The sequence below is a fragment of the Paenibacillus camerounensis genome (assembly GCF_000723885.1).
Taxonomy (GTDB): Bacteria; Bacillota; Bacilli; order Paenibacillales; family Paenibacillaceae; genus Paenibacillus_AQ; species Paenibacillus_AQ camerounensis.
In genome coordinates this window covers 56,887-114,557 of the sequence record NZ_CCDG010000040.1, presented here as the reverse complement: position 1 = coordinate 114,557, position 57,671 = coordinate 56,887, and the positions used below count along the sequence as shown (strand labels likewise).

At 53.2% G+C, this 57,671-nt stretch carries 50 protein-coding genes (2 of these 50 only partly in view); 37 read left to right on the top strand and 13 right to left on the bottom strand.

The window, feature by feature from the left end; genetic code table 11:
- The 3 genes from BN3772_RS15750 to BN3772_RS15740 all read left to right on the top strand — a co-directional run.
- Window positions 1-1,441, top strand: the 3' portion of a protein-coding gene (locus BN3772_RS15750) for an AraC family transcriptional regulator (protein WP_086074603.1). It extends 539 nt beyond the left edge of the window; only the last 1,441 of its 1,980 coding nucleotides appear in the window; its start codon lies beyond the left edge, outside the window; its stop codon occupies window positions 1,439-1,441.
- A 183-nt stretch (window positions 1,442-1,624) separates the two neighbouring features.
- Window positions 1,625-2,896: an ATP-binding protein gene (locus BN3772_RS15745; protein ID WP_042200606.1), complete on the top strand. Its 1,272-nt coding sequence runs from the start codon at window positions 1,625-1,627 to the stop codon at window positions 2,894-2,896.
- Between the two features lie 88 nt (window positions 2,897-2,984).
- Window positions 2,985-3,542: an ABC transporter ATP-binding protein gene (locus tag BN3772_RS15740; protein WP_244444759.1), complete on the top strand. Its 558-nt coding sequence runs from the start codon at window positions 2,985-2,987 to the stop codon at window positions 3,540-3,542.
- Here the strand turns inward: BN3772_RS15740 and BN3772_RS31545 are convergent.
- On the bottom strand, window positions 3,500-3,706 hold the full coding sequence (locus BN3772_RS31545; RefSeq protein WP_280114391.1) for a response regulator: 207 nt from the start codon (window positions 3,704-3,706) through the stop codon (window positions 3,500-3,502). The genes BN3772_RS15740 and BN3772_RS31545 overlap by 43 nt on opposite strands.
- Window positions 3,707-3,993: 287 nt before the next feature.
- Here BN3772_RS31545 and BN3772_RS15735 point away from each other — a divergent pair, with 287 nt between their 5' ends.
- Entirely contained in the window at window positions 3,994-5,133 is a 1,140-nt protein-coding gene (locus tag BN3772_RS15735; protein ID WP_042200604.1) for a 5-methyltetrahydropteroyltriglutamate--homocysteine S-methyltransferase, read from the top strand.
- 230 nt (window positions 5,134-5,363) lie between these two features.
- The gene (locus BN3772_RS15730) at window positions 5,364-5,756 is read left to right on the top strand and encodes a VOC family protein (protein ID WP_042200602.1); all 393 of its coding nucleotides are present in this window, start codon (window positions 5,364-5,366) and stop codon (window positions 5,754-5,756) included.
- A 52-nt stretch (window positions 5,757-5,808) separates the two neighbouring features.
- On the opposite strand, the gene BN3772_RS30930 is transcribed toward BN3772_RS15730, so the two are convergent.
- A complete protein-coding gene (locus BN3772_RS30930; protein ID WP_042200600.1) occupies window positions 5,809-6,189 on the bottom strand; it encodes a hypothetical protein in 381 nt (126 codons plus the stop codon).
- A gap of 233 nt (window positions 6,190-6,422) precedes the next feature.
- Here BN3772_RS30930 and BN3772_RS15720 point away from each other — a divergent pair, with 233 nt between their 5' ends.
- Together BN3772_RS15720 and BN3772_RS15715 are read left to right on the top strand one after the other, a co-directional pair.
- Window positions 6,423-8,387, top strand: a complete 1,965-nt coding sequence (locus BN3772_RS15720) for a WG repeat-containing protein (protein ID WP_042200598.1) — start codon at window positions 6,423-6,425, stop codon at window positions 8,385-8,387.
- Window positions 8,388-8,683: 296 nt separating this feature from the next.
- Complete coding sequence (locus BN3772_RS15715) at window positions 8,684-9,436, top strand: CAP domain-containing protein (protein ID WP_042200597.1); 753 nt, start codon at window positions 8,684-8,686, stop codon at window positions 9,434-9,436.
- A gap of 102 nt (window positions 9,437-9,538) precedes the next feature.
- Here the strand turns inward: BN3772_RS15715 and BN3772_RS15710 are convergent, their stop codons facing one another.
- Window positions 9,539-10,516, bottom strand: a complete 978-nt coding sequence (locus BN3772_RS15710) for a zinc dependent phospholipase C family protein (protein WP_042200596.1) — start codon at window positions 10,514-10,516, stop codon at window positions 9,539-9,541.
- Between the two features lie 198 nt (window positions 10,517-10,714).
- Between BN3772_RS15710 and BN3772_RS15705 the strand changes: the two genes are divergently transcribed.
- From BN3772_RS15705 to BN3772_RS15680, 6 genes are all read left to right on the top strand, one after another.
- Complete coding sequence (locus BN3772_RS15705) at window positions 10,715-11,659, top strand: GDSL-type esterase/lipase family protein (protein ID WP_042200594.1); 945 nt, start codon at window positions 10,715-10,717, stop codon at window positions 11,657-11,659.
- A 58-nt stretch (window positions 11,660-11,717) separates the two neighbouring features.
- Complete coding sequence (locus BN3772_RS15700; RefSeq protein ID WP_042200592.1) at window positions 11,718-12,698, top strand: ABC transporter ATP-binding protein; 981 nt, start codon at window positions 11,718-11,720, stop codon at window positions 12,696-12,698.
- Window positions 12,691-13,680 carry an ABC transporter permease gene (locus tag BN3772_RS15695; RefSeq protein ID WP_042178030.1) on the top strand — a complete coding sequence of 330 codons (990 nt, stop codon included), beginning with the start codon at window positions 12,691-12,693 and terminating at the stop codon, window positions 13,678-13,680. The genes BN3772_RS15700 and BN3772_RS15695 overlap by 8 nt, the downstream gene beginning before the upstream one ends.
- 69 nt (window positions 13,681-13,749) lie before the next feature.
- Window positions 13,750-15,732 (top strand): DNA topoisomerase IV subunit B, encoded by a 1,983-nt coding sequence (gene parE / locus BN3772_RS15690; protein ID WP_042178028.1) that lies wholly within the window; start codon window positions 13,750-13,752, stop codon window positions 15,730-15,732.
- Between the two features lie 191 nt (window positions 15,733-15,923).
- Window positions 15,924-18,365 (top strand): DNA gyrase subunit A, encoded by a 2,442-nt coding sequence (gyrA, locus tag BN3772_RS15685; RefSeq protein ID WP_042200590.1) that lies wholly within the window; start codon window positions 15,924-15,926, stop codon window positions 18,363-18,365.
- Between the two features lie 209 nt (window positions 18,366-18,574).
- Window positions 18,575-19,006 carry a MarR family winged helix-turn-helix transcriptional regulator gene (locus BN3772_RS15680; protein WP_042200589.1) on the top strand — a complete coding sequence of 144 codons (432 nt, stop codon included), beginning with the start codon at window positions 18,575-18,577 and terminating at the stop codon, window positions 19,004-19,006.
- Between the two features lie 75 nt (window positions 19,007-19,081).
- Here the strand turns inward: BN3772_RS15680 and BN3772_RS15675 are convergent, their stop codons facing one another.
- On the bottom strand, window positions 19,082-19,822 hold the full coding sequence (locus tag BN3772_RS15675) for an RluA family pseudouridine synthase (protein ID WP_425280444.1): 741 nt from the start codon (window positions 19,820-19,822) through the stop codon (window positions 19,082-19,084).
- 9 nt (window positions 19,823-19,831) lie between these two features.
- Window positions 19,832-20,695: a class I SAM-dependent methyltransferase gene (locus BN3772_RS15670; protein ID WP_042200587.1), complete on the bottom strand. Its 864-nt coding sequence runs from the start codon at window positions 20,693-20,695 to the stop codon at window positions 19,832-19,834.
- A 232-nt stretch (window positions 20,696-20,927) separates the two neighbouring features.
- Here BN3772_RS15670 and BN3772_RS15665 point away from each other — a divergent pair, with 232 nt between their 5' ends.
- The 4 genes from BN3772_RS15665 to BN3772_RS15650 all read left to right on the top strand — a co-directional run bounded on the left by BN3772_RS15665 (window position 20,928) and on the right by BN3772_RS15650 (window position 23,682).
- Entirely contained in the window at window positions 20,928-21,791 is an 864-nt protein-coding gene (locus BN3772_RS15665) for a helix-turn-helix domain-containing protein (protein ID WP_042200585.1), read from the top strand.
- A gap of 96 nt (window positions 21,792-21,887) precedes the next feature.
- A complete protein-coding gene (locus BN3772_RS15660) occupies window positions 21,888-22,253 on the top strand; it encodes a VOC family protein (protein WP_042200584.1) in 366 nt (121 codons plus the stop codon).
- A gap of 194 nt (window positions 22,254-22,447) precedes the next feature.
- Complete coding sequence (locus BN3772_RS15655) at window positions 22,448-22,900, top strand: flavodoxin (RefSeq protein ID WP_042200583.1); 453 nt, start codon at window positions 22,448-22,450, stop codon at window positions 22,898-22,900.
- Between the two features lie 2 nt (window positions 22,901-22,902).
- The gene (locus BN3772_RS15650) at window positions 22,903-23,682 is read left to right on the top strand and encodes a hypothetical protein (protein ID WP_052380533.1); all 780 of its coding nucleotides are present in this window, start codon (window positions 22,903-22,905) and stop codon (window positions 23,680-23,682) included.
- Window positions 23,683-23,763: 81 nt separating this feature from the next.
- Here BN3772_RS15650 and BN3772_RS15645 read toward each other — a convergent pair whose 3' ends face one another.
- Both BN3772_RS15645 and BN3772_RS15640 read right to left on the bottom strand, forming a co-directional pair.
- Window positions 23,764-24,621, bottom strand: coding sequence for a GNAT family N-acetyltransferase (locus BN3772_RS15645; protein WP_042200581.1), 858 nt, complete (start codon window positions 24,619-24,621; stop codon window positions 23,764-23,766).
- 71 nt (window positions 24,622-24,692) lie between these two features.
- A complete protein-coding gene (locus BN3772_RS15640) occupies window positions 24,693-24,986 on the bottom strand; it encodes a GNAT family N-acetyltransferase (protein ID WP_042200579.1) in 294 nt (97 codons plus the stop codon).
- A 317-nt stretch (window positions 24,987-25,303) separates the two neighbouring features.
- Here BN3772_RS15640 and BN3772_RS15635 point away from each other — a divergent pair, with 317 nt between their 5' ends.
- Window positions 25,304-25,921, top strand: a complete 618-nt coding sequence (locus BN3772_RS15635; protein WP_052380532.1) for a 50S ribosomal protein L25 — start codon at window positions 25,304-25,306, stop codon at window positions 25,919-25,921.
- 131 nt (window positions 25,922-26,052) lie between these two features.
- Here BN3772_RS15635 and BN3772_RS31645 read toward each other — a convergent pair whose 3' ends face one another.
- Complete coding sequence (locus BN3772_RS31645) at window positions 26,053-26,175, bottom strand: hypothetical protein (protein ID WP_341872575.1); 123 nt, start codon at window positions 26,173-26,175, stop codon at window positions 26,053-26,055.
- A 220-nt stretch (window positions 26,176-26,395) separates the two neighbouring features.
- On the opposite strand from BN3772_RS31645, the gene BN3772_RS15625 reads away from it, so the two are divergent.
- The 7 genes from BN3772_RS15625 (at window position 26,396) to BN3772_RS15595 (ending at window position 36,609) form a co-directional block, all read left to right on the top strand.
- Window positions 26,396-27,283 (top strand): SMP-30/gluconolactonase/LRE family protein, encoded by an 888-nt coding sequence (locus BN3772_RS15625; protein WP_042200575.1) that lies wholly within the window; start codon window positions 26,396-26,398, stop codon window positions 27,281-27,283.
- Window positions 27,284-27,833: 550 nt separating this feature from the next.
- Window positions 27,834-28,793: an ABC transporter permease gene (locus BN3772_RS15620; protein WP_042200574.1), complete on the top strand. Its 960-nt coding sequence runs from the start codon at window positions 27,834-27,836 to the stop codon at window positions 28,791-28,793.
- A gap of 13 nt (window positions 28,794-28,806) precedes the next feature.
- Window positions 28,807-29,700 carry a carbohydrate ABC transporter permease gene (locus BN3772_RS15615; protein WP_042200573.1) on the top strand — a complete coding sequence of 298 codons (894 nt, stop codon included), beginning with the start codon at window positions 28,807-28,809 and terminating at the stop codon, window positions 29,698-29,700.
- A gap of 60 nt (window positions 29,701-29,760) precedes the next feature.
- A complete protein-coding gene (locus tag BN3772_RS15610; RefSeq protein ID WP_042200572.1) occupies window positions 29,761-31,596 on the top strand; it encodes a type 2 periplasmic-binding domain-containing protein in 1,836 nt (611 codons plus the stop codon).
- 121 nt (window positions 31,597-31,717) lie between these two features.
- Window positions 31,718-33,463: a sensor histidine kinase gene (locus BN3772_RS15605; RefSeq protein ID WP_086074601.1), complete on the top strand. Its 1,746-nt coding sequence runs from the start codon at window positions 31,718-31,720 to the stop codon at window positions 33,461-33,463.
- On the top strand, window positions 33,456-34,850 hold the full coding sequence (locus BN3772_RS15600; RefSeq protein WP_042200569.1) for a response regulator transcription factor: 1,395 nt from the start codon (window positions 33,456-33,458) through the stop codon (window positions 34,848-34,850). The genes BN3772_RS15605 and BN3772_RS15600 overlap by 8 nt, the downstream gene beginning before the upstream one ends.
- A gap of 85 nt (window positions 34,851-34,935) precedes the next feature.
- The gene (locus tag BN3772_RS15595; protein WP_042200644.1) at window positions 34,936-36,609 is read left to right on the top strand and encodes an extracellular solute-binding protein; all 1,674 of its coding nucleotides are present in this window, start codon (window positions 34,936-34,938) and stop codon (window positions 36,607-36,609) included.
- 106 nt (window positions 36,610-36,715) lie between these two features.
- Here BN3772_RS15595 and BN3772_RS15590 read toward each other — a convergent pair whose 3' ends face one another.
- Window positions 36,716-37,951: an MFS transporter gene (locus BN3772_RS15590; protein WP_042200568.1), complete on the bottom strand. Its 1,236-nt coding sequence runs from the start codon at window positions 37,949-37,951 to the stop codon at window positions 36,716-36,718.
- 182 nt (window positions 37,952-38,133) lie between these two features.
- Between BN3772_RS15590 and BN3772_RS15585 the strand changes: the two genes are divergently transcribed.
- Window positions 38,134-38,778 carry a DUF1796 family putative cysteine peptidase gene (locus tag BN3772_RS15585; protein WP_042200566.1) on the top strand — a complete coding sequence of 215 codons (645 nt, stop codon included), beginning with the start codon at window positions 38,134-38,136 and terminating at the stop codon, window positions 38,776-38,778.
- 333 nt (window positions 38,779-39,111) lie between these two features.
- Here BN3772_RS15585 and BN3772_RS15580 read toward each other — a convergent pair whose 3' ends face one another.
- Entirely contained in the window at window positions 39,112-39,540 is a 429-nt protein-coding gene (locus BN3772_RS15580; protein WP_042200565.1) for a MarR family winged helix-turn-helix transcriptional regulator, read from the bottom strand.
- 162 nt (window positions 39,541-39,702) lie between these two features.
- On the opposite strand from BN3772_RS15580, the gene BN3772_RS15575 reads away from it, so the two are divergent.
- The 3 genes from BN3772_RS15575 (at window position 39,703) to BN3772_RS15565 (ending at window position 42,646) form a co-directional block, all read left to right on the top strand.
- The gene (locus BN3772_RS15575; RefSeq protein WP_042200564.1) at window positions 39,703-41,157 is read left to right on the top strand and encodes an MFS transporter; all 1,455 of its coding nucleotides are present in this window, start codon (window positions 39,703-39,705) and stop codon (window positions 41,155-41,157) included.
- Between the two features lie 104 nt (window positions 41,158-41,261).
- On the top strand, window positions 41,262-41,705 hold the full coding sequence (locus BN3772_RS15570; protein ID WP_042200562.1) for a carboxymuconolactone decarboxylase family protein: 444 nt from the start codon (window positions 41,262-41,264) through the stop codon (window positions 41,703-41,705).
- A gap of 23 nt (window positions 41,706-41,728) precedes the next feature.
- Window positions 41,729-42,646, top strand: a complete 918-nt coding sequence (locus BN3772_RS15565) for a sigma-70 family RNA polymerase sigma factor (RefSeq protein ID WP_244444757.1) — start codon at window positions 41,729-41,731, stop codon at window positions 42,644-42,646.
- A 107-nt stretch (window positions 42,647-42,753) separates the two neighbouring features.
- On the opposite strand, the gene BN3772_RS15560 is transcribed toward BN3772_RS15565, so the two are convergent.
- Together BN3772_RS15560 and BN3772_RS15555 are read right to left on the bottom strand one after the other, a co-directional pair.
- Window positions 42,754-44,109 (bottom strand): PFL family protein, encoded by a 1,356-nt coding sequence (locus BN3772_RS15560; protein WP_244444760.1) that lies wholly within the window; start codon window positions 44,107-44,109, stop codon window positions 42,754-42,756.
- Window positions 44,110-44,132: 23 nt separating this feature from the next.
- A complete protein-coding gene (locus tag BN3772_RS15555; protein WP_042200557.1) occupies window positions 44,133-44,402 on the bottom strand; it encodes an ACT domain-containing protein in 270 nt (89 codons plus the stop codon).
- Window positions 44,403-44,680: 278 nt separating this feature from the next.
- On the opposite strand from BN3772_RS15555, the gene BN3772_RS15550 reads away from it, so the two are divergent.
- The 5 genes from BN3772_RS15550 to lspA all read left to right on the top strand — a co-directional run bounded on the left by BN3772_RS15550 (window position 44,681) and on the right by lspA (window position 51,774).
- Window positions 44,681-46,318, top strand: coding sequence for a GGDEF domain-containing response regulator (locus BN3772_RS15550; RefSeq protein WP_086074599.1), 1,638 nt, complete (start codon window positions 44,681-44,683; stop codon window positions 46,316-46,318).
- Between the two features lie 41 nt (window positions 46,319-46,359).
- A complete protein-coding gene (locus tag BN3772_RS15545) occupies window positions 46,360-46,731 on the top strand; it encodes a response regulator (RefSeq protein WP_042200554.1) in 372 nt (123 codons plus the stop codon).
- Complete coding sequence (locus tag BN3772_RS15540) at window positions 46,718-49,984, top strand: ATP-binding protein (protein WP_157643601.1); 3,267 nt, start codon at window positions 46,718-46,720, stop codon at window positions 49,982-49,984. Before BN3772_RS15545 ends, BN3772_RS15540 begins: the two co-directional genes overlap by 14 nt.
- 139 nt (window positions 49,985-50,123) lie before the next feature.
- The gene (locus tag BN3772_RS15535; protein WP_042200552.1) at window positions 50,124-51,098 is read left to right on the top strand and encodes an aldo/keto reductase; all 975 of its coding nucleotides are present in this window, start codon (window positions 50,124-50,126) and stop codon (window positions 51,096-51,098) included.
- Window positions 51,099-51,297: 199 nt separating this feature from the next.
- Window positions 51,298-51,774, top strand: coding sequence for a signal peptidase II (gene lspA / locus BN3772_RS15530; protein WP_042200551.1), 477 nt, complete (start codon window positions 51,298-51,300; stop codon window positions 51,772-51,774).
- Window positions 51,775-51,863: 89 nt separating this feature from the next.
- On the opposite strand, the gene BN3772_RS15525 is transcribed toward lspA, so the two are convergent.
- The gene (locus BN3772_RS15525) at window positions 51,864-52,427 is read right to left on the bottom strand and encodes a PadR family transcriptional regulator (RefSeq protein WP_042200550.1); all 564 of its coding nucleotides are present in this window, start codon (window positions 52,425-52,427) and stop codon (window positions 51,864-51,866) included.
- A gap of 150 nt (window positions 52,428-52,577) precedes the next feature.
- Between BN3772_RS15525 and BN3772_RS15520 the strand changes: the two genes are divergently transcribed.
- The 3 genes from BN3772_RS15520 to cysI all read left to right on the top strand — a co-directional run.
- Entirely contained in the window at window positions 52,578-54,071 is a 1,494-nt protein-coding gene (locus tag BN3772_RS15520) for an MDR family MFS transporter (RefSeq protein ID WP_244444756.1), read from the top strand.
- Between the two features lie 225 nt (window positions 54,072-54,296).
- On the top strand, window positions 54,297-56,150 hold the full coding sequence (locus BN3772_RS15515; protein ID WP_042200637.1) for an assimilatory sulfite reductase (NADPH) flavoprotein subunit: 1,854 nt from the start codon (window positions 54,297-54,299) through the stop codon (window positions 56,148-56,150).
- A 35-nt stretch (window positions 56,151-56,185) separates the two neighbouring features.
- Window positions 56,186-57,671, top strand: the 5' portion of a protein-coding gene (gene cysI, locus BN3772_RS15510) for an assimilatory sulfite reductase (NADPH) hemoprotein subunit (RefSeq protein ID WP_042200549.1). The gene runs 239 nt beyond the window's last position; 1,486 of the gene's 1,725 nt are visible here — the first part of the coding sequence; the start codon lies at window positions 56,186-56,188; the stop codon falls past the right edge of the window.

The following is a 57,671-nucleotide window of genomic DNA, read 5'->3' as shown; positions in this document are numbered from 1 at the left end:
CCAGACTCTGGAATATATGCTGCAGCATTATTCTGCAGCGCACACCCTCGATTCTCTAGCCGTAGTGATAAATAGAAGTCCGGGTCATCTGTCTAATTGCTTTAAGCAGGTGCTGGACCGCGGACCGATTGACTGCCTGATCCGGCTGCGGATCCAGAAGGCCTGTGAACTGCTGGCCGGAACGAAGCTTACGGTGCGTGCGATTGCCGCCGCGGTCGGCTATCAGGATGTGTATTATTTCAGCAATGCGTTTAAGAAGCAAAAAGGAATTTCCCCGGCTTTGTACCGCAAGCGGCTCCGGAATGAGGATTTTACATTAGATACAGGAAGAAAACCTATTGTTGGCCCTGAACAGCCATGCTATATTGCTAGTTGTGATAATGAGAATTATTATCACTACAATGATCGGTCTAACGGTCAATATAGCGATGGAGGGTCGACACCTATGTTTAACAAAAGAAAGAGTGTTCCAGCGGTGCTTCTGCTGGCTTTTGGCTTAGTGCTTGGTGCTTGCGGAGGTGGAGGCAATATCAATAACGCAGCGAGTGCTGCCGAAACAACTTCACAGCCGCAGGCGTCGGTAGAAGCAACGGCTTCCCCGGTTGCAGACAGCTCATCCGGCACACGGGTGGTTACAACAACGATGGGCAAGGTTGAGGTTCCGGCTAGTCCACAGCGGACGGTTACGGATTTCTATCTTGGGTACCTGTTGGCGATGGATATCAAGCCGGTTGGAAGCAATGGATTATTTATGAAAAATCCGTATCTGGACGGCATGGTAGACGGTATCACCGATGTCTCAGACAATCTGGAGGCCATTATATCGCTTAATCCTGACCTGATTGTGACAGGCGATGCGGAAAAATACGAAGCCTATTCACAAATTGCCCCAACCGTCTATCTCGAAGTGAACACCAACCTTCATGAGCAGGTAATGCAGCTTGGAGAAATATTGAATAAGCAGCAGGAGGCGGAAAGCTGGCTGTCTGCATTTGATGAGAAGCTTGCCGTCGCCAAAAAACGGGTGAATGCCGTGCTAAAAGAAGGCGAGACGGTTACCGTATTTGATGGAGGCCTGATGAAGGATGTTACCCTTTACGGAAATGCCTATACCGGCAAAACCATTCATGGCGAACTGGAGATGCCGATGAATGGGAACGTTGTCCGGGATATGGACCCCAAGGTAGGATGGATGACAGTTTCCAGTGAGGTGGTTAATGAATACGCAGGTGATCATATCTTCATGGCTGTTGATGCATCAAAGGAAAGCTATGACTACGGGAAGGATCCGGTATGGGGAACGGTTGAAGCAGTTAAACAGAACGAGCTGTATGAATTTGACGGCTACCGTTTCTACTTCTCCGATCCGATCTCGGTAGAGGGACAGATTGAGGATATTGCCGATATGATGGAAGAGCGTGCCGCTACAAAATCCCGTTAACATGCCGTTTTTTAACCAGCTCTATTTTCACATCCAGTGAGAATAGAGCTTTTTATTTATAAATGAATACAATCTTTGATCAGCAGGCTATAAATTTCCAGCAATTACTCTAGGGAAATATCCGGAACTTTCATATAATAGAAGAATTGATAGTTTTACCACATCTGAGAGGAAGTTAAATCTTTGCTTGAAACCCTGTTGCTTAACTTTTTATTTATCTTATTTCCGGTGCTGATTGTTGTTATTTTCTTCGAAAATAGAGCAAACCGTTACAATAACAAGCTTCTGGTATTTATGTCTGCCGTCACAATGATTCTGTGCATTGCCAAGCCGATCAGCCTGGAGATGGGCTTTATTTACGATCTGCGCTATGTTCCGTTCATTCTTGTGGCGTTATTCGGCGGGTACAGGCATGTGCTCCCTCTATATCTGATCTTAAATGTATACCGTCTGTATGTCGGCGGGGCCGGCATTCTTCCGTCCTTCCTGTTCTCTACAGCGGTGCTGCTGATTGTGCCTTACTTAAGCAAATGGTTCATCAGGCAGAATGCCAACCGGCGGATCCTTTCGGCTACCTTTATTGCCGCGCTGACAATGGGCATTTACCTGATTACGCTCTGTATGATGAAGGGGACGCTGGACAGGCAGTTCTGGATACTAACCTTCTATGCACTTACGACACATGTCGGTGTCATGAGCATTATCATGATTCTGATTGAGCAGATCATTACCAACATCAAGAACCGTGACCGGATTATCCAGTCAGAGCGCCTGAATGTCGTAAGTGAGCTTGCAGCCAGCGTGTCTCATGAAATCAGGAATCCGCTGACGGTAACGAGCGGTTTTCTGCAGCTGCTGAACAAGTCCGGTAACATTACACCCGAAGAAAAGGAATACGTCGAGCTGTCCCTGCAGGAGCTGAACCGGGCGGAGAGGATTGTGAGCGATTATCTCTCTTTTGCCAAGCCGCAATCCGGTAATATGGTGTTTTCCAACCTGCGGACTGAAGCGGAGTATACTAAGAATATCATCATGCCCTTTGCCACCATTCATAAGGTGACTGTTGAGTTTCATTTTAGTAACACGCTGAATACCAGCTATGACAAAAATCAGATCCAGCAGTGCCTGATTAATCTCTACAAGAACGGAATCGAAGCGATGAAGGACGACGAAAGCGGCACCCTGACCATCGATATTTCGGAAAAAAAGCAAAGCATCGTAATCAGCATCCGGGACACCGGGGTAGGTATGTGCAAAGAGGAAATCTCGCGGCTTGGTAAGCCCTACTACTCCACCAAGGAGGAAGGAACCGGACTGGGAATGCTCATGGTTTACAGCACAGTTGATAAGGTCAAGGGAATTATTGAGGTTGAGAGTGAAAAAGGGAAGGGAACCACCTTCCTGATCACCATTCCTGCCATGGCTGAGCCTCCGGACTTCTATTCCGCTAAGTGACAGAAACGTCACTTTGCCTTCTGCTACATCTATGGTTGCAGCTACCTATTGTGGCTATATTGAGTAGCAGAGGGGGAGGTTATAAGGGATGGAAACGGTAATTGAAACGAAGAATGTGTCCAAAAATTACGGGTCAGCAGCCGTACTCAAAAATATTGATCTGGTGATTAGAGCAGGTGAACTGACGGCGGTCATGGGCCCGTCCGGTTCAGGCAAGTCTACGCTGATGAATGTGCTGTCCACTATTGACCAGCTATCCGGCGGAGAGGTCTGGCTGGAGGGCAAGTCACTGCTGGATATGAATAAGAAAGCGCTGCGGCAGTTCCGCCAGGAGCGGATGGGCTTTATTTTTCAGGATTATAATTTGCAGGACGCCTTAACGGTTAAGGAAAATATTCTGCTGCCGCTGTCGCTGCGCAAATTCGGGACGGCGGAGATGGAAGAGCGGCTGACCACGATTGCCCAGGCGCTTAACATTGAAGGCATTATGGACAAGTATCCGAATGAAATTTCCGGCGGACAAAAGCAGCGGGCGGCCTCGGCCAGGGCGATTATTACGAATCCGGCAATTGCCTTTGCCGATGAGCCGACAGTGCGCTGGATTCAAGATCGGCTACCCAACTGCTGGAGCAGCTGGCCGGCTTGAATGATCGGTTCAATACAATCGTCGGCCCCCATATTGATCGCCATAATGACATCCATGTTCTGTGTGCGCGACGAGAGAAAAATGACCGGAACCTTGGAGACAGAGCGGATCTGCTGGCACCAGCTGCGGCTGAATCCTGTTGAACTCCTCCAGAATTTGCTCATAGGCTGTCACTTCGAAACCTCGTATTTCCATTTGCGCAGCGTATCTGCGACGATTTGCTCGATTTTTACGTCATCTTCTATAATCATGATCCGAAACACAGCAATTCCTCCAAGCCTAAGGGTGATAAAAATACTGCTTCTACTATAAAACGCCTGCGGCCCAGTCACCACAGAAATGCAGCTATAGCTATTAATTATAACGGACGATAGATCATTGGTAGAACGGGATGGCCGGGGGCGTGTGCTATAGTAACTGTACTAATTAAACAGATAGAGGAGATTAACCGATGAGCACTCAGACTGAACCTTTGAAACGTACTGTTACCCCATTCCGGTATGATATTGTCGGCAGCTTCCTGCGCCCTGCGGCTCTGAAGGAGGCAAGAGTGAAATATAAGAACGGTGAAATTAGTGCCAGTCAGCTAAAAGAGGTTGAAGACGCCGAAATCGTCAAGCTTGTGGCCAAGCAAAAGGAAGTGGGTCTTCTGGCTGTAACAGACGGTGAATTCCGCCGCTCCTGGTGGCATCTGGATTTCTTCTGGGGCTTTGACGGTGTAGAGCAGACCCTGATTGACCAGGGATACCAGTTCAACGGAGCCCAGTCCAGACCGGAGACAGCCCGCCTGACCGGCAAAATCAGCTACAGCAGCCATCCGTTTGTTGCCCATTACACTTACCTCAAAAGCATTGCCGGGGACGACGTTGTAGCCCGCCAGTCTGTTCCGGCCGCTGCCCAGTTCCTGTTCGAGCTGGACCGTGCGGAGAATAAGGAGAGCACAGCTGCGCTGTACCCGAACCGGGAAGAGCTGCTTGCGGATACAGTCAAAGCCTACAAGGGAGCGGTGCTCGACCTGTACAATGCCGGCTGCCGCAGCATCCAGTTCGACGACTGCACCTGGGGTGCCCTGTGCGACGAGCAGTTTATCACCATCATGGAGCAAATCGGCGTGAATGTAGCCGACTATGCTGCAGAATTGGCCAAGGTGAACGCAGCCGTTGTAGCCGGCCTGCCGGAAGATCTGGTGGTTACGACGCATGTGTGCCGCGGCAACTATGTATCGACCTATGCCGGTGTCGGCGGCGGCTATGAGCCGATCGTGCAGGCGCTGCTTGGAATCGATAACTATTCCGGCTACTATCTGGAGTTCGACACCGACCGTGCCGGAGACTTCAAGCCGCTGCGGTTCCTGAAGGACAGCCAGCAGGTGGTGCTCGGCTTGTTCTCCTCCAAATTCGGGGAGCTCGAGAACAAGGAAGAGATCCTGAAGCGGATTGAGGAAGCCAAGCATTACGTCGACCTGGACCGCATCTGCCTGAGCCCGCAATGCGGCTTCGCTTCTACCGAAGAAGGCAACCACCTGACCGAAGAGCAGCAGTGGAACAAGCTTGCCTATATCAAGGAAATTGCAGATGAGATCTGGAAGTAGACTAAGAGTCCCGTTAACGGGAGGATTATAAGTTTATGTGAGCCGTACGGAGCTATCCGTACGGTTTACTTGTGTTTGTGGGCAATAATATGTCGGGTAAGCTTGCTGGTTGGTTACAGTTTGATCACTGCTATAAAGAATTTATTCGCGATGGTTACCTCCAGCAGGATTTCAGCAGGTAGAAGGACCTTGCTCCGAGAATAGATAGTGATGTAGAAGGAGGGAACTTAATGAATCTAGGCACACTTAACGTCGATGTAATTACGCTGTTTGTAGAGGATCTGCACAAGACCAAGGCGTTTTATCAGGAGGTATTTCAATTGGCGGTTGTGTATGAGGATGAGGTGTCTGCAGTTTACAATTTCGGGAATATAAGCATTAATTTGCTCAATATATCTGAGGCGGACGGACTGATTAAGCCTGCGAATCCTGCCGGGCCTGAATCCGGTTCACGGTTCCAGTTCACAATCCAGGTAGAGAATGTTGATGAGGCAGTCCGGGAACTGGAAGAACGGGAAGTCCGTCTGCTAAACGGCCCGATGAACCGGTCCTGGGGCGTACGGACCGTTACCTTCGCTGATCCCGCAGGGCACATCTGGGAGCTGGCGCAGCAGTTGTCCTGATTAATCTTCCGGTCTGCGAAGTAGTGTACACTCTGCCGACTAGCGGCGACATTCACGACACGAACGAGGTGTGGTTTTCTGGAATGTCTTCTTCTAAATCCATTGGCAGGCAAAGTTGGTCCAGGGTATATTGGATGTACAAAGAAATCGCTCCTTTTGGGATGGTTGGGTGGTACCTCCATTTTACCAAAAAGGCGGTTTTTTTTTGTTTTTGTTGAAAAATGTGTATGCGTATCCCGCTTAAACAGCGGAGAGGAAGGAACGATTGTGGAAAAGCGGAAGCGTTCGCCTTGGTCTCCGGATTTTCACCGCTAAGGGGAATGAAAAAAATCTGGAGAGCACAGCGATTGTAACAACGTTTCGTTCGCGGAGCGTCCTCACCGGGCGCAAACGTCCATCCAACTCCAAAACAAGGGTGTCCCAGCCATTTCATGGCTTATGGGACCCCCTCCGCTTCGGAGGCAACACTGTCATCGGATTTCACCCGCTGGCAGCAGTTTAAATAATGGAAATCCGAAGACAACAGCGGCCGGAAGTCCAAAAACTGCGGAAGTCCCCCAGTATCCTCGCAGTCCGCAGTTTCAGTTTTGTAGTGGGCACAGAAACACCCTTTCCCCCTCCCCTTCATATTCTATAGGCAAATGCCTTTATAAGGGAGCGACAGGAATGCTGAGAATTAAGCTGAATGAGCTGGCAAAAGGAAATGATAACGGCCTGCTGCAGACGGAAGTGTGGAAGTGGGACGGGATCGGATGGAACGAATATGTGCCTCAGCAGGAGGAGGATTTCATCTGCGCCGATGATGATCTATTCGTGACCATTCCGGCAGAAGCAGGATTGTACCGTGTTGATTATTATATTAAGCCGCTTGAACCGCTCCAGTTCCTGGATGCGGCGGAGGTGGGCGGTCTGCGGGCGGAATTGCTGCATCCGGCACCTTTCAAAACCAAGGAAGGCACGCTGTGGGGCTATATCAACAATGAAGGCCGGACCGCAATTGAACCGAGATATGAGTATGCCGAGGATTTTCAGGAGAACGGGCTTGCAATTGTACAGAGAAAGAACAGCAGCGGCTTGATTGACAGCAGCGGCCGCGAAAAAGTAAAGCCAATCTACTCTTTTATCTCCCCCTTTGCTGAAGGGCGGGCGGTTGTATCGGATGCTAAAGGGTACACGCTGATTGACGAAAAAGGCAGGGAAGTCACTGCGGCGCGGTATGATTATCTGAATTCGCTGCATGAAGGGCGGGCACTCTTTTCCAGGCAAAGTACTACAGCAGGCGGCTCACGCTATGGATACATTGATGCGCAGGGCAAGGAAGTGCTGCCTGCCGTGTATCTGGATGCGGGCGATTTCATGAACGGGACGGCATTGGTCAAAGCCGCTGAAGGCGAATACGCGCTGATTGATCTTAACGGAGCGGTGCTGCATACGTATAAACATCCTTTTGTCGGAAATCCCGGTGACGGGCTGCTGGCTTATCAGGAGACAGAGAACGGTAAATACGGCTACCTTAACCTGGATGGAAGTGTGGCGGTCAAGCCGCAGTTTACATCTGCGCTGCCTTTTTCAGAGGGGCGGGCGGTAATTAATACAGCGGAGGACTACGGGAATGCCTACGGCCTGATTGACAAACAGGGCAAGCAGATTATTCCGGCTACCTATTATGAGGTGCAGCAGCTGGGGGAAAACCGTGTCGCGCTCGGCACCCCAGTCTATGCAGACCAGCCGTACCGGGGATCGCGGTATGTAATAGCGGATGCAGTGACCGGCAGGGTTCTCAGCAATCATCCGCTGCTCGGAGTGAACAACTATCAGCATGGGCTGGCTTCCGTGTATGATGCCAAAGACACCTATTTTATCGATAAAAGCGGTAAAAAAGCATCCCAGCCGCCCGTTATCGCGGGCTCCGGCACATTATCCTTCAGCGGCAGCCTGATCCGTGCAGATATTGATCAGCGTACCGCCTATTATGACCGCCGGGGCAAGCAGGTCTGGCGGCAGAACGGCGTCATTCCGCTCCGTCCGCCTTACTCTGTGCTGGAGAAGAAATATAAGCCGAACAGGGACTATCTGGTCTACTATCCGGTTATTGAGGGTATCGCAGATATTGAAGTATCCAAGACGGTCAACAGCAGGCTGCGCAGCCTTTCCAAGGCAGAAGGTATCGGAAGCGGCGGCATTGCGCAGGATTTCAGCTACACCGGAGACTTTGCCGTTGAATTTTTCCGCAAAAATCTGCTTGTGCTAGAGCTTAGCGGGTACAACTACCCGTTCGGCGCAGCCCATGGTATGCCTACGATGCTGTATGAGCATGTCAATCTGCGCAGCGGGAGATTTTATACGCTTAGTGACCTGTTCAAGCCGGGCAGCAGATATGTCGAAAAGCTCAGTGAGATTGTCGGCAAGCAGATCGCTAATGACCCTCAGTATTCCTACGTTTTTCCGGATACGTATAAAGGGATTACTGCCGATCAGCCGTTTTATGTCGATGAAGAGGCGTTGTACCTGTATTTTGCACCTTATGAGATCGCCCCATACGCGGCAGGCTTTCCGACTTTCCGGATTCCGTATGCTGAAATTATGGGTCTGATCTCGACCGAAGGCGATTTCTGGCAGTCCTTTCACTAAACAATACCACGCATTGAGCCGATAAATAGAATAAGAAGCCTGACAATAAAGCTAAGACTGCCGCCTCTAACGAGGTGGGCAGTCTTTTAAATGTATATGACGTGACGGCTCAGCGAGGGGCGAATACCGGCTCCTGCCGGACAAGCTTTCCTGCAAATCTAGTACTGTAAACATTTAGCAGCGCACAGCTGATAGTTTTGTGCTACAATGACTGAGGAAGAAATGACAACTTTGTAATAATTGGTGCCGACACTTTTACAGCACTGCAAATACAACAAGAACAAGGAGATGGCATAATGAAGAACAAAACAGTAAAAGCAATGATAGGTGGAAGCGTAGCAGCAGTTATGGCCCTCAGCATTTCCCTTCCGTTAAAGGCGGATGCAGCCAGCGGGTCATCGGCAGCAGCGGACCATTCAAGCTTTGCCCAATTCATGCAATACTTCACTCAATATAGCAACAAAGCCTTTGCATTTAACGGAACGACTGTAACGGTAACCAAGTTTAAGCCGCCGATTGTACAGCAGAAGCCAACAGCAACTGCTGTTCCGGCAGCAACCGCTAAGCCTGTGTCAACACCTGCGGCAACCGCTAAGCCTGTAGCAACGCCTGCAGCAACGGCTAAGCCTGTGGCTACACCGGCAGCAACCGCAGCCCCGGCTGCAACAGCAGCTGCACAATCTTCCTACGTGAAGCAGGTTGTCGACCTGGTGAACAAGGAGCGTGCTGCGGCGGGTCTGTCACCGGTTACCGCGCTGGACAGCCTGAACAAGGTGGCTGCGGCCAAGGCAACAGACATGAAGGTTAACAACTACTTTTCCCACACTTCGCCTACGTACGGATCACCTTTTGACATGATGAAGTCCTTTGGTGTAACGTACCGTGCAGCTGGCGAGAACATCGCTATGGGCCAGAAAACGCCCCAGGAGGTTATGACAGCCTGGATGAACAGTGCGGGGCACCGTGCCAATATCCTGAGCGCGAACTTTAATTATATCGGAGTAGGCTACGACAATAACTACTGGGTGCAGGAGTTTATCGGTAAATAAACCGGACAATGCACGCTTAGAATAGCAATCAATAAAAGGACTGCCTGGACAAGCCGCGAAAGCGGCTTAATCCAGGCAGTCCTTTTTGCCGGGTTCCGGGTTTCAGGAAATGCCCGCCTCCCAGATCGGCTCGGCATACAGGTTCTTCAGCCGGCTGCTGCAATCCTTGCCTGTATCATAGGAGCGGTCGCCCAGCACCAATCTGAAATGCTCCTGCGCCCGGGCGGCCTCCGCAGATGAGGTGCTGTTCAGCCAGGCAGCCAGTGCCCTCAGGACAGTGCGGCCTTCGGCCAGCGCCTGCTCCCACAGGTCCCAGACACTGTCTGTACGTACTTCAGAGTATAGAGCAGAATGCCGCCACTCGCCGTGATGCTCATTCAGATAATCCAGGTGCTCCTCGGCCGCGGAGAGCGGCTGGGAGAAAAGGCGGAGGGCTTTGCCCCGCAGCAGTGATTTTTTCCAGCCCTTTGGATCGTACAGCAGTTTGTGGGCCAGGAGCATATCAAGATAAGCTTCATCCCACATTTCTTCGGGCAGCCTGCTTAACTCCGGATACCACCGGGATACGGTTTTATTCAGAATGCTTTGGACGGCTCCGGGAAAGCAGGAGCCGATATTGATTTTTTTCCACGCCGGATGCAGCCAGGTATCGGTCTGCTTCAATGATTTCATGAACAAGGTGTCCAGCACGATCTCAAAGCGCTGATGACTGCGGTGCCGGTAGCCTGCCTTCCAGTTAATAAAAGGGTGGAGATTGCGGTCAAGTAGATGGTGGGTTAGAAAGCCGAGGAAATACTGCTGTGCTTCCTTCCTGTCTTCAGCGGGCAGTGCCAGCGAGCGTTCCCAGAATTCGAGCAGCACAGGACCGCAGTGATCCGTATGCATGGCATCGCCGAGCCGGAGCGCCCGGTTCTCTTTTTTCCAGGGAAGAAAGCTGTGATACAGCAGGAAATCCGGCCCCTGGCAGCCCAGCTGATACAGCTCCGGGCGGGTGTTCAAGTCAGCCAGACAAGCAAATTCACTTCCAAATTCCGCCGCCAGCTGTTGTCCATACTCCAGATGCATCCAAATGTTAGGCATTTCGTTACCTCCCTTAGAATTGCAGCTTCCTCCAGCATACTGCCTGAGTATTAAAAGAAGGTGAAAAGGAGTAACGGGCATTGTAATTCCCCGCGTTCATTTGCAAATTGAGAATAGAAGAATTATGTTTATTTACATACGTTAAGAAGTTTGTAAATTGTGGAACAATGGAGAATAGAGGCATACGGAGGGATTACTGTGAAGGATGCAAAATGGACCTGGCGCGGTGTGAGCCTGATTTCCGCCTTGGCGACCTTACTTTTAATTGCGGGCTTTGTGTACGCAGTTGGCGATATTATTAACCCGCAGGGTGAAGCGCTGACCGGTTCTCTGCCACAGGCGACAACGGCTCCGGAGGCTGCGGCAGCAGATGAATTGAAAATTCTGGCACTGGGCGATTCGCTGGCCAAGGGGACGGGCGACAACAGCGGCAGCGGCTTTGTAAGACGGGCGCTGGACGGCTTAACCCAGGGCGGAGCCAAGGCCGGTCTGCTCGGCAATATGGGAATTAACGGGCTGACTACGGCCGGACTGCAGACGAAGCTGCAGGAGGAGGGCGTCCAATATGCACTGCGTCAGGCAAATGTTGTACTCGTGTCCATCGGCGGCAACGACCTGTTCCGGGGCTCCGATATTCTGGGGAACGGAACAGGTGTACAGGCTGGAGAGGCAGCGGGAACGGCTGAAATTCCGGCGGACAATCCCGAAGGCAGTGCATCTACGGTGCAGCCAACCGGTGTTCTGGACGGGAAATCGGATACGCTTGTTACTTCCACTCCGAAGCCCGGTGAGGATGAATTGACACCTGAGGCGCTGTTATCGGCTTTACCTGAGGCCGCCAAGCGGCTGGGCGAGATTCTGGAGACGATTGCGGAGATTAATCCGCAGGCACAGGTTTACTATGTGGGGCTGTATAACCCCTTTGGCGATATTGAGGATTTGCTCGTACCGGGGAATCAGGCGGTTACAGCCTGGAACAATGCGGCGATGGATATTATCAATACGCACAGCAATATGACTCTGGTGCCGACCTTTGATCTGTTCAACCGCCATCTGGACAAGTATCTCTCAAGTGATCATTTTCATCCGAACGGTGACGGCTACCAGCGGATCAGCGAACGGATTGTGCAGGCGATACGATAACCATCTAATGCTAATGAACCTATACCAGTGATGAATGTCAGCAAGGAGCTGTGAGGATATGGCAAAAGAAAGAGCGGCGGAGCCGGGGGAAGTTGTATTATCCGTCAAAGGCGTCCGCAAAAAGATAAGCCGGAAATGGATTATTGATGATGTAACTTTTGATGTGAAAGAGGGCGAAATCTTTGGGTTTCTGGGTCCTAACGGAGCCGGTAAAACGACGACCATCCGGATGCTGGTGGATCTGATCCGCCCTACAGAGGGCACGATTACAGTCTGCGGCTATAATGTTAACCGTAATCCGGAAAAAGCGCTCCAATATGTCGGCTCGATTGTTGAGAACCCGGAGGTCTACACGTATCTGACCGGCTGGGAGAATCTGCAGCATTTCGCGCGGATGCAGCCTGGAGTGGACGGGCAGCGGATCACTGAGGTGGTTGATATTGTCCGGCTGGACCAGCGTATCCACGATAAGGTAAGCACCTATTCCCTCGGGATGCGGCAGCGGCTTGGCATTGCCCAGGCTCTGCTGGGACGCCCGCGGCTGCTCATTCTGGATGAGCCGACGAACGGGCTGGACCCCAAAGGGATCAAGGAGCTGCGCGAATTTATCCGCAACCTGGCCGAAGACGGTCTGGCCGTATTTGTCTCCAGCCATCTGCTCAGCGAGATCCAGCTGCTGTGCGACCGGGTTGCAATTATCAGCAAAGGGCGGGTGCTGGCTGTTGGCGGAGTTGATGAGCTTGTCGCCCGCAATTCCCCTTATGTGCTCTGGGATCTTGAGCCGGTCCCGGCGGCCAGGGCAATCCTGGAGGGTCATCAGGGCATTACGCTGCTTAAGCTTGATGAAGTCACCCTGGATGATTCCGTTATCGCCGGAATGGGCGGAGGTTCAGTTATAACAGTAATGGACGAGACTCTGATTCCCGGCATTGTCGCTGACATGGTTAAGGCAGGGGTCGGGGTCAGAGCAGTGCATAAAATCAGCCCCACACTGGAACAGCTATTCTTGAAGCTAACGGAGGGTGAATCTATTGACTAATCTGCTTCCGCTCATCCGTAATGAGTGTACAAAAATAATTAAAAAGAAACGTTTTTATGTTATACTGCTGATTCTGCTTGTACTCGTGCCGATGTTCACCTATGCGCAGATGCGGGTAGCTGAACGGAGCCGGGACAAGTTCAATTCAGACTGGAGGCTGGAAATCCAGCAGCGGATTACAGATAACCAGAACTCGCTGAGCAGTGACCGTATTCCGGAGGAATGGAAGTCGTACCGGCGGATTTTTATCCAGCAGCTGCAGTACTATCTTGACCATGATGTGAATCCCAACGAGCCTAGCGGTGTGACGTTCACGCGTGAGTTCCTGGATAATTCGGTCTCCCTGTTCATTCCTCTGCTGATAATGGCGGTGGCGTCGGATCTTGTGTCCGGTGAACGGACAACAGGGACGATCAAAATGCTGCTCACCCGTCCGGTAAAACGCTGGAAGGTGCTGTTCAGCAAGCTGGCGGCGCTGCTTATGTTCGTCTCCTTAATTGTGCTGTCCGTGTTCGTAATCAGCTACCTGATCTCCGGGCTTGCCTTTGGCTATAAAGGCTTTAATATTCCGGTGTTTACCGGCTTCCAGCTAAGCGGGGATACAGTGGACATGTCGGGCGTGCATTCGGTGCCGCAGTGGAAATACCTGCTGATGCAGGGGGGGCTGATCTGGTTCGTGAGCGTTGTTGTCGCCCTGCTTGCTTTTATGGTATCGGTTCTGGTACGCAGTACGGCGGCGAGTATCGTTGTGATGATGGCAGCGTTGATTGCCGGATCCATTCTGACAAATATGGCGGCTGCCTGGTCAACTGCGAAATATTTATTTATGGTGAATCTGGGGCTAACCGGTTATTTGGCGGGCACGCCTGCGCCGATTGAGGGGATGACACTGCCCTTTTCACTGGCGGTGCTGTCTGTTTGGGGACTCGCCGCGATAATCATTTCATTCGCCGTCTTTACGAAACGGGATATTTTGAATTAGAATGTACAAAGTGAACGAAAACGTTTGTTTGCATTTCAGAGTCAGTGAGATAATGAAGGGGGAGCATGAATGCTCGAACAGATCGATATGTTTGCAAAAGTCTCCAAGGACGGCGGAGCAGGCCGGACCGGATACGATGCTGACGACATTCAGGTGCTCGAAGGTCTGGTTGCGGTCCGCAAACGGCCCGGCATGTATATCGGCAGTACGAGTTCTTCGGGACTGCACCATCTTGTATGGGAAATCGTGGATAACGCCGTTGATGAGCATTTAGCCAAATTTTGTTCCAAAATTGATATTACATTGCGTAAGGACGGGTCGGTGACCGTCATCGATAACGGCCGGGGTATTCCGACCGGTATGCACAAGACAGGAGTGCCAACGCCGCAGGTTGTTTTTACCATTCTGCATGCAGGCGGTAAATTCGGCGGTTCTGGCTACAAAAAATCCGGCGGTCTGCACGGCGTAGGCGCATCTGTCACCAACGCCCTGTCTGAGTGGCTGGAGGTTGAAATTTACCGGGACGGCAAAACCCACCGCCAGCGGTTCGAATATTGGGTAGACAAGAGCGGCAAGGAGCATGTCGGGGAGCCGGTAACCGGTCTTGAGGTTCTAGGCAATACGAACAAGACCGGTACGAAGATCACCTTCAAGCCGGATATTCGCGTCTTCGCAAACGGTATATCCCTGAGCTACGATACGCTTGCGGAGCGGGTACAGGAGATTGCCTTCCTGAACTCGGGTCTGCGGATCGCCTTGAGTGACGAACGCAGCGGACGCCAGGACGAATACTTTTATGAAGGCGGCGCCAGCCAGTTTGTCCAGTTCCTGAATGAGGGTAAGGACACACTGCATGATGTTGTCCATTTCAGTTCGGAGAAGGACGACATTGAGGTTGAAGTGGCGCTGCAGTATAACGCCGGTTATACAGAAACACTTGCCTCATTCGTCAATTCCATTCCGACCCGCAGCGGCGGAACCCATGAGACCGGGTTCAAGACGGCTTACACGCGCGTGATGAACGATTACGCCCGCCGCACACAGCTGCTGAAGGAAAAGGACAAGAACCTCGAAGGAAATGACCTTCGTGAAGGTATGATGGCTGTCATCAGCGTCAAGATGTCTGAGGTTGAGTTCGTCGGCCAGACCAAGGATCAGCTGGGCAGCGCATCAGCCCGCAGTGCCGTCGATTACATCGTAGCCGAGAACATGGCGCGTTTTCTCGAAGAGAATCCGCAGGTGGCTCAGAGCCTGCTGAAGAAGTCGATTCAGGCCTCGAAAGCCCGTGAAGCCGCGCGCAAAGCCCGTGATGAGATCCGCAGCGGCAAGAAGCGCAGCGAGAGCTTAAGTCTCGGCGGCAAGCTGTCCCCTGCCCAGTCCAAAGACGTTACCCGAACCGAGCTGTTTATCGTCGAAGGGGATTCTGCCGGCGGATCGGCCAAGCAGGGCCGTGACTCCAAGATACAGGCCATTCTGCCGCTGAAGGGCAAGCCGATGAATCCGGAGAAGGCCAAGCTGCTCGATATTCTGAAGAATGATGAGTACAAAGCCATTATTTCTGCGATCGGTGCAGGAATCGGCCCCGATTTTACCGTGGAAGACAGCAATTATTCCAAAATCATTATTATGACTGATGCTGACACGGACGGCGCGCATATCCAGGTCCTTCTGCTGACCTTCTTCTACCGTTATATGAAGCCGCTGATTGATGCCGGCAAGGTCTTCATTGCCCAGCCTCCGCTGTACAAGCTAACCCGCAAATCGGGCAAGCTGGAGACTGTGCGTTATGCCTGGAGTGATGAAGAGCTGCAGAATTACCTGAAGGAGTTCGGCAAAAACTTCGAACTGCAGCGTTATAAGGGTCTTGGTGAGATGAATCCGGAGCAGCTGTGGGAAACCACGATGAATCAGGATACCCGTACCCTGCTCCAGGTGCAGATCGAGGATGCCGCCAAGGCGGAGCGCCGCGTCTCCACACTTATGGGCGACAAGGTTGACCCGCGCAAGCGCTGGATCGTGGAGAATGTTGATTTTACCGAGATCATTGAGTAAAAAGGTTATAGATTGTAGCGGAAGTGACGATTGCTTCCGGTTTCTAAAAGCTTGATGATTAGAGGAACGGAGCAGAGTAAAGCCTGCAAGGCGGCAATATTCGCCTGTTGCAAGTCCAGACTTTCTGCGGAATGACAATAATCATCAGACTTTTTTTAACGGGATAGATTGAGGAACAGAAGGTGAGCCAAGTGAGCAGTTTTTCAGAACAATTTTCGCCGGCTTTTCTGGAAGAGGTCGTCGGTGACCGCTTTGGCCGGTACTCCAAATATATAATTCAGGACCGGGCGATTCCCGATGTGCGGGACGGGCTGAAGCCTGTACAGCGCCGGATTCTGTATGCGATGTACGACTCGGGCAATACCCCGGATAAGCCGTACCGCAAATCGGCCAAAACCGTCGGTGACGTTATGGGTAACTATCATCCCCATGGCGATTCCTCCATCTATGACGGTATGGTCCGTATGGCCCAGCCGTGGAAGATGGGGCATGTGCTCGTAGACGGGCACGGTAACTGGGGCTCGATGGACGATGACCCGGCGGCTGCAATGCGTTATACCGAAGCGCGGCTGTCACCGATTGCAATGGAAATGATGCGCGACATTGAGAAGCGCACCGTGCTGTTCAAGGACAACTTTGACAATTCCGCGAAGGAGCCGGTGGTCGTACCCTCGCGGTTCCCCAACCTGCTGGTTAACGGCACAAGCGGGATTTCCGCCGGGTTCGCGACAGAAATTCCGCCGCACAACCTGCGGGAGGTTATCGACGCCTGCATCGCCGTGATGCAGAAGCCGGAGATTACGCTGGAAGACATCATGACCTTTATCAAAGGCCCGGATTTCCCTACGGGGGGGACAATCATGGGCGGCGACGGCATCATGGACGCCTACCGTACCGGCAAAGGGCGGATCTATCTGCGCTCGAAGACCGAAATTGAGAATTTGCGCGGCGGGAAGCAGCAGATTGTGATTACTGAGGTGCCCTTCCAGATTGTCAAATCACGCCTTGTCACCTCTATGGAGAATATCCGTCTGGAAAAGAAAATCGACGGGATCGCCGAAGTCCGTGACGAGAGCGGACGGGAAGGCCTGCGCATCGTAGTGGAGCTTAAAAAGGATGCAGACGCCCAGGGCGTGTTGGCCTACCTGCTTAAGAAAACCGACCTGCAGGTTACCTATAACTTCAATATGGTAGCTATCGTTAACAAAGCACCACAGCAGCTCGGGCTGAAAGCGATTCTGGAGGCTTATATTGCCCACCAGCGTGAGGTGGTTACCCGCCGCACCCAATTCGACCTGGAGCGGGCGGAAGACCGTGCGCATGTCCTGGAAGGGCTGGTTAAGGCGCTTAACATTCTGGATGAGGTTATTGCAGCGATCAAGGCGTCCAAGAACCGCCAGGATGCCCAGAATAATCTCGTCTGGATGTTCGGCTTCAGCGAACGCCAGGCTGATTCGATCCTCACCTTGCAGCTCTACCGGTTGACCAATCTGGAGATTAACTCCCTGCAGAAAGAGCTAGATGAGATGATGGTCCGGATCAATACTCTTCAGGGTATTCTGAACAGCGACAAAAAGCTGATCTCCGTCATCCGTAAGGAACTGCTGGAGATCCGTGACAAATACGGTATCGACCGCCGTTCATTGATTCAGGGAGAGGTGGAGGAGCTGAAGGTCAGCCTCGAAGTGCTGGTCAATGCCGAGGATGTGCTGGTTGCACTGTCGGCTGACGGTTACATCAAGCGGACCGGCATGCCGTCCTTCACACGTTCAGGCGGTGAACGCAATGCTTCCGGGGTTAAGGACGGCGATCACATTGTGAGGCTGCTTGACCTGAATACGAGGGACAGCCTGCTTGTCTTTACCCGTAAAGGCCAGTACTTCCTGCTTCCGGTTCATCAGATACCGGAATTCAAGTGGAAGGACCCGGGTACGGCGATTGTTAACGTAATCGGCCTCGCCAAAGGTGACGGGGTCGTAAGTATGCTTCCGGTTGGCAATCTGGATGATCCCGGTACCAGCCTTGTCTTTGTCACACGTAAGGGCCAGGTGAAGCGAACGGAGCTCAAGGATTACTCTACCAGCCGTTCCGGAGCTGTGGCGGCCTGCAAGGTTGCTGAAGGTGATGAGATCATTAACGTGTCGTTAAGCAGCTCTGACAAGGACCTGGTGCTTGTAACCCGTGAAGGGATGAGCATCCGCTTTAAGGAGAATGAAGTGAACCCGATGGGCCGTGTGGCCAGCGGAGTTAGAGGAATCCAGCTGCGCGAAGGCGATGAAGTTGTATCCTGCTTCTGGGTCACTGAGGATGAAGGCGAGATTCTTGCTGTAACCGATATCGGTTATGCCAAGCGCAGCCTGCTTGTGGATTATCCGTCGCAGAGCCGGGGCGGAAAGGGCATGCCAACCTTTGAATTCAAGGAAGGGAAGCGCGTGAAACCGAACGGCAGCCGGATCGCCGGGGCGTTCCATTGCATGGAGCCGCTGGTGCTGAATGCAATAACCCGTGACGGACAAGTCCACACCTTCTCATCTGAGTCTGCACCGCTCGGCGAGCGCCGTTCTATAGGCAAGCTTCTTGTTCCGGTGGAGAAGAAGGACGAGATTGCAACGATTTTTCCGGCAATACAATAGATTCAACAGCAGTGAATATTTAGTAACAGCGTTTGTACAGCTCCCCCTGGAGCCGGTGCATGCGCTGTTTTTATATTATGGGATGAGCCGGGGCGGATGGCGTAGCTGACGGACACAGATTTATTTTTTTGTTTAGCAGGAAATGGAATTTATTTCTCGAATTTGTAGGTATACCGGATAGAGATCCGCAGGGAAAGGAAGGAATAAGTGTGCACTCCTCTGAATTCAGTAAAATCTGGCACAAAATATTAAAGGACTATAAATTACATATGGACAGTAACCTTGCCCCTACACTTACAGACGCCCAGCTCACCGTATTGGAACTGCTGCAGGAGCGCGATGCGATGAAGCCTTCTGATCTTGCGCCTCATCTGGCGACAAGTCCGGCGGCGGTAACGATGCTGTTAGACCGGATGGAGAAGAACGGGCTGATTATGCGTGAGCGCGATGCTGCAGACCGTCGGATTGTCTGGGTAAGCATTACCGAGACGGGCCGGGCCGAAACTGCGCGCGGACTCAAGGTGCGCAGCGATTTTTTTGCCGAGGCGCTTGACCCGATTTCATCGCACAACCAGCAGCTCCTGCTCTACCTGATGGGGAAGATGGCAGTTGCCCCGGCTCCGGAAGGTTCCACACCCTGATCTTCTAGATTAAATGCTACTTTAAAGCATTACTTCTTAGTTGAGTGCTATTTCCATAAAAAAACAGGCCATCCGTCAGCGGATGGCCTGTTTCTGTACCTGCTGCGTCCACAAACTCCAGGGATGAGCCTGCGGCGGCAGCGAGATTAGCTCGATTTCTTCTTTGGTGACTGGATGCGGGAAGCCGACAACCGCTGACCAGAGGGCAATCTGCTGGCCGGGCCGGTTCACGGCGGCGCCGTATTTCTGGTCTCCGGACAGCGGACAGCCGATACCGCTAAGCTGTACGCGGATCTGGTGGGAGCGTCCGGTCAGCAGATCAATCTTCAGCAGGCTGTAGCCTTCAGCCGTTCCAAGCACTGTATAATCAAGGATGGCTTCCTTGCCGCCCGGCGTGCCTTTACGGACGATCGAGACGGTATTGCTCTTGGCATCCTTGAGCAGCGTATTAATCAGCCGTCCATGGGGAGCGGGTGGCTTGCCGTGGACGACAGTCAGATACACCTTGCGGAAAGCGTGGGTACGGACGCTCTCAGACAGCCGGGAAGCAGCCTTGGAGGTCTTGGCGAAGATCATGGCCCCGCCGACCGGACGATCCAGCCGGTGAACCAGGCCCATGAACACATTACCCGGTTTATTATACCGCTGCTTCACGTCCTCCTTGAGCAGACTGAGCAGATCGGGATCACCGGTAGCATCCTCCTGTACAGGAATGTTCACTGGCTTCACAATGCCGAGCAGGTGATTGTCCTCGAACAGAATTTCGAAACGGGACTGTGTGCCGGACTGCTCACCCTCTGAATTGCTATGCTGCATAGTCATGGCTTACGCCTCCCAGCGGCCCAAAATTCCGCAAGGCAGATTCATACCTGAAGCGGTAATCGGCAGGCCGATTTCGCCGGAGGTCAGCTTGCCGCCGTAACGCTTGCCCATGGTCATATTGAGCATGTTCCGCAGCACGGTCGGTGAGATGCCGGTAGTATAAGAATTGATCAGCATAAAGAGCGGTCTGTCGCTCATAATTTCCATGCAGCTCTCGAGGAACGGGTAGAGGCTGGATTCCAGCTTCCACATTTCCCCTCCGGGACCGCGTCCATAGGACGGAGGGTCCATAATAATGGCGTCGTATTTGCTGCCGCGGCGCTGTTCACGCTGGACGAACTTGAAAACGTCGTCAGTGATGAAGCGGACCGGGCGCTCGCCCAGACCGGACAGCTGGATGTTTTCTTTTGCCCACTGTACCATGCCCTTGGCTGCGTCAACATGAACAACCGATGCACCTGCACTGGCAGCAGCAACAGTAGCTCCGCCCGTATAAGCGAACAGATTAAGTACAGAGATCGGGCGGTTCGCGCCGGCAATCTTGTCCATCATCCAGCTCCAGTTAGCCGCCTGCTCAGGGAAAAGTCCCGTATGCTTGAAGTTAGTCGGACGCAGATTAAATTTCAGCTTGCCATAGCTGATTTTCCAGTCATCCGGAATCGTCTTTTTCATTTCCCATTGTCCGCCGCCGGAGGAGCTGCGGTGATAATGTCCGTGCACATCACGCCACTTCGCTGTCTCTTGGGTCAGCGGCCAGATAATCTGCGGATCAGGACGGCGCAGGATAATGTCTCCCCAGCGCTCCAGCTTCTCTCCGCCTCCGGTGTCCAGAACTTCGTAGTCTTTCCAATCGCCTGCAATATACATCATTAATCCATCCTTCAAAAATTCATTTAGACTTCATTGTACAACATTTAACCGGGCAGCTACAAACAAAAAGGTTGCAAAGCTGCGACTATTCCCAGCTTGCCCATCACCCGGACTGTGCATAATAGTACACCGGGAATTGGATCAGCGCTTCTCCTGATCTGGCAGGGCAGCCGATCATTGTGTATGATCAGAGAATCAGTTCATTCGGGACAACGGAGGAGGAGAGCAGATGTACAACCTCGCAGAGCTGTATTATCCGATTACAGCACGGCCGGACAGTGCAGGAGAGCTAATGCCCTGTAAGGGGCTGCAGCCGTACATCCGCTGCTATTGGGGCAGCATGGGAGAGTGCGGAGCAGCTCCCGGAGAACAGTCAGCCATGCCGGACAAGCTGTCCGGACAACAGCCGGCGCGGGAGATCATCATTCCCGACACCTGCATGGATATCATATTGGAATGGGACACGGATACCGGAGCTTCCGGCGGCGTTTTTTGCGGAATCAATGATAAGCCTTTTCAAGTGGATGGAGCTGGACCTTCAGCGTCCAGGCTGCGCTTTGCCATCCGCTTTCATTTTTGGGCGGTGCATTTGTTCGCGGATGAGCCGCTTAATGCCGTACTTAATTATCACGGCGGGGTAGAGCGGTATTTCAGCTTTTTCCGCAGAGAGCTTGAAGAGCAGCTGGCATCTGCCGGGTCGATGGCTGAACGTATTGCTGTGGCTGAGCGGGTTCTGCTGCGCCGCTTGGAACGGGCACGCGCCAGCCACAGCGGGCTGATGAATGCCGTGCATGATATTTTGCGGGCGAAAGGGGTTATTGCAGTAAGCAGCCTTGGGAGCAGCTCCGGGCTCAGCAGCCGGCAGCTTGAACGGCTGTTCCGCGAAACTACCGGCGTATCCCCGAAGCAGGTTGCTGATCTGGTCAGATTTCAGAATGTCTGGCGGAATCTGTATCGTCCGTCACCGCAGATCAGGGATGTTCAGGATCTGGTATATGCTTACGGCTACAGCCACCAGTCCCATTTTAATAACAGCTTCAAGCGGTTTGCCGGCCAGACCCCGAGGGAGGCGCTGGCATATGCAAGGCGATAATGTCGTTTTTCTGCAATACAGGGGCTGAGCCAGAGGTTAGTATGAATACATTAGCCGGACAAGGCTGACATTAGAACAGGAAGAGAGTGAACTTTTATGATATCGGGATTTGAAGGCATTAATCTGTATACCAAGGATACCGCTGCACTTGTAGCTTTCTACTCAGAGGTTCTCGGAATCCCTGTTCCGTTTGAAGGTTTCGGTAACGGTGACGGGGCAAAGATCGCATTTGAGGGCAGGCTGCCGGGTATCATTATCTGGGATGAGCACAAATGGGGCAAGCATACGACTGGTGTTGTTAATCTGGTGTACTCTTGCAGCAGCCTGGATGAGACTTATGCGGAGCTTAAAGAGAGAGGGCTGGACTGTGAGCCGCCGGTTACAATGGAATACGGAGGCCGTGAGATGAATTTCCGCGATCCGGACGGCAATGGCATTACACTGCTAGAAGGCGCATATTAAACAGCTACAGCACATTGTAATCTTATAGGATGAAGCGGAAAAGCGGACGGGAGCCTGATAACGGGCTATTGTCTGCTTTTTTTATATGTTGACAATGAGAATCATTATCAAATAAAATAGGGATAATTAAATTTGGCTTTGCGGTACAATATGGAGCCATCATATACTTCATGCTTAACTAGGGAGGACAGATCATGGCTAAGGTGCTAGTGGCATATGCCAGCTTAACCGGCAATACGGAAGAGATTGCTGAACTGATTGCAGAAGGAATACGCCAGGCCGGCGGAGAGGCTGTTCTGAAATCGGTAACCGACTGCAATGCGGATGAGATAAATCATTATGAAGCGGTGCTGCTGGGTGCCTATACATGGGGCGACGGTGAGCTTCCGGACGAATTCCTGGACTTTTATGAGGAGATGGAGGAGCTGAATCTGGCCGGCTATAAGGCAGCTGCATTTGGCAGCGGGGATACCGGATATTCGATATACTGCGGCGCGGTGGACCTGATTGAAGAGAAGCTGAAGGAGCGCGGGGCAGAGATCGTCCAGGACAGCCTGAAGATTGAGTACGGCCCGAATGCGGCGGAAAAAGAAACCTGCCGTACCTTCGGACGCCAATTTCTCGAGACCTGCGCGGCGGTTTCTTAAGAATGGGCGGCGCAGTTGGAAGCCGGGAGACGGAAAAAGCGGAAGTGCCGGAGGTGCGGTATGCCAGGCTAAATGATTTTCGTATGGAGCATATTATGCTGGGCGGCGCAGAGTCGCTTGCCGGCGGGGCTGCGGCCACCGGTCTTCCGCGCTGGAGGCAGCAGGTTCAGTACGCAATCGGCCACACACTGAATGATTTTTACAGCCTGCAGCCTGCGGTGCGCCGGGAGACGCCGATTCAATTTCTGCTGGAACGGCGCTGGCCGCCCAACAGCAATGCTTTTCCGTCGCTGATGCATTACTGGGATGTTAAGACGGCGGTTGGCGATGAGCTCATGCGGCTTGCACCAGTCAATCATACAGGTGAGATCCCTGTTATGCTCTATGAGCAGTGGCATACCCAGGTTCCGGAGCTGTCGGTCGAACTGGCGATGATCTTTCAGCTGGCCTGGAATTCGGAGCGCAGCGGCCGCTGCCTGAACATTCAGAAATTTATGGTGTCCGGGCATGAGGATGTAATCACCGGCTTCCTCCATATGGCTAATGTGTTCTGCCATAAAGCATACGGAGAGCCGGCAGATACCATTGAAATCTATTCCTTAATGGACGGACGGAGACATATCTTTGACGGCGCAGGGATTCCGCTTGACGAATCGCTGGATTATGTACGCCTGCTGTCGGTGTTTCTGAATCAGGATCATACCGCTGACCGGAACGTCAGTGTAGATAGCCGCAGGAATGAGAAAAGTGAGACCGCCTATGGCGGGTTCGGGCTGATGTAGCCTGCACTGATCTGCGGGACAACGCGATAAAAGCCACCGCCGCCCGGTAACCTGCCGGGCGGCGGTGGCTTTTATGGTGTGCTACAACGAGCCAGTGTAGCGGTAATAGTCCTGCCTGTTCACAATCACGAAGCCGCAGTTTTCATATAGCTTCAGCGCATTCGGATTATCCAGTGCCACTTCAAGATTCACTCCGTTGTAGTTGCGGCTCTCCCGCTCAATGGTCTGCTGCAGGGCGCTGCGTCCGATTCCAAGGCCCCGCAGCTCCTTGTCCACGGTGAGGCCGTAGATCCAGGTCTCATTGTTATCTGTACAGAGCCGCATTTTGCCCGCAGGCCGGCCGTTCAGCTCGATGATGATATATTCCTGAAGCGCTTCAAGGTTCTGCACCTTAAATATTTCAGCCGCTTCCTCCTCGGTCATATTGAACCCGGAGCTGTCCAGCTTAATGAGAATGGAGGATTCATCTTCGCGTGCAGGACGCAGAGTAACCGTTCCGGCAGCGGAGCTTGCTTCTCCCGGGCCCTGCAGGGCGGCTGAAGGGTCCCATTTCATCTGGTATTCGGCATGTCCGAACACCAGCGGCAGGCTCTTCAGGAACCCGGCGCCAGATGCCGAGGCTGCCGGAGCATTCAGAAGCAATGTAGAGATATTGCGCCGTCTGATTTTATTCTGTGCCAGCTCCCAGAGTGATGTAAATATGCCTCTGCGCCGGAAACCCGGCCGCACCATACCGCACACCTCCATGCTGCCGCCGAAGCCGTACAGGCCGATGAAGCCGACGAGCTGATCCTCCTCATAGGTCGTGAGCCATTCGGTCCCCCCGGCTTCCGTGGCATGATGCATCATGTCCCAGTTCAGCTTCAGGGAGATTCCCTCATATTGCTCGCAGCGCAGCTGGAGCGCTTCAATATCTTTTAATGTATCCTGAGTATTCAAATCCGTTTCCTCCTAATGTTGAGCGCTACCACGCTTCATGCTCTTCATGCTCCCAAGGAAACGGGTACGCTTTATGATGCGCTTCCGTCTCCGCTGAGCACGTCGGAATATTCCTTGTGCCGTTCGAACTGCTTGGCGGCATAAGGACATTCCGGAATAATCTTCACCTGTGCTTCACGGGCCTTATCAACTACTGCCCGTACCAGCTTCTCGCCTGTACCCTGCCCGCGCAGCTCTTCCGAGACGAAGGTGTGATCAACGATCCAGTTCCCCGTAGCCTCTTCCAGCCTGTATGTAATCTCGGCAAGATCCTTTCCGTCACCAGCAATATAAAAACGGCCTTCACCCTGAACAATTTGTCCCATATTCTTCACTCCAGTCTCTGTAATATGGCTTTATTTTACTATTCCCAGCAGCAAAAAGCGAGAAAAGGCAGGATAAGGATGTTTCCCTTAGTGTCAGGCAGGGTAATTAAAAAACTAATTAGACCTGTATTTCTAAAGGGTCTTGTTTCCATACGCAAGTCCAGCAGCAGCTACAGAAGTACTATTGGACGCAGCTAAGCTGACTGCATGTACATTCATGCTGCAGCTAACCAAATTTAGCGTATGCTTTCGAAGCGAGTTGTGTCCGAAGAGACTCACGGACGCTGAAGCTAACAAAACTTCTAGGAGGAATTATCATGAATACTACAGTTCGTTTGACTGAAAGATCCGGATCGGCTTCTGCAACGCGGAAAAAAGGCTTTGTACCGGTTGTCGTCTACGGTGCAGGTTCAGATACACAATCCTTTTCGGCGGATGCCAAGGCGCTTAATGAAATTGTCAGCAAAAATCCGCGGGCCATTCTTAAGGTTGAGCTTCCGGGTTCAAGCGCTAAAAATGCGGTAATCGCTGAAATTCAGCGCCAGCCGCTCTCACGCAATATTCTGCATGTGGATCTGCAGCAGATTGATATGAAGGCGGAGCTGGATACAAAAGTCGCGTTCCAGTTCACAGGCGATCCATCTGGTGTGAAGATGGGCGGTATCCAGCAGATTGAGCTGTATGAGCTCGATATCAGAACGCTCCCGGATAAGCTGACTCCAACCTTTGACGTGGATATCAGCAATCTGGAAATCGGCGACCAGCTGCTGGTATCCGATCTGCCCAAGCATGACGGCTGGGAAATCTTGACCCCTGAGGATACGCTGATTGTGCGGATTTCGCCGCCGATTGCCAGTGAAGAGCCTGCTGAAGGCGAAGCTGCTGAAGAGCCGTCAGCCGCTCTGGATACGGATGAGGGTAAGACAGAAGAGTAAGATCCGGCCTAACGGCAGGATGAATATAGAGCGGAGTTATTTGGAAGGAGCAGACATTCTCTTATTGGAGCTGTCTGCTCCTTTTTACTTGCTAAGTATGTAATATAAGGTTAATGTACAGTGAGAAAATCTCACATATCAATTCCGATTTTGTCATGTCCCGGATGATCCAGCTTAATGGAACTGCCCATATCGGGTGTGCCTACCTTGAGGCTGACGGTGTTATTGGTTACCACCAGGCGGTAACCCCTCAATTTCTCCTTATCATTGCAGGTGAGGGCAAGGTAAGGGGTGAGCATAACGAATACATAAGGGTTCAGGCGGGAGAAGCAGTATTCTGGCAGAAGGGGGAGTGGCACGAAACCATTACATCCGCTGGCTTAACTGCAATTGTAATCGAAAGTGAGTCGTTATCACCGTCCTTATTTATGGCTCTTAAGTAATATTATTCGTATATTCGGGAGGAATGGTCAGATGACTGATAAGGCAGAACTGGTTGTAGACGCACAGGCGGTGCTGGGTGAAGGACCGCACTGGAATGACACAGACAGCAAGCTGTATTGGGTGGATATAGAAGGCTGCCAGCTGCGCAGCTATGATCCGGCGGCAGGCAAGGTGCAGGCGGTTACGTTCGCGCAGAGAATCGGAGCAGCTGTCCCTGATGCTGCAGGCGGCTGGATTCTGGCGCTTCAGGAAGGCATCTACAGGTATGACGGCAATAGTCCGGACCAGCTTGAGCAGCTTGCGGAGATTGAATCCGAGCTTCCAAATAACAGGCTGAACGATGCCAAGTGCGACAGCAGCGGCAGACTGTGGTTCGGCTCAATGAGTATGGGCTCCGACCGTTCGTCGGGCAGCCTGTACGTGATGGAGAATGACGGGCAGGTCCGGCAGGTGCTGAGCGGGGTTGGAATTTCCAATGGTCTGGCCTGGGATGACCAGCTTGGCCGTATGTACTATATTGACTCTGTAACCAGAGCTGTAGATGCGCTGGATTATGAATTGGAGACCGGAAAGGTGAGCAACCGCCGGGCAATTATTCATTTCCCGGAGGGCAAGGATGTGCCGGACGGAATGACCATTGACCGGGAAGGCATGCTCTGGGTCGCCCATTGGGGCGGTGCACGCGTATCCCGCTGGAACCCGCATACCGGTGAGCAGCTCGCCAGCATTGAAATACCGGCGCTTAATGTCACCTCCTGTGCCTTCGGCGGCGAGAGGCTGGACGAGCTGTATATTACAACAGCACGCAACGGGATGAGTGAAGAACAGCTGGAGCGCTGGCCGCTGTCGGGCGGACTGTTCAAGTTCAAGCCGGGCGTGCAGGGGGATACAGCAAGTATTTTCCGGAATGAAAAATAAGAATCGCCATTTGAGCCGTTTGAGATGGAATAAGTGTATATCGTGCAACTAAGTTCAGTAAATTATTATGCTTTCGCGGTATAACTGTAGTCTGTGCAACTAAATCAGGCCAAATCGGCCCGAAGGAGCTTTTTAGGGTGGTTTAGTTGTACGGAGTACACTTAAACGGAGCTTAGCCGGACAATCAGGCGTTTTAGTTGTACGAAATGCAGCTATGCTGATTTTCGTAATCAAATGATAGAACGATGGATGGACAACAAGCTTCCCGATACGGGAGGCTTTTTTAAATTTTAAAGAACAGCTCCGTAAGGCATCTGATCCGGTATCCGGCCGGGGAAGGCTTTGGCGGGGTTATTTTACCTGACTGCAAGCTTGGATAATTTACCTCCATTACACTCCCCCTGCGAAAACGGTCCACTTCCCTGTGAAAATGGTCTGCAATTTCCGGACGCCTCTCGCTTAACCGAGGGCTGGCCTCTATCCCGGTAGAGCTGGCGCTTCTGCTAATATGAAAGCGTAAACAAAAATCTGGATAGTAGGAGATAGAGGCATGGGAGTACCTTCTGGCAAGCTGCTGCACAGCGCCGAGCCGGTCCGCCGGAGCCGCGGGAAGCTACAGAACAAGTATAAGCTGTTCCTGATGGCGCTGCCGTTTCTGGTGATCACTTTTATTTTCTATTATCTGCCGGTCAGCGGGTGGATCTACGCCTTCTATGATTTCATACCGGGTATTCCGCTGTCGGATACGCCTTATGTCGGGCTGAAGTGGTTCCGGACGATGGTGGAGAATCCGACCCAGACGGCTGAAGTGCTGCGTGTGCTGAAGAATACGGTGGCGATGAGCTCACTCGGGCTGGTCACCTCGGTGTTTCCGGTCATCTTCGCCATTCTGCTGACAGAGATCAAGGCAGGCTGGTACCGCAAAATGGTGCAGACACTGACGACAATCCCGAATTTTATCAGCTGGATTCTCGTGTATGCGCTGGCGTTCTCCCTGTTCTCTGTGGATAACGGCGTTGTAACTCATGTGCTGGTACAGCTTGGACTGGTGGATGAAGGCTTCAATTTTCTGGCCTCAAGCTCCCATATCTGGCTGACGATGATTGCCTGGTACTGGTGGAAGTCGCTCGGCTGGGGGGCGATCCTCTATCTGGCGGCGATTGCCGGCATTGACCAGGAGATGTATGAGGCGGCAGAGGTGGACGGGGCCAGCCGGTTCCGCAAAATCTGGCATATCACCGTACCGGGGCTCATCCCCACGTTCTTCGTGCTGCTGCTGCTCTCGATCGGGAACTTCGTGAACAACGGGATGGAGCAGTACTTCGCTTTCCAGAATGCGATGAACAAGGACACGATTGAGGTGCTGGATCTATACGTGTACAATATTGCGTTTGCCAACAATTTTCCGTTCGCGACAGCCGTCAGCATGCTCAAGTCGGTCGTCAGCGTGGCGCTGCTGTTCGCAGCCAACACCTTGTCCAAGGTTGTGCGGGACGAATCGATTATTTAAGGGGTGATTCCATTTGCGCAAAAAGCTCAAGCCAGGCGATGCCCTGTTCCAGGGAATCATCTACGTGCTGTTCGGCGTGTTCACGCTCAGCTGCATGTATCCGTTCTACTACCTGTTCATCAACACGATCAGCTCCAATGATCTCAGCGCGGCGGGCTACATCAAGTTTTATCCGCGGGAAATTCATTTTGACAACTACTCAAAGGTACTGCGGATTAGCGGACTGAGCCACGCGGCGCTTGTGTCGGTCTACCGGACGGTAGCGGGTACACTGCTGACAGTCGGTGCATCAGCCTTCCTCGGCTACCTGTTCACCAAAAAGGAGATGTGGGGCCGCCAGATCTGGTACCGCAGCATTGTCGTCACTATGTATTTCAGTGCGGGGCTGATTCCGTGGTACATCACTATGCACAATCTGCATCTGACCAACAACTATCTGGCGTATATTCTGCCGACGATTATTACCCCGTTCAACATCATTCTGGTCAAAACCTTTGTTGAGGCCATTCCACCCTCACTCGAGGAGTCAGCCAGTATCGACGGGGCAGGTTATCTGCGGGTGTTCTGGAGCATTATCGTTCCGCTGACGACGCCGATTCTGGCAACGATTACGATTTTTTCCGCAGTCAGCCAGTGGAACTCCTTCATCGACACGGCGTTTCTGATGACCGAAACCAAATATTTCACGCTGCAGTTTCTGCTCTGGCGCTATCTGAACGAATCAAGCTCGCTGGCGGCGCTGATCCGCAATTCCCCGGATATGGCGGCCAGTGTGCAGAATATGCAGACGCCGACCTCTGTGCGGATGACGGTGACGATGATTGTCGTGCTGCCGATTCTGATTGTGTACCCGTTCTTTCAGCGCTTTTTTGTCAAAGGCATTATGATCGGCGCGGTCAAAGGCTGAGGAGGCCGCAGCCGGCTTCATACATGTATAGGTCAATTAACTTTATTAGGGGGTAAAAGTATGAAGTTGAAGAGATTGCCGCTGCTGCTGCTGAGCGCGATTATGGTGTTCGTGCTGGCAGCCTGCGGCGGGGGGAATAATAACGGCGGCAACGCAGGGCCGGCGGGGAGTACAGAAAAACCCGCGGCAGAGGCTACTGCCGGTACCGAGGCAACGGCTGCGCCGGATGACGGTGCGCTGGATCATTCCAAGCCGCTGAAGCTGACCGTGTTCTCGACAACAGCCAACTATGCAGGGCCGCAGACCGGCTGGTTCGCCAAGGTGATCAAGGATAAGTTCAACATCGAGCTGGATATCGTCGCGTCCAACCTGACCGGCGGAGATACGAAGATTTCAGCGATGATGGCCTCCGGTAACTTAGGCGACATTATTGTGTTCGGAGATGACAAAAACCATTATCCGAATGCGATCAAAGGCAAGCTGCTGCTGGACTGGACCCAGGACGGCCTGCTGGATAAATACGGCGCTGATATTGGCAAGCAGTTTCCGAAGGCTGTAGAGAAGGCTAAGGTCGCTTTTGGCGGCGGCAATTCGGTATTCGGCATCGGGAACAATGTGGCAACGAACCCGTCCGGACCTTCCGAGGGCAAGGATATGACCTGGGGACCGGATCTGCGCTGGGATCTGTATCAGCAAATCGGCGCACCCGCGATTAACTCCATCGAGGATTACCTGCCGGTACTGAAGAAGATGCAGGAGCTGGAGCCGAAAAATGAGCAGGGTAAAAAAACCTATGCCTTCTCGCTCTGGGCCGACTGGGACGGCAACTACAAAATGACGCTGGCGAAGCAGTTCGCCAATATGATGGGCTACGATGAAATTCCGGAGACAGCGATATTCGTCAAAGCCGATGAAGAAAAGTATTATGACTTCCTGTCCGAGGACAGCTGGTATATGAAGTCACTGAAGCTGTACTACGATGCCAACCAGATGGGGCTGCTTGATCCGGACTCCCTGACCCAGAAGTTTGATGATGTTGTGGCAAAATATAAAGACGGCCGCCTGCTGTTCTCCTGGTTCCCGTGGCTCGGCGCCGCCAACTATAATACCGCAGAAAGAACGGCTGAAGGCAAAGGCTTCGCCATGGTCCCGTTCAAGGATGAGCTGATGTATTCGACCGGCTTCAACGTGTACGGCGGCAACGGTATTATCGCAATTGGGGCCAAGGCCAAGGAACCGGCGCGGATTATGGAGTTCCTGAACTGGATGTATACCCCGGAAGGCGCAATGCTCTCGGCAGGCAGCGGAACGGCTATTCCTAACGGGCCGAAGGGGCTGACCTGGGATATTGACGCAAACGGCAAGCCGGTTGTTACTGATTATGGCTGGCAGGCATACACGGATCAGCAGAACACTCAGGTTCCGGCAGAATACGGCGGCGGGGACTACTACTACGGCTCGAACCAGATGAACTTCTCGTTTGTGGTGCCGGCGATGCTTAATCCTGAAACGAATGAGCCGTATGACCACAATCTGTGGCAGACGACACTGGAGCGCAATCCGTCCAAGCTGGACAGTGACTGGAGAGCGAAGATGGGCGTGCTGACGCCTAAGGAATATTTTGAGAAAAATAATCTGCTCGCCGTTGCCCCTCAGGGCTTCACGGGTAAAGAGCCGCTGACGATGGATAAAACGCTGGAGCAGAAAAACAAACAGATCGGCACCGTGATCCAGCAGATGTCCTGGAAGATGGTTTTCGCCAAAAATCAGGCTGAATTCGATAAGCTGAACAAGGAATTGCACGATAAGGTGAACGGGCTGGGTTATGCCGAAGTGATGGAATTCTCCATCAAAAAAGCGGAGGAGCTGTTCGAGGCCCGCAAGAGTGTGCAGTAAATAGAGGGGGAGGCAGGGCGGCGCAGCAGCTGTTCTGCCTTATTCTATTCAATCCCGGGTAAATCTGGTATTCTGAACCTATCAGATAAAACGCTTACAGAAAGCGAAGTGGGCTAGCAGAATGCGCAGAATGAAGAAGGGGAGCTTCCCGCCGGCCGTGAAATCCCTTAGGAGAACACTGGTCATCTACCTGCTGGTCGGTACGCTGCTGCCGCTGCTGATCGTCGGAATTGTATCCTATACCTCTATCTATTCCATTTTGTCCGGCAAAATAGGCAGCGGCATCAGCGCAAGCCTGCGTCAGGAAGCGCTGAGCCTGGAGAATGCCATCGACAATCTGGACTTCGCTTCCAAGCAGTTCGCGCTCGACGGGCAGATTGTGGAGGAAATGTCCTCTTTTCTGCAGGAAAAACAGATTTACCGCAAATCACAGATTATGAATTCCATCAATCAGAAGATCAATCTCGTCAATTTCACCAATCCCTATATCGGGTTGACTGCCTACGTTATGCCCGGCGGCAAGGACCCGGTGCTGTTCACCAACATGAGCATGCGGCGGGGATTCGATACAGGGAAGCTGCCGGCTTTTATGCGCTACAACGGGGCGGATTATTTCGGGCCGCACGGGACGATGTATGCTGTCGGCGACAATGTGGTCTTCTCGGAGCAGCGGATTGTCCGGGTGAGCGGCCAGCATGAGCTGTATATTTACCTGGAGACGAACTATAGCTTGCTGCGCAAAATTTTTAATGAACAGGCTTACGGCATGGCGGTGAACCATCTGCTGGTCAATCAGGCGGGGACCTCGACCTATGCGGTTGACGGGGAGGTGCCAGAGAAGATACTCGCTGCTGCGGGGCTAAGCGGACGTCCGGCCCATGAGGAGCTGGAGGGCTATCACCTGTTCCGCTATGAGAGTCCGCAGGGCTGGAAGCTGGTGGCTGCCGTCAAAAAATCGGTGTTCAACAGCGAAATCTACGCCTGGTTCTACAAAATGATTCTGCTCGCGCTCTCGACCCTGCTGTTCGCCGGTCTGCTGGCCTGGCTGATCTGGAGGCGGATCTATGGTCCGCTGCGCAAGGTCAACGTGGAAATTATCCGGATGGCCGAGAATGTTACCGCGCCGGTTGCTTTTACCAATGTGGAGGAGTTTGATTTTGTACTGAGCAACTTTCAGCAGATGAAGGATCAGGTCAACGAGCTGATACAGGCGGTAGCGCGCAATGAGAAGCAAAAAAGCCAGTTTGAGATAGAAAAGCTGCTCAGCCAGATTAATCCGCATTTTTTGCATAATACGCTTAATACGGTGCAGTGGCTGGCCCGGCTGAACGGGCAGAAGGAGATCGACCGGCTGGTTACGCTGCTGGTGAAGGTGCTGCATTATAATCTGGGCAAGCAGAGCCTTATTGTCACGATCAGGGAAGAGATTGCGGCGATCCGCAATTATATGGAGCTGCAGCGCATCCGCTATGATTATGAATTTGAATTCAAGGTGCAGGCGGAGGACGGGGTACTGGATGCGGCGGTGCCAAGGTTCCTGCTCCAGCCGCTGGTGGAAAATTCAATCTACCACGGGCTAAGCGACCACGGGCGGGTGGATGTTATTATCGGGGCGCATGGTGAAGCAGAAATCCTGCTGTGTGTAAGGGATAACGGGGCCGGGATGAATGATGCCCAGATTGCCGAGCTGCTGTCGGACGACAGCGCCAAAAAGCGCGGGCTCGGCATCGGCTTCGCTTATGTCATGCGGATGCTGCGAACCTATTACGGCGGACAGATGGACCTGCAGATCAAAAGCGGCGAGGGTGAAGGGACGGACATCTCCATTACCATTCCCCGCAAAAGCAAGGAGGACTTCGATGATTAAAGCAATTGTGGTCGATGATGAGCGGCTGGTACGCAAAGGCTTTATTTCGCTGATTGACTGGCCTTCCTTCGGAGTGGTGATCGTTGGTGAAGCCGGGGACGGCAATGCGGCGCTGGCGCTGCTCCGTGAGCAGGAGGCCGATCTCTTATTCGTTGATATTACGATGCCGGGTATGTCCGGCTTTGAGCTGATACGGCAGGTGAGGCAGCAGTTTCCGGCTATCCGCTGCGTGGTGCTGACCTGCCATCATGAGTTTGACTATGTACAGGAGGCGCTGCGGCTGGGGGCCGTCGATTATATTGTCAAAACGCTGCTTGAGGTGGAGAACGCTGACGCGACCATCAGCCGTCTGGTCGAGCGGGTGAGATGGGAGGACAGCACCCGGGAATCACTCAGCCGGAGGGAAGCCTCCGGCCTGGCTGCTGACAGGGTGCTGCTCTTTGTGCCGCTGAAGGGGCAGGTGAGCGAAGAGGAGCTGTTCCAGCTCCCCCTGGCGAAGAATCAGCCCCTGATTGCCCTGCAGGGGCAGTGGATTGTGCCGCTGCAGGGGCGGATGTCCGGCGATGCACTCCAGCGGGAGCTGCGCGCCCTGCCGGCAGGACGCTGGCAGGCGGCGCTGGTCAGCGGACTGCAGGGCAGGATGTGCCGGGAGCTGGAGCCGGTGCTGGGCAAGGCGGCGCGCCTGGCGCTGTTCTATTACGGCGGCGAAGAGGAGCCGCCTAGACTTGATTATGCGGAGCTTGCGCTGGCAGCGGAGGGGGCGGCCGGGGAGGCGCCGTTTCCGGCGTCGGGGCATCAGCTCAGATGGGCGCTTGAGCGGGGAGACTGGGACAGCTTCACTGCGGAAATGCTGCTGCGCCGGCCTGCTCCTGAGGCGGTAGCGGACTTCGGGCATTCGCTGCTGAAGAGCTGGAGCCCGCTGCTGCTGAGTCCGGCAGAGGCTGCTGAGCTTAAGGCTGCTATTAGCGGCAACGTGAACTGGTGCAGCTGGAAGCAGTGGCTCCGGGAGTTCGCCGGACATGTCCAGCGGCGGATGATCGAGCTCGGACTGAGCAAAGAGGTCATGTTCTGCCTGATCCGTGCCGTCCTGTACATGAAGCAGAACGCCGGCAGCAAAATCAACCAGGGCGATGTAGCGGCCCATATCAATATGAGCCGGGGGTACTTCAGCCAGTGCTTTGCCCGTTTCGCGGGGGAGAGCTTCGGCGAGGTGCTGCGCGGGATGCGGCTGGAGCTGGCCAAGTCGCTGCTGCTGGAGACGACTCATCCGGTGCATGAGATCGCCTGCCGCTCAGGCTTTGAGGACGACCGGTACTTCAGCAGGCTGTTCCGGGAACGGGTTGGCCGGCTGCCTAGCGAATACCGCGCGCAAGGAGCGAAGCTGTGAGTAAGGGCTGCGCGCCCGCTTCAGCATGCTGCTCCGGTACGGGATGGCCGGCTGCTATGCGCTGCCGTGCAGAAAGGATGGGGCTATGAAGCATAGCGTAAGGTTCACGCTTGTTATACTGGCTGCACTCATGCTGCAGGGCTGCAGCACAGACCAGCCCGGTCCGGATGCCGAGGCGCCAGCGCCTGATGCTGCTGAAGCCGCCGCTTACGGCAGATATGAGCAGCCGGTTACGATGCGGGTCGGCTTCAAGGTGCCTGATGCCCGGCTGAATAACGGGGACAGCAACGATAATAATCCGATCTCCCGTTATCTGGAGAGCCAGACGAATATCAGGGTTACACACTCCTGGGAGGCAAAGGGCGAAGAGCCGTATACGCAAAAAGCGCAGCTGGCGATAGACAGCAACGATCTGCCGGATGCGATGGTCGTTGACCGGGATCAGCTGAACAAACTGATGGACAGCGGGATGATTGCTGATCTGACTGAGGTCTTCGGGCAGTACGGCTCGGAGCTGATCAAGGATATGTACGATTCTACGGGGGGCCGGGCACTGGCGGATGCTTCACGCGGCGGCAGGCTGTACGGCCTGCCGAATGTGGCGATCCGGGCCGATTCCCCGATGCTGCTGTGGGTCCGCCAGGACTGGCTGGACCGGCTGGAGCTTCCGCCGCCTGCAACCTTCGAGGATATTGAACGGATTGCCAGGGCGTTCATCCAGCAGGACCCTGACGGCAACGGCAAACGCGATACCACCGGGCTCAGCGCCTACAAAAATATCATTTACGGGGCAAAGCCGCATATCAACGGGCTGGATGCTGTGTTCAGCGCGTTTCACTCTTTTCCGACCAACTGGATCAAAGACAGCGGCGGCTCAATTGTATACGGATCTATCACGCCTGAAACTAAGGCTGCCCTCGGCAAGCTCGCCGGCTGGTATAAGCAGGGGCTGATTGATCCGGGCTTTGCCCTCTACAAAGAGACCCAGGAGCCGATCATTGCCGGCCAGTCCGGCATGTTCTTCGGTCCTTGGTGGATGCCTTATTATCCGCTGTCGGAGGCGGTGGCCGCAGATACCCGGGCAGAGTGGCGGGCTTTTGCAGCACCGCTGGATTCAAGCGGCAAGTTCGTTGCCCACATGGCGGCGCCGACGGACCGTTATCTCGTGGTCCGCAAGGGCTATGAACATCCGGAAGCTGTGGTGAAGCTGCTGAACGTGTTCACCCGGCTGGAAAGAAGGCGTGACCCGAATACCGCAGAGGTCAGAGCGCTCGATGATTTCTCGTCGGAGACCGGCATCCAGCCGCGCGCCTATTATCCGTTCGACCTGCTGATTGACTACAGCGATGCAATTGAGCAGCATTATAACGATGTCCAGCAGGCGCTGCACGGCAAGATCGACCCGGAGCTGCTCGACCCGGACACCAGACTGCTATATGACCGCTGGATCGCGGAAGAAGAGCAGCCCAAGAAGAACCTTGAGGGCTGGAAGGCCACCAATGCTTATAAATACGGAGCGGCCGCTCTGACTTCAAACGCGATTGAAGAGGTGGAAAGTGTATTCTACGGCAGTACTCCCAGCATGCCTGGGCTGTGGCCGAAGCTGCAGACACTGGAGAGCGAGGCGTTCCTGAACATCATCGTCGGCGAGACGCCGCTGAGTGCATTCGATGAGTTTGTACAGGAATGGAAGAGCATGGGCGGGGAGCAGATTACGCAGGAGGTGGCGGAGGCGGTGGACGGCAGTGCCGGTAAATGATGAGCACTCGATTCAGCATGCAGAAAGAAGGCCGGAATTCCTGATAAGGAAATTCTGGCCTTTTTTCTGATGTTTCTGTTCTGACATAGCTAAGGATCTGGTAACACTATGCAGCCGGGGCATCACCCGGAGCTGCATTTGAGGATCTTCTTCCGCCAGTCAGAGCATAGCTGAACCAGGCACCGGCCAGAGCCAGAACAGCCAGGGCGGCAGACAGCCAGGGAATGGAGGTTAAGCCGAAGGAGCTGATTGCAACCCCTCCGAGATATGCTCCGGCTGCATTGCCAAGATTAAGCGCAGAGTGGCTGGAGGTTGTGGCGAGCAGCGGAGCTTTATGCGCCAGGTTCATAATCCGCAGCTGAATGCCCGGCATAATGCCGAAGGCGGCGATTCCCCAGAGGAAAATGTTGCTGACCGCCAGCACAGGATGGCTCATGGTTACGGTCAGAGTGGAGATGACAACGGCAAGCACTGCAAAGTTGACCATCAGTGAGGGCATCAGCTTCCAGTCGGCCAGCTTGCCGCCGGCAATGTTACCGAGCGTGACACCTACCCCGAACAATACCAGAATCCAGGTCACACTCTGTTCTCTAAAGCCGGTGATGCCCTGCAGCATAGGCGTAATATACGTGAACAGCGCGAACAGGCTTCCACATCCCAGTGCTCCGGTGAGCAGAATCAGCAGTACCTGCGGATTCAGAAGACCCCTCACCTGCTCGCGGAGATTGGCTGTCTCCTGCTGGATAATCACCGGGATGAACCGGATGATGCCGAACAGGGAGATGATGCCAAGCACAGTAATGGCACCGAAGGAGGCGCGCCAGCCGAGCTGCTGGCCGATAAACGTTCCGAACGGAACACCGATAATATTCGCGACAGTCAGCCCGGCCAGCACTACCGAGACGGCTCCGGCACGCTTGTCCGGCGGCACCAGTCTCGCGGCGATAATGGTCCCGACACCCAGAAAAGTGCCGTGTGCAAAAGCAGTCAGTACTCTGGCAATAATCAGCAGCAGATAGGTAGGCGCAATAACAGATACTGCATTGCCCAGGATGAAGATACCCATTAGGATAACGAGCAGCTTTTTCTGCGGCAGCTTATGGGTGAATATTGTGAGGATAGGTGCCCCGATTGCAACACCAAGCGCGTAGCTGGTTATGAGCTGGCCGGCCTGCGGGATTGTCACACCGAGATAACTGGCGACATTGGGTAGCAGCCCCATAATGATGAATTCGGTCATACCGATGGCAAAGGCACCGAGGGTCAGACAGAGAAGCGACAACGGGAAACGTTCTTTAGCCGGCTTTGTGTTGCGGAGGCTTTTAGGTGAATGATGGCTCATGATGCTTGTGCTGACACTCCTTTTTGAATAATCATGATTTACAGTCAACTTTCATACATTTTCATACCGGGTTACATTTTAACCGTTTTTTGCAGCCCGGGCAAAGGAAACTTAATCTACCATCCAAACCTTTCAGCCGCCGGAAGCATTTAATATTGAAATAACAGTGTGGGGTGAGGCAAATGGATTTGGGTGAGATAAAGGGAGCCTATGACTGTATCGTCAGCCTGGGCAGCTCCTGTGAACCGGCGGCGCATTTGCGGAGAAAAGGCCTCAGAACCTTTTCTTCTCCGCTAGACTGGGTGGTTTCCTTATCACTTACAGATGTGAACAGGCTGCTCAGCAGCCGTTTTGCAGGTTATATGGAGCTTGAGAATATGTCGCCGGTCGATGGTAATGATGTATTTGTGGAGAATGAAGTGGTCATGCCGGTCAGATCTTATTTTATTAAGGACTTTCATTACAATGTTATATCAGTCCATGATTTCCCGGTGCTGGAGGGGCAGGAGTGGAGTGCAGTGTATCCCGGATTCAAAAGTAAAATCGAGCTGCGCAGCCAGCGCCTCCTGGATCAGCTTGGGGCCAGCAGCAGGACGCTGTTCATCCGCTGGGGCAGCACGTATGAGGAGGCTGCCGAGCTTCAGCGCGTACTGAGCACCTTGACCGGAGGAGAATTTCTGATTCTGATTGTGAACGGGGTTGACGGGCGGGAAGGTGTGGTTAACAACGGCTGGGGATACCCGGGGATCTGCTCGCTCAGTATTCCGAACCGGGCAGGGGATAATGTTACTTGGGATTATATTCTGGACGGCATCAGCCTGACGTGAGCAGCGGTTGAGGCTAAGGGCAAAAATGCCTCTGATTCCGCCCCGGCAGGCCAAACGAGCGAAATGAGAGGCAAAAATGCCTCTGATTCCGCCCCGGCAGGCCGAACAAGCGAAATGAGAGGCAAAAATGCCTCTGATTCCGCCCCGGCAAGCCAAACGAGCGAAATGAGAGGCAAAACTGCCTCTGATTCCGCCCCGGCAAGCCAAACGAGCGAAATGAGAGGCAAAACTGCCTCTCATCCCACTCCATCCGGGCCGATTGAGTAAAATTGGAGGCAGATGAATGTCCTTCATACCGGCCCAGCCGGTCCACATAAAGAAGGGGGGATTCAGCTAAGTCAGCTTTTCGGTGCTGCGGATGACCTTTTGGAGCAGCGCCACCAGTGTATCGGACTCCTCCTCTGTCAGCTCCGCAGTCATTCTGGCATTATGGCCGTCCAGAATGGCCTGAAATTCAGGGGCAAAAGCCTGTGCCTTTGCGGTAGGATACAGGTGGGAGGAGCGCCGGTCCTTGGGATCGGGCTGGCGTTCAATATAGCCAAGCTGCTCCAGGTGCTTCACCGAGCGGGCTGTGGTCGCTTTATCAAATTTCATTTCACTTGTCATCTGATCCTGGGTAATGCCGGGATTGCCGAGAATCAGCTTGAGGAAGCTGTGCTGTCCGCCGCTGCCAAGGCCGTACGGCTGGAGCTCCCTGCTTAATATTTTGTTATTCTGGCGCTGAAGGTAAGCGATCAGCTTGCCGAGCGGTTCTTTTTTCACTACGGACACACCTCTTTGGTTTTGTGCGGCACTCGCGATCCGCCCTTGCTGAAAGTTTACCGTAAAGCTGTTGCGCACGCAACTAGTTTGCTGTACACTGGTTGATATGGATTGTTGCGCACGCAACTATATCCGAAAACTGAGGCAAGAGGGTGTTTTTGTATGTCTTCCATTAGTGCAACCTATCAGGATGATGCGGCGGTTCAGAAGAAGCGCTGGATTATCCTGATTGTTCTAAATTTATTTACCTTTATGTCCACACTGGACGGGAGTATTGTCAACATTGCCCTGCCGGTGCTGGTGAAGCAGCTCAATCTCCAGGTAGCCCAGGTTGAATGGGTCACTACCGGTTATTTAATGGCAATATGCGCTGTTATTCTGTTCTTCGGCAAGCTGGGGGATATGGCCGGCAAAATCCGGATTTTCAGAATCGGAACGGTTGTGTTCATCATCGGCTCTCTGCTCTGCGGGCTCAGCACCAGTCTGCCGTTTCTCATTGTCTCCCGGGTGATCCAGGCGGTTGGCGCTTCAATGACGATGGCGAACAGCCAGGGGATTGTGACGGATATTTTTCCGGCTGGTGAACGGGGAAAGGCGCTTGGCCTGATTGGTACCTTTGTGTCGCTTGGCAGCATCGCCGGCCCGAGTCTGGGCGGTATTATCGTGTCTACGCTGGGCTGGGAATATATTTTCTGGGTAAATGTGCCGATTGGCATAATCGCGTTTGTGCTGGGGATGAAGGTGCTGCCTAAGGATCTGGTCAGAGTAAAGTCAACAATAGATCTGCCGGGCAGCCTGCTGTTCTCATTCTTTATCATTACCTTGTTCGCCGGCCTGCTGCTTGGGCAGCAGCTCGGCTATAGCGATGTGCGGATCATCACGGCACTTGCTGCCGCCGCTGCTTCGTTCGCCGCCTTTCTCCTTGTTGAGCTTCGCAGCTCCGCACCGCTTTTGCAGCTGTCCTTGTTCAAAAACCCGTTATTTTCACTGAGCATTCTCTGCGCCTTCCTGGTTTTCGCGGCTAATTTCTGCTTCAATATTATCTCGCCGTTCTATGCGCAGAATATGCTCGGACTCACGCCGTTCTCCGCCGGATTTCTGCTGATGCTCTTCCCGATCTCGATGGTTATTATTGCACCGCTGAGCGGAGCGCTCTCTGATAAAATCGGCTCTGAATTTCTGACCTTTGCCGGCCTGATCGTCATGGTAATTGCCCAGTTTGGACTGGCCCGGCTGCATGAGGGAAGCTCAGTCATTCTGGTTGGTGTATGGATCGCCATGCTTGGTGTCGGCAGCGGCCTGTTCCAGTCACCGAACAATTCGCTGATCATGAGCAAGGTGCCGCGTACCCAGCTCGGCTCGGCCGGCAGCGTGAATTCTTTGGTACGCAACGTAGGGATGGTAGTCGGAATTACGATCGCCACCTCAATCCTGTTCAATGTGATGAGCAGCAAAGCAGGTTACCGGGTTACCGGACTCGTCGAAGGGCGCCCGGATATTTTCCTGTCGGGGATGCATGTAGTGTTCTTGACCTCTTCGGCAATTTGCCTCGTGTCCGCACTGCTGACAGGCTGGCGGATGGTTTCGATCCGCAGGAGCAAGCGGGCCCGGGCTTAAGCCGGCCGGTTCATTTTAACGAAAACTTTTTTAGCCGTTTTTGTCACACATTCCTGCCCCGTATTGTCTCCATTAATGAATAACACTTATGGAGGCGATTAGAAATGAGCTTACGGTTCAATTACAGACAGGTTAACGCACCGGCATTCCGGGCTATGATGGCATTGGAACAGCATAACGGAGGACGCGGGCTGGACAAGGTGCTTACCGAGCTGGTTAAAATAAGAGTGTCGCAGATTAACGGCTGTGCGTTCTGCCTGGATATGCACGCCAAGGACCTGCTGAAGCTGGGAGATTATCAGGATAAGCTGCTGCTGGTCTGTGTATGGCGTGAGGCTCCTATTTTTACACCTCATGAACGGGCGGTGCTGGAGCTTGCCGAGGCAATTACCCATATCAGCCGGGACGGGGTGCCGCAGGCAGTCTATGACCATGTGCGCGAATTTGTCAGCGAGGAAGAATACGTAGACTGGATTATGAGCATCAATACGATTAACAGCTGGAACCGGATTGCTATATCGACGGGGATGTATCCGGGCTTGTTCTAATAACACGGGCGGGAGGGCGAATCGTGTTCGATACGCAGACAGAGAGGTTTGAGGAGCTGTACCTACACTACAAAAGATATGCCTTCTCCATCGCATACCGTATGCTGGGTTCTGCGGCAGATGCAGAGGATGTGCTGCAGGACTGCTTCGCGGATCTGCAGCGCCGTGAGCTTGACGATATTGATAACATCAAGGCATATATCGCAAAAAGCATTACCAACCGCTGCCTGAACCTCATGAACTCGGCCCGCAGCCGCAGAGAGACTTATATCGGCGAATGGCTGCCCGAGCCGGTGAGTGAGCTGTATGACGGGCCGGAGGCAGCGGCTGAGCGTAAGGATTCGCTCTCCTTTGCTTTTCTGGTTCTGCTGGAGAAGCTGTCGCCTGTCGAAAGAGCCGTATTTGTCCTCCGTGAGGCTTATCAGTACGAATATGAGGCAATTGCCGGGATGGTCGGCAAAGGGGAGAGCAACTGCCGGCAGATTTTCAGCCGCGTGAAGCGCACGCTGCAGGCTGAGCCGGCGCCTTCGGTACATTCACCAGCGCCGGGTCAGGCCCGCAGAATCATGCTTCAACGCTTTACTGCCGCCTTCGCTGCTCACGATGTGGGCGGGATGCTGGCTCTGCTGACCGAGCAGCCTGTGCTCATAGCCGACGGAGGCGGGCAGGAGGTTCATACCATCCTCCGGCCGATGACCGGCCGCAAAGGGGTGCTTGCCCTGCTGACCTCGCACAGAGTGCTGAACGAGATGAGAACCTGGGAGCCCTCGATCGAGCTGGTTAACGGGGACGAGAGTCTTGTCTACCGCATGCAGGAAGTGGTCAAGGCTGTGCTATGTCTTGGCCTGAGCCGCAGCGGGGAGCAGATCCAGAGCTTCTACCTGGTCGTGGGGCCGGAGAAGCTGGGGCATATCCCTGCCCGGCCTTCTCTCCTGCATTGAGGGAAGTGCCGCTGCTTGTACCTCTGCAGGACATGTCATTCCCGGATACCGGACCAATCAACAAAAACGCCGCCCGCCTGACTTCAGGGGGCGGCGTTTTTGTACAATCAGTTCTTGAAGCTGTGAATCGGTGCGGGTATCCGTCCGCCGCGGTTCACGAATCCGGCACAGTTGAACGGATTCACAGCCATGACCGGCGCGTATCCGAGCAGACCGCCGAATTCAACCATCTCGCCGACGTCCTTGCCGATTACCGGAATCAGCCGGACTGCGGTTGTTTTGTTATTGACCATGCCGATTGCTGCTTCATCCGCGATAATGCCGGAGAGCGTTTCTTTGCTGGTGCTGCCTGGAATGGCAATCATATCAAGCCCGACGGAGCAGACACAGGTCATTGCTTCGAGCTTCTCCAGTGTCAGCGCACCGCGCTGCACGGCTTGAATCATCCCATGGTCCTCACTGACCGGAATGAAGGCACCGCTTAATCCGCCGACGTAGGAAGAGGCCATAACGCCGCCTTTTTTGACATTGTCGTTGAGGATCGCCAGCGCTGCTGTAGTGCCGGGAGCTCCGGCTTCCTCCAGACCCATAACCTGGAAGATCTCGGCGATGGAATCCCCGATCAGCGGGGTAGGCGCCAGTGACAGATCAATAATGCCGAACGGAACACCGAGCCGTTTGGAGGCTTCCTGGGCGACAAGCTGGCCGACCCGGGTTACCTTGAAGGCGGTCCGTTTGATCGTCTCGCAGAGCGTTTCAAAGTCCTGGCCCTTAACTTCCTCCAGCGCCCGCTTGATCACCCCGGGGCCGCTGACCCCGACGTTGATAACACATTCCCGTTCCCCGACGCCATGGAAGGCACCGGCCATGAACGGGTTATCCTCTACCGCGTTACAGAATACTACCAGCTTGGCACAGCCGATCGAATCGCGGTCTTTCGTGCGCTCTGCCGTCTGCAGGATGATGTCACCCATCAGTTTTACGGCATCCATATTAATTCCGCTGCGCGAGGAGCCGACATTAATAGAAGAGCATACACGCTCGGTTACAGCCAGTGCTTCAGGGATGCTGTCGATCAGAATCCGGTCGCCTTTGGTACAGCCCTTCTGTACAAGCGCAGAGAAGCCGCCGATAAAGTTAACTCCGACCTCTTTGGCCGCCTTGTCCAGAATTTCCGCAACCGGCACATAGGAATCCGTGTGGACTGCCCCTGCGGCAATGGAAATTGGAGTGACAGAGATACGCTTGTTGACGATCGGCACGCCGAACTGCCGCTCCAGATCTTCACCGGTCTTGACGAGCTTCTCGGCAGAACGGGTAATTTTATCGTATACATTCTGGTTAAATACGCGCATGTCGGTATGGGAGCAGTCCATCAGGCTGATTCCCATCGTAATGGTACGTACATCCAGATTCATTTCCCGGATCATCTGATTCGTTTCTTGAACTTCACCACGTGATATCATGTTTAAGTCTCCTTTGGCTGCTAGATGCGGTGCATAATATTGAAGATATCCTCATGCTGGAGCTTGATCTCCACTCCGATATCCTCGCCGACATGCTGCAGATCCTGGACGATCTCTTCAAAAGATTTGCTTGGCGCCGAAATATCAACAATCATCATCATGTTAAAATAGTCCTGGACAATCGTCTGTGAAATATCCAGAATGTTCAGATTGTGCTCGGCAAGGTATGTACAGACTCTGGCGATAATCCCAACTTTGTCTTTTCCCAGTACAGTAATAATTCCCTTCACTTCAAAGCCTCCTGTTTAATTTATTCTTGTCTTGCCGGCAGAACCGGATATCGTCCTGTTTTGGACGGCGCAGCCGATTCTACTTGACCGCCGCTTTAACGGGATGAACCGTTTCAATCATTATCACAAATGCCGGCACAGGCTTCAACCAAAGTTTTTTTGTCGGTTTGATCACATTTTTGATCTTGACGCCTTTATTCTATAGAATAGTGTTGACAGAATATGAAAAAAATGATGAACTGATAGTTTGACAGCTGATAGAACGTTCCAAAGGAGTAATGATGACAACGAGAAAATATAAAGAGCTTGTCGAGCAGCGGACTAGGCAAACCCTGGAGAAATGGGCAGGACAGCAGTCGGTCGGTGAGAGGGAGATTTACCGTTTTCTGCATAACTTAAAAGGAACTTCAGGAACAGTCGGCTTGGACCGGGTGGAGCAGTTTGCCGGCAGTGCGCTGCTGTATTTCTCGGATGAGAGTGACAAGGTCTGGCTGGAGGCGGAATGGCGTGAGGTTTTATTTCCTCTGCTCGGGCTGTTCGGAGATGAGGAACAGACGGGTGCCATACCGGAGCCCAAATTTGAAGCTAATCTGCCGAACGGCGACAAACCACATAAATATGAAATTCTGCTTGTGGATGATGATGTAGAGCTGGTTGCTTTCCTGCGGGAATCGCTGGAGCGTAAATCTTATTATGTGAATATAGCCATGTCAGCTGAGCGCGGGCTCAAGCTGTTCTATGAAAGCCGCCCGGATCTGATTCTGCTGGACATTCTGCTGCCGGACCAGAGCGGAATTGATGTGCTGCACCAGATAATCGGCAAGGCCAAAAAAGAGCGGATTCCGATTATTATCATCAGTGGGGAGCATTCCAAGGATATTCAATTGTACGCGTATACACTCGGTGTAATGGACTATGTGCCTAAGCCGGTGGACATAGATCTGTTTCTGGCCCTGATTAAGAACCGCTTCGAGCTGAAAAAGGAATGGCAAAAATCGATTATTATCGATGAGCTGACAGGTGCATACAACCGCAAATTTTTCAATCAGACGATGAAGCAGCTTGTTTCCGATTTCCGGCGGACGGAGCGGACCTTTTCGCTGGCGCTGCTCGATCTGGACTATTTTAAGCAGATTAATGACACTTACGGCCATCTGGTCGGGGATGAGGTGCTGCAGGCCTTCTCTGAGCTGGTACGCAGCTCCATCCGTGTTGAGGATACCTTCTGCCGCTACGGGGGAGAGGAATTTGCCCTGTTTATGCCCAATACAGACGCAGCTTCCGCGCTTCTTGTTATTGAACGGATTCAGAAGCAGTTTGCGGACATGGAATTTTGGGCCAAGCAGGAGCTGTTCCATGTTACCTTCTCGGCGGGGGTTACGGAGATCCGCACTTCCCGGGATGACCCGGATGAGCTGATTGAGGATGCGGACCAGGCGCTCTATGCCAGCAAGCATGCAGGAAGAAACCAGTCGACCTTATACAGTGAGTACCTTCCGGCAGGCAAGGCAGAGAGGGTGCTGAAGGTAATTATGGTTGATGATGATGCGCTGATCCGCAGAATTGTTGCCCAACAGTTCATGAACTGGAAGCCGGCCAATAACTTCAGAGTTGAGGTGAGCAGCTTCGAAAGCGGGGTCCAGTTCCTGCAATCCAGCTGGTATTCACCTGATGATAAATATATTGTCCTGCTCGACGGCATTATGCCGGGTCTGGACGGGCTTGAGGTGCTGGAGCAGCTCCGCAGCCGGTATCCGGAGGTTAATCTGCTTGTTATTATGCTTACGGGCCGAAATGACCAGCAGGACATAATTCATGCGCTGCAGATGGGTGCGGATGATTATGTGATCAAGCCGTTCCACCTGCCTGAGCTGCTGATGAGGGTTGAGCGGCTGGCACACAGGTTTTTATTCTAAGCGTTGAACGGCGTCAGTGCAAATCGAAAGGTGAGAGAACAGTGCAGAAGGTATTAATTGTTGATGATGAAGATGTTTTGCGCATGCTTATTGAGGATACGCTTGAGGATCTGGAGGAGGTTGAGCTTCATACGGCCGAGAATGGGCGGGAGGCAATGAATAAGCTGTCAGGGAATAATTTCGATCTGGTCATTCTGGATTATATGATGCCTGAGCTGACCGGTATTGAGCTGCTTGGCCTGCTTAGTGAAGAGGTGAAGGCGGCCACCCCGATTCTGATGCTGACCGCCAAAGCGCAGGAGGGTGACCGGAGCAGGGCAAGAGAGGCGGGCGCCCGCTATTTCATGCCTAAGCCGTTCAGCCCCATGGAGCTTTTGCAGATTGTGGAGGGGATCCTGGGTGATCAGAAATAGCTTTGGTAACATGAGCATCAAAAATAAATATTTCCGTATCATTGCCGGTCTGATCTCACTGGTCCTTCTGTCCGGTATGGGTCTTTTTATTTATATAAATGCGGAACAGTCCACACTGGACCGAAATCAGGACGCGCTTCAGCATAAGGCTGGCACCATTAATGAAATGGCCGTTACACTGAACGAGGTGTTTTTCCGGGCCCGGGGCTACAGCCTGCTCAAAAGCGGCAATGAGCTTCAGATGGCCTATGATGCGCTGGACAAGCTGAAGGTCGTGCTTAGCGATTATTCTGCGCTGAAGCTGTCGGCAGAGGAAGCAAGCTTCAAGTCGGAGCTGGAGACCTTTGTGGACGAGTACCAGAATGTGATCCTGCCCAAAGCAATCGGCTTTGTTGAACAGGATGACTATACCAGCCTGCGTGCGCTGGCCAGTGAAGGCAACACTCAGGCGGTGAACGAGTTTCTGACCTATACTAAGGCATATAAGATGCGCTCTGACAAGCAGCTTAGCGACATGGTGGATCATTCCCTGAAGCGGACCAATGAATTCACCCTGCTGGCCTTCGGTTTAAGTACAATGCTGCTGCTGCTGTTCACTCTAATGATCTGGCGGATTCTCAAGATTCTCATTGATCCGATCGTGAAGCTCGAGGCGGCCAGTAATTCTCTTGCTGCCGGTGAGGCTGTTCTGCTCGGCAAGCTGCATAAGCAGGATGAGATCGGACGTCTCTACGAGGCATTCCTCAATATGGCGCACAGTATTCAGGATAAAGAGGAAGAGCTGATGATGCAGAATGAGGAGCTGCATGCCCAGCAGGATGAGCTTCAGGATCAGCAGTTCAAGCTAGAACGCTCTCTTAGTGAAATCGAGAGCATGATGAAGGCGCTTGACCAGTCGTCCGCTGTTGCGATCCTTTCGCCAAAGGGCATCTTCACGCATACAAATGAGAACATGAGCGATTATACCGGCTACAAAAATTCGGAGCTGATTGGCTTCACCTTCCGCCTGCTTGATCTGAAGAACATGGAAGCTGCGAGAATGCAGCAGATCGTCGGCAAGCTGAGTACCGGAGGCGTGTGGAGCGACGAGGTAGAGCTGGGTATGAAGAACGGGACACCGGCATGGCTGCATATGACCATCATGCCGTACCTGAACGATGAAGGAAAAATCTATCAGTACATTCTGATTGCAAACAATATTACCTCCATGAAAAATGTCCAGCAGAAGCTGGCGGAGACGCTCAAAAATACGGAGCTGACCAAAATCATGCTGGAGCGCAGCAATCAGCTGAACCATGACATCACCTACACGCTGGACAAACAGGAATTCGCCGAGAAATTCATCGAATTTATGAACCGGCAGTATGCGTTCGACTCCAGCGTCTTCTTCCTGGTCAAGGATGAGATTACTGTGGTCAAGGGTGTTCCGCTGGCGAACGTTGAGCGGTACCTGGGAAGTGAGAGCGGCAATATGCTGTACCGGATGCAGACGGAAAAATCCTATATTATCAAACGTCCGGCGACGGAACGCGAGCAGGGGATAGCGCCTGAGCCGGTCCAATCCTATGATTATTATTCAACGGTTGTCAATGCCGGGAACGAAGTGCTTGCTGTATTCTGCGGGACACGGGTCGGTCATTCCTTCAATGACGAAGAGATCAACGAGATCAAGGGCATGATGAACCGGGTGGGACTGGCTATCGAGCGCCTGTTCATGTATGAGGAAATTGAGCACGGCCGCAGGCTGAACCGCGATATTGTTAATAATGTTAATGAGGGCATCCAGTTTGTCCAGATGGACGGTGACATGCTCCAGATGAATCAGGCGCTGGCCCAGTTGTTTGACTATCACGATTGGTCTGAAGGCGATCTGATTCCGCAAGAGCGCTGGACCGGGCACTTCATCCGGATGGCCAATGAATCGGAAGAGCTGGAGCTGTTCTATCAGAAGGCCATGTCCGAGCATTTCATTGAATCCAGCTCAATGAAGTATTCCATCGGCAAGGATCCGCTTAAGCACGTGGACATGTACGCCATACCGGTCTTCCGCCGGGAGACGCGCTTCGGTACGCTGTTCGTCCACCGCGATATTACCCGCGAATATGAGCTGGATGTAATGAAATCGGAGCTGGTCAGCACGGTCAGCCATGAGCTGCGGACACCGCTGTCTAGCGTTCTGGGCTTCACGGAGCTGCTGCTCTCCAAAACAATGAAGCCGGAGAAGCAGCTGAAGTATCTGGAGACCATACACCGGGAAGCCCAGCGGCTGACCGATCTGATCAATGACTTTCTGGATCTGCAGAGGATGGAATCAGGCACCCAGCAGTACAATCAGGAGCCGCTGAATCTCAGCGAGCTTATCCTTGGAGTCATTAATCAGTATAAGCTCAGTGTTAGCCATACGATTTTGCTGGAAGATGAAGCGCACAACGCCGAGGTTGAGGCTGACCGGGATAAGATTGTACAAGTGATGACGAACCTCCTCAGCAATGCGATCAAGTTCTCGCCGGGCGCCAGCGAGATTAAGGTCTCACTGTATAACGAGGGTGAACGGATTATCGTACAGATTCAGGATCATGGACTCGGCATTCCGAAGAATCAGATCGGCCAGCTGTTCCAGAAGTTCAGAAGAGTGGACAACAGCGCCTCCAAGCGGATCGGCGGAACCGGCCTGGGGCTGGCCATCTGCAAGGAGATCATTGAGAAGCAGAAGGGCTCCATCGGTATTGAGTCGGAAGAAGGGGAAGGCTCAACGGTGTGGTTCAGCCTCCCGGTATTGTATACCTCTGGGAGCCGCCATGAAGATGATCCGGTCCGGCTGAATACCGAGAAGGAGCAGAAGCCCAACGTAATGATTGTTGAGGATGACTACAGCCTGTCGCTGCTGCTGTCGGAGGAGCTGAAGGGGAAGGGCTTCCGCGTAACCCATCATTATCACCCGCAGCAGGCCTTTGACCAGGCGCTCAAGACACCGTTCGTAGCCATTGTTGTGGACCTCATGCTGGGTGAGGAGCTGGATGGCTGGGATCTGATCCGGATGCTGAAGAATGACGAACGCACCGAGCATGTCCCGATCGTTATCTCGTCTGCACTGGATAAGGCTGACAAGAATAGGATTAATAATGTGCAGAAATACTTGACCAAGCCCTATCCGCCCAATGAGCTGACTGGAACACTCCAGGAGATTGTGGATAACATCCGGCAGGGGACCGGAGAAGTGCTGTTTCCGGACAGCGGTCATTCAGGAGAATAATAAATGAGATTACATGAACAAGTCCTGTTTGCAGGGCTTGTTTTTTTTGACAGAAAAGCCTTGCCTTATAGTGGACTCTAAGGGGTATAGTGGAAATGAACTGCGGACAACCATTCAAGGATCAAGGGAGGAATTATAAGTGAAGTACAGCTATTTGGGTAAATCTGGACTTAAGGTAAGCCAGCTCTGTCTCGGCACGATGAATTTTGGCCCGGAAACCGAAGAGAAGGATGCTTTCCGGATTATGGATGCCGCACTGGATGCGGGAATTAACTTTTTTGATACGGCCAACGTTTACGGCGGCCAGGAACGGCGCGGCTGGACGGAGGAGATTATCGGACGCTGGTTCAAGCAGGGCGGCGGACGGCGCGAGAAGGTGGTGCTGGCGACGAAGGTTTACGGTGATATGTTCGATGAGCTTGACGGGCCTAATTCCGGTTCCGGCTTGTCTGCTTATAAGATCAGACGTCATCTGGACGGCTCGCTGAAGCGCCTGCAGACTGATCATATCGAGCTTTACCAGATGCATCACGTCGACCGTAATGTTTCGTGGGATGAGCTCTGGGGTGCTTTTGAAAATGCAGTCTCCCAGGGGAAGATTGATTATATCGGCTCCAGTAACTTTGCAGGCTGGCATATTGCCGCAGCTCAGGCGCAGGCCAAGGCGCGTAATTTTCTCGGTCTCGTCTCAGAGCAGCATCTGTATAATCTGCTTGAGCGGACGCCGGAGCTTGAGGTGCTGCCGGCCTCGCAGGAGCTGGGTCTGGGTGTCATTCCCTGGAGTCCGCTCGCAGGCGGGCTGCTGGGACGAAATGCGCTGGCAAAGAGCGGTGTACGCAGCGCCCGTTCAGCCAAGCTTGAACAGAACCGCAGCAAGCTGGAGCAGTTCTCTGCGCTCTGTAAAGAGCTGGGAGAGCATGAGGACCAGGTTGCCCTGGCCTGGGTACTGGCTAATCCGGCAGTTACAGCGCCGATTATCGGTCCGAGAACCATCCAGCAGTTTGAGGATTCTCTGCGTGTAGCCGAAATTGAGCTGGACGGGGAGACGCTGAAGAAGCTGGATGAAATCTTCCCGGGTCCGGGTAAGCCGGCTCCTGAGGCTTATGCCTGGTAATTAGCTTTAGCCGGCAGAACAGAAAAGCAGCGGCTTCCTTTATCAAGGGGGCCGCTGCTTTCATTCCTGCGGTTATTCCGGACTCTCTATAATAGGGCAGCGGTAAATGTGACAAAGATGAAAACAACCTCAGTCATGTGATAAGCTTGAGGCAGGAATCCGTTTGCGGATAGTAAAGGGATCAAGGGAGGCGCCTGCTGTGCTCTTTTATGTGATTGCAATAACGGTATTTGCGGCAGACCAGGCTGCCAAATGGATTGTGCGGGCGAATATGCGGCTCGGGGAGATTGTACCTTTCTGGGAGGGACACCTGACCTTTTCCTATTATGAAAACAGCGGGGCTGCCTTCAGCTCGTTTCAGGGATACGGGAAGTACTTCGCCATTGTGGCGCTGCTGTTTATCGGGGCAGTGTTCTATTACCGGCGCAAAGGGGAATTGCAGGGACCGCTTCTGGAGGCGGCCAGCGGTTTTCTGGTAGGCGGGGCTGCCGGCAACGGGATCGACCGGGTGCTATATCATCAGGTGACAGATTTCCTTATGTTAGGTAAGGGCGGGGGGATCATGAATTTGGCGGATCTGGCGATTAATGCCGGAATGCTGCTCTTCCTGCTCCATCTGATTCTGGAGCAAGTAAAGACCAGCCGGCATAAGCGGCGGCAAATGAAGGAGAACTGAATAGCTTGAAAAGTAAAAGGCTGCCTGATAAGTCATGAAGATGACTCGCCGGGCGGCCTTTTTGGATGCAAATGAGCGGGTGGACCGTGTTACACCTCAGGCGGCAGGCTGCCTCGCTCAAGCTCCCCGATCGCCCATTCGCAGAACTCAATAGAAGCTTTCATCGCCATTACCCGCTTCTGGAGCAGCAAATACCGCCCGAAGGTTGTCGCTTTCAGTTCCCGTGTCTCTCCGCGTTCATCCCGCAGTGCTTCATTGGCCTTGATCAGCAGATTATACCGGTCCAGCTCGCTCCGGTTGAATGCAGCGCGCTGTTGAAGCAATGTCTTGGCCTCCTCCGGCTCAGTGAGCCACAGGCTGTAGAGCTTGAAGTGAAGCTCATCGCGCAGGACGGCAGGCTCAGCCGGAAGCTTTACCCATTCCTGAAGCACAGAGATGCCTTCCCTGGTAATAGTGTATATTTTTTTGTCCGGCTTGTCGGACTGCTCAATCCGTTCATGAGTGATATAGCCCTTAGATTCCATACCTTGCAGCAGGGGGTAGATCTGGCTGTGCCCGGCCCTCCACAACGGCTTGATGCCCTGCGTCAGTTCATAGCCCGTCAGCGGGTTCGCTGTCAGCAGCGCAAGCAGCCCGTAAGACAGTGTATTCATTACTCTAGTGACCTCCAGTCTATATTCATCCGGTTTTATCGCGAATATCGCCTATATGTCAGCATTGACATAACCATAGTGTAGCTATAACATTAATAAAGTCAAGTTGCATATGTAAATATAGACATAATATAAAGGAGGGGATTGTTCTTGGAATTTGCAGAAAAAGGGAAGATTCCTTTCTGGCCGGTAATGACCGCTATTTTCTTCGGGAATTTTCTCTCCGTGCTAAGTACCACAACGATTAATATAGCTGTGCCGATTCTGATGGATCAATTCGGTTCCGGACTGCACACCATGCAGTGGATGGTTACCGGCTTTATGCTGGCGACTGGTGTTACAGCGCCGCTGGCCGGCTATCTGGGCGGCCGATTCAGCTATAAACGGCTATATACATTCGCGTTAGCAGGGTTTACTTTATTTTCGCTGCTCTGTGCCGTCTCCTGGAATCCTGCAATGCTCATTGTATTCCGCATGCTGCAGGGCTCCTGCAGCGGGCTGATTATGGCATGTACGATGACCATCATCTTTCAGGTTATACCGCAGGAGCGGCGGCCCTTTGCTGTAAGCCTCTGGTCCCTGTCGGCTATGGTTGCTCCGGCTGTCGGTCCCACCTTCAGCGGCTGGCTGCTCCAGTTCGCCAGCTGGCACTGGCTGTTCCTGATCAATCTGCCGGTAGGAGCAGCCGCTGTTGTTCTGACACAGCTGCTAATCCCGTATTACCGGATGAATGTTCCGAAGTCCTTTGATGTTCCGGGACTGCTTACGGTAGTGCTCGGCAGCCTGTCTCTGCTGGGAGCGTTCAGCCAGGGCGGCAGCTGGGGATGGACCTCCTGGAAGACACTCTCCATGATTGCCCTCGGAGTTGTGTTGCTCATTCTTTTTGTTCTTCGCGAGCTGAGGACAGAGGTGCCGCTGCTTAACCTGCGTGTATTGAAGAACCGCCGTTTTACGGCGATGCTAAGCATCTACAGTATTGTTACGGTAGCGATGTATGCCGGAACCTATCTGACCCCGCTGTTCCTTCAGACGGTGGAAGGGGCGACTACGCTCAAGACCGGCCTGATTCTGCTTCCGTCTTCTGTGCTGCTTGCACTACTCAGCCCGGTAGTCGGCAAGCTCTATCCGCGTTTTGGGCCGGTCAGGCTGATCTCTGCCGGCATTGCCTGCATCTTTGCCGGCCTGCTTCTGATGAGCAGGCTCCACGTAGGTATCGCCCATAATTTCATCTTATGGGCAATGGTGGTGAGGAATCTTGGAATCGGGCTGGCAAACGTACCAAGCAGCACGGCCTCCATGGAGGAAATCCCCGCGGAATGGTCGGGGCATGCAACCTCGATCAATAACTGGGTGCGCAATGTGCTCAGCTCGCTGGCGATTGCTGTGTTCACCTCGCTGCTCTCCAGCAGGGAGGCGATCCATGCCCATGAATTGAGCGGGGCAGGCGGGCTGGCAGGTGCTGGGCTGCAGCTGCATTCCTTCACAATGGGAGTGAATGATGTATTCCTGGTTGCAGCGCTGCTGGTGCTGACTGGGTTCCCTCTGATGCTGCTTGTCCATCGGCGTAAAAGGGAAACTGTCCCGGGTGGATTACCTGCAGAAGAGCCTGGAAGCCTTAAAAAAAGGCCGGCTGCAAAATTCTAATATCAGATTATCTAATGCATCTTATCATTAATAATAATGAAGCGGCCCAAATCGGAGTGTTTTACTCTGATTTAAGCCGCTTTTCGTCATTTTATTGGATTAAATGACAAAAATGACAAAAATGAGGCATGATTAGACTCGTTGATCGTTTCTGATAATTGTGATAGCCTGAGTTCAAGATGTTAGAAGAGTAGAAGATTTTTTGCTAAGGAGAGGTCCATATTGGTGCAACTACAAGTTACGAACAGCCCGTTTGATGAGAACCAGGTCCAACTGCTGAACCGGCTGCTGCCGACCTTAACGGAGTCGCAGCAAATCTGGTTAGGCGGATATTTGTCCGCAATGTCCCTGCGGGGAGCCGGAGCAGCACCTGAAGCTGTTGAACAGCCGGCACTGGTGCAGGCAGCCCAAAGCGCAGTATCTGTTGCCGCCCCTCCATTATCCCGTGAGGTTACGGTATTATTCGGCTCCCAGACCGGCAACTGCCAGCGGCTGGCTGCAAGCTTGTCCCGCAAGCTCGAAGAACAGGGCTTTCAGGTAAACGTGTCGGCAATGAATGCCTTTAAGCCGAATACGCTCAAGAAGGTGGAGAACCTGCTGATTCTGGTCAGCACCCACGGTGAAGGGGAACCGCCGGACAACGCCCGGGCCTTTCATGAATTTCTCTACAGCAAAAGAGCGCCGCAGCTTGAATCCCTTCGTTATTCAGTTCTCGGGCTGGGGGATACCTCCTATGAATTCTTCTGCCAGACGGGTAAAGACTTTGACCAGCGCCTTGAGGAGCTCGGCGGCCGCCGCCTGAGTCCGCGCACAGATTGTGATCTCGATTATGATGAGCCGGTGGCAGACTGGTTCGGCAAGGTGCTCGAAGCGCTGAACGGACCGCAGAATGCGCCGCAGCTTGCTGACGCGGCCGTCCAGGCTGCTGAGAAGGCGGATGAGCCGCAGTCTCCATTTTCCCGTAATCAGCCTTTCCAGGCCGAAGTGCTGGAGAATCTGAACCTGAACGGCCGCGGCTCGGACAGGGAGACACGGCATCTGGAGCTGTCTCTTGCCGGTTCCGGCCTGACCTTTGAGCCAGGCGATTCTCTGGGTGTCTATCCGGAGAACCATCCGCAGCTGGTAGCGGATATTATCGCAGCAATGGGCTGGAATGCAGATGAAACAGTGCCTTTGAATAAGAAAGGTGATACAGGTACTTTGCATGAAGCGCTGCTGCGCCATTACGAGATTACGGTGCTGACCAAACCGCTGCTTGAACAGGCGGTGAAGCTGTCTGCTGCACCTGGCCTGCAGGCACTGCTGGCTCCGGAAGCCCAGCAGGAGCTGAAAGCATACATTCAGGGCCGCGATCTGCTGGATCTGATTCATGATTTCGGGCCTTGGAACGCATCTGCCGTCAGCTTTGTAACGGTTCTGCGCAAGCTGCCGGCCAGACTTTATTCCATTTCCAGCAGCTATAACGCCAATCCGGAAGAGGTTCATTTTACAGTCCGTGCTGTGCGCTATGAAACGCATGGACGAGAGCGTTACGGTGTATGCTCGGTGCATTGTGCCGAACGCGTACAGCCGGGAGATACCTTGCCGGTATATATTCAGAGCAATCCGAATTTCAAGCTGCCGGCTAATCCGGATGTTCCGCTCATTATGGTCGGCCCGGGTACGGGAGTCGCCCCGTTCCGTTCCTTCCTTGAGGAACGCGGCGAGCAGGGGGCAGGCGGCAAGACCTGGCTGTTCTACGGGGACCGGCACTTCGTAACCGACTTCCTCTATCAGACAGACTGGCAGCGGATGCTGAATGAAGGTGTGCTGAGCAAGCTGGACGTAGCCTTCTCACGGGATACAGAGGAGAAAGTGTATGTGCAGCACCGTATCCTTGAGCACAGCAAAGAGCTGTATGCCTGGCTGCAGGAAGGTGCCCACGTCTATGTATGCGGTGACGAGAAGCATATGGCGCATGATGTGCATGCAGCGCTCGTAACCGTTATTCAAGAGGAGGGCGGCCTAAGCCCCGAGGCTGCAGCAGCTTATCTGGAGAATCTCCAGCAGGAACAGCGTTATCAGCGCGACGTATATTAAGGACAGCGGATGGCACCGGAAGGAGAAGATTTATAGTGGCGAATAATGAATCAGCGGTGAAGCCGATCGGCGGACCGCCAAGTGATGTTGAACATATTAAGCTTGAGAGTAATTATCTGCGCGGCGCCCTCGAAGCGACGCTGCGCAATCCTATAACTGGCGGACTGCCTGAGGACGACAACCGGCTGCTCAAATTCCACGGCAGCTACATGCAGGATGACCGCGATCTGCGCAATGAGCGTGAACGTTCCAAGCTGGAGCCTGCCTTTCAGTTCATGCTTCGCGTAGTTGCTCCCGGAGGTGTAGCCTCAGCGGCGCAATGGCTCGTAATGGATGAGCTGGCTCACAAATACGGCAACGGTACTCTGCGTTTGACGACCAGACAGGCTTTTCAAATGCATGGTGTACTTAAATGGAATCTCAAAAAAACAATCAAGACCATTAATGACACACTGATGACCACATTGGCGGCCTGTGGTGACGTCAACCGCAACGTCATGAGCAGCCCGAACCCTTACCAGTCTGAGGTTCATTCCGAGGTCTATGACTGGGCCCGCAAACTCAGCGACCATCTTGCTCCCCGTACTCCGGCCTATCACGAAATTTGGCTGGACGGGGAGAAGGTGGTTGACAGCAAGGCGGATGTTGAGGTCGAGCCGATCTACGGTCCCGTGTATCTGCCCCGCAAATTCAAGATCGGTCTGGCGGTACCGCCTTCCAATGACGTCGATGTTTTCTCCCAGGACCTGGGCTTCATCGCTATTCTTGAAGACGGCAAGCTGATTGGCTTCAATGTAGCTGTGGGCGGCGGAATGGGGATGACGCACGGCGATACCAGCACGTATCCGCAGCTTGGCCGGGTAATCGGCTTCGTCCGGCCGGATCAGATGGTTGATCTCGCCGAGAAGACGGTGACCATCCAGCGGGACTACGGCAACCGTTCGGTACGCAAAAACGCCCGGTTCAAATATACAATTGACCGCCACGGGCTGGAGTGGTTCAAAGGTGAGCTGCAGGAGCGGCTGGGCTGGGAGCTTGAAGCTGCACGGGAATACCATTTTGACCACAACGGTGACCGGTACGGCTGGGTTAAAGGTTATGACGGGAAATGGAACCTGACTCTCTATATCCAGAGCGGACGCATTCAGGATGAGGAAGGGTATCAGCTGATGACCGGACTGCGTGAGATTGCCAAAATCCACACCGGTGATTTCCGGCTTACCCCGAATCAGAATCTGATTATCGGCGGAGTAAGCAGTGCAAAGAAACGCAAAATCGCTGATCTAGCCAAGCAGTACGGTCTGACTGACGGTGCGCATCATACAGCGCTGCGGCGCAGCGCCATGTCTTGTGTGGCTCTGCCGACCTGCGGTCTGGCCATGGCAGAGGCTGAACGTTATCTTCCGCATCTGCTGGATAAGCTGGAGCCGATAATTGATAAGGCTGGCCTTAGAGATGAAGAGATTGTCATCCGGATGACCGGCTGCCCGAACGGCTGTGCCCGCCCGGCACTCGGCGAGA

Coding starts and splice junctions, on each gene's coding strand:
- BN3772_RS15595 (WP_042200644.1), top strand. CDS start 34,936: ATGAAGCATAGCGTAAGGTTCACGCTTGTTATACTGGCTGCACTCATG.
- BN3772_RS15610 (WP_042200572.1), top strand. CDS start 29,761: ATGAAGTTGAAGAGATTGCCGCTGCTGCTGCTGAGCGCGATTATGGTG.
- BN3772_RS15590 (WP_042200568.1), bottom strand. CDS start 37,951: ATGAGCCATCATTCACCTAAAAGCCTCCGCAACACAAAGCCGGCTAAA.
- BN3772_RS15660 (WP_042200584.1), top strand. CDS start 21,888: ATGATATCGGGATTTGAAGGCATTAATCTGTATACCAAGGATACCGCT.
- BN3772_RS15550 (WP_086074599.1), top strand. CDS start 44,681: ATGATGACAACGAGAAAATATAAAGAGCTTGTCGAGCAGCGGACTAGG.
- BN3772_RS15740 (WP_244444759.1), top strand. CDS start 2,985: ATGGAAACGGTAATTGAAACGAAGAATGTGTCCAAAAATTACGGGTCA.
- BN3772_RS15650 (WP_052380533.1), top strand. CDS start 22,903: ATGGGCGGCGCAGTTGGAAGCCGGGAGACGGAAAAAGCGGAAGTGCCG.
- BN3772_RS31545 (WP_280114391.1), bottom strand. CDS start 3,706: ATGAGCAAATTCTGGAGGAGTTCAACAGGATTCAGCCGCAGCTGGTGC.
- BN3772_RS15665 (WP_042200585.1), top strand. CDS start 20,928: ATGTACAACCTCGCAGAGCTGTATTATCCGATTACAGCACGGCCGGAC.
- BN3772_RS15570 (WP_042200562.1), top strand. CDS start 41,262: ATGAGCTTACGGTTCAATTACAGACAGGTTAACGCACCGGCATTCCGG.
- BN3772_RS15700 (WP_042200592.1), top strand. CDS start 11,718: ATGGCAAAAGAAAGAGCGGCGGAGCCGGGGGAAGTTGTATTATCCGTC.
- BN3772_RS15600 (WP_042200569.1), top strand. CDS start 33,456: ATGATTAAAGCAATTGTGGTCGATGATGAGCGGCTGGTACGCAAAGGC.
- BN3772_RS15605 (WP_086074601.1), top strand. CDS start 31,718: ATGCGCAGAATGAAGAAGGGGAGCTTCCCGCCGGCCGTGAAATCCCTT.
- parE (WP_042178028.1), top strand. CDS start 13,750: ATGCTCGAACAGATCGATATGTTTGCAAAAGTCTCCAAGGACGGCGGA.
- BN3772_RS30930 (WP_042200600.1), bottom strand. CDS start 6,189: ATGAAATGGCTGGGACACCCTTGTTTTGGAGTTGGATGGACGTTTGCG.
- BN3772_RS15575 (WP_042200564.1), top strand. CDS start 39,703: ATGTCTTCCATTAGTGCAACCTATCAGGATGATGCGGCGGTTCAGAAG.
- BN3772_RS15715 (WP_042200597.1), top strand. CDS start 8,684: ATGAAGAACAAAACAGTAAAAGCAATGATAGGTGGAAGCGTAGCAGCA.
- BN3772_RS15735 (WP_042200604.1), top strand. CDS start 3,994: ATGAGCACTCAGACTGAACCTTTGAAACGTACTGTTACCCCATTCCGG.
- BN3772_RS15675 (WP_425280444.1), bottom strand. CDS start 19,822: ATGCAGCATAGCAATTCAGAGGGTGAGCAGTCCGGCACACAGTCCCGT.
- BN3772_RS15625 (WP_042200575.1), top strand. CDS start 26,396: ATGACTGATAAGGCAGAACTGGTTGTAGACGCACAGGCGGTGCTGGGT.
- BN3772_RS15730 (WP_042200602.1), top strand. CDS start 5,364: ATGAATCTAGGCACACTTAACGTCGATGTAATTACGCTGTTTGTAGAG.
- BN3772_RS15640 (WP_042200579.1), bottom strand. CDS start 24,986: ATGGGACAAATTGTTCAGGGTGAAGGCCGTTTTTATATTGCTGGTGAC.
- BN3772_RS15525 (WP_042200550.1), bottom strand. CDS start 52,427: ATGAATACACTGTCTTACGGGCTGCTTGCGCTGCTGACAGCGAACCCG.
- BN3772_RS15655 (WP_042200583.1), top strand. CDS start 22,448: ATGGCTAAGGTGCTAGTGGCATATGCCAGCTTAACCGGCAATACGGAA.
- BN3772_RS15635 (WP_052380532.1), top strand. CDS start 25,304: ATGAATACTACAGTTCGTTTGACTGAAAGATCCGGATCGGCTTCTGCA.
- BN3772_RS15670 (WP_042200587.1), bottom strand. CDS start 20,695: ATGTATATTGCAGGCGATTGGAAAGACTACGAAGTTCTGGACACCGGA.
- BN3772_RS15620 (WP_042200574.1), top strand. CDS start 27,834: ATGGGAGTACCTTCTGGCAAGCTGCTGCACAGCGCCGAGCCGGTCCGC.
- BN3772_RS15585 (WP_042200566.1), top strand. CDS start 38,134: ATGGATTTGGGTGAGATAAAGGGAGCCTATGACTGTATCGTCAGCCTG.
- BN3772_RS15710 (WP_042200596.1), bottom strand. CDS start 10,516: ATGCCTAACATTTGGATGCATCTGGAGTATGGACAACAGCTGGCGGCG.
- BN3772_RS15720 (WP_042200598.1), top strand. CDS start 6,423: ATGCTGAGAATTAAGCTGAATGAGCTGGCAAAAGGAAATGATAACGGC.